General features: G+C 33.1%; 53 protein-coding genes and 2 pseudogenes (2 of these 55 cut by a window edge). 19 read left to right on the top strand and 36 right to left on the bottom strand.

What is annotated here, in order from left to right:
* The 23 genes and pseudogenes from queA to J2W48_RS08515 form a co-directional block, all read right to left on the bottom strand.
* A protein-coding gene (gene queA / locus J2W48_RS08620) for a tRNA preQ1(34) S-adenosylmethionine ribosyltransferase-isomerase QueA (protein WP_310280348.1) crosses the window boundary here: on the bottom strand, positions 1 to 588 show its 5' portion. 462 nt of this gene lie to the left of the window's left edge; only the first 588 of its 1,050 coding nucleotides appear in the window; it begins with the start codon at positions 586 to 588; its stop codon lies beyond the left edge, outside the window.
* Positions 589 to 912: 324 nt separating this feature from the next.
* Positions 913 to 2,136, bottom strand: coding sequence for a 3-phosphoshikimate 1-carboxyvinyltransferase (aroA, locus tag J2W48_RS08615; RefSeq protein ID WP_310280347.1), 1,224 nt, complete (start codon positions 2,134 to 2,136; stop codon positions 913 to 915).
* A gap of 80 nt (positions 2,137 to 2,216) precedes the next feature.
* Positions 2,217 to 2,543 carry a nucleotide pyrophosphohydrolase gene (locus J2W48_RS08610; protein WP_310280346.1) on the bottom strand — a complete coding sequence of 109 codons (327 nt, stop codon included), beginning with the start codon at positions 2,541 to 2,543 and terminating at the stop codon, positions 2,217 to 2,219.
* A 238-nt stretch (positions 2,544 to 2,781) separates the two neighbouring features.
* Positions 2,782 to 4,773 (bottom strand): DUF3857 domain-containing protein, encoded by a 1,992-nt coding sequence (locus J2W48_RS08605; protein ID WP_310280345.1) that lies wholly within the window; start codon positions 4,771 to 4,773, stop codon positions 2,782 to 2,784.
* 2 nt (positions 4,774 to 4,775) lie between these two features.
* Positions 4,776 to 6,692: a transglutaminase family protein gene (locus J2W48_RS08600; RefSeq protein ID WP_310280344.1), complete on the bottom strand. Its 1,917-nt coding sequence runs from the start codon at positions 6,690 to 6,692 to the stop codon at positions 4,776 to 4,778.
* 1 nt (position 6,693) lies between these two features.
* Complete coding sequence (locus J2W48_RS08595) at positions 6,694 to 8,706, bottom strand: DUF3857 domain-containing protein (protein WP_310280343.1); 2,013 nt, start codon at positions 8,704 to 8,706, stop codon at positions 6,694 to 6,696.
* A 19-nt stretch (positions 8,707 to 8,725) separates the two neighbouring features.
* Positions 8,726 to 10,633 (bottom strand): DUF3857 domain-containing protein, encoded by a 1,908-nt coding sequence (locus J2W48_RS08590; protein WP_310280342.1) that lies wholly within the window; start codon positions 10,631 to 10,633, stop codon positions 8,726 to 8,728.
* Positions 10,634 to 10,696: 63 nt separating this feature from the next.
* Complete coding sequence (dtd, locus tag J2W48_RS08585) at positions 10,697 to 11,149, bottom strand: D-aminoacyl-tRNA deacylase (RefSeq protein ID WP_310280341.1); 453 nt, start codon at positions 11,147 to 11,149, stop codon at positions 10,697 to 10,699.
* Positions 11,150 to 11,183: 34 nt separating this feature from the next.
* Positions 11,184 to 11,547: pseudogene (locus tag J2W48_RS08580) on the bottom strand (four helix bundle protein).
* 23 nt (positions 11,548 to 11,570) lie between these two features.
* Complete coding sequence (gene rsgA / locus J2W48_RS08575) at positions 11,571 to 12,554, bottom strand: ribosome small subunit-dependent GTPase A (RefSeq protein ID WP_310280340.1); 984 nt, start codon at positions 12,552 to 12,554, stop codon at positions 11,571 to 11,573.
* 136 nt (positions 12,555 to 12,690) lie between these two features.
* On the bottom strand, positions 12,691 to 16,083 hold the full coding sequence (locus J2W48_RS08570; RefSeq protein WP_310280339.1) for a VIT domain-containing protein: 3,393 nt from the start codon (positions 16,081 to 16,083) through the stop codon (positions 12,691 to 12,693).
* A gap of 220 nt (positions 16,084 to 16,303) precedes the next feature.
* Positions 16,304 to 17,386: a chorismate mutase gene (locus tag J2W48_RS08565; protein ID WP_310280338.1), complete on the bottom strand. Its 1,083-nt coding sequence runs from the start codon at positions 17,384 to 17,386 to the stop codon at positions 16,304 to 16,306.
* Positions 17,387 to 17,398: 12 nt separating this feature from the next.
* Positions 17,399 to 18,259: a prephenate dehydrogenase gene (locus J2W48_RS08560; RefSeq protein WP_310280337.1), complete on the bottom strand. Its 861-nt coding sequence runs from the start codon at positions 18,257 to 18,259 to the stop codon at positions 17,399 to 17,401.
* A 194-nt stretch (positions 18,260 to 18,453) separates the two neighbouring features.
* On the bottom strand, positions 18,454 to 19,599 hold the full coding sequence (locus J2W48_RS08555) for a pyridoxal phosphate-dependent aminotransferase (RefSeq protein WP_310280336.1): 1,146 nt from the start codon (positions 19,597 to 19,599) through the stop codon (positions 18,454 to 18,456).
* Between the two features lie 78 nt (positions 19,600 to 19,677).
* Positions 19,678 to 20,514, bottom strand: coding sequence for a prephenate dehydratase (locus J2W48_RS08550; RefSeq protein ID WP_310280335.1), 837 nt, complete (start codon positions 20,512 to 20,514; stop codon positions 19,678 to 19,680).
* 337 nt (positions 20,515 to 20,851) lie between these two features.
* Positions 20,852 to 21,124 (bottom strand): annotated as a pseudogene (locus tag J2W48_RS23080) (type II toxin-antitoxin system RelE/ParE family toxin); the annotation flags it as partial.
* Between the two features lie 25 nt (positions 21,125 to 21,149).
* Entirely contained in the window at positions 21,150 to 21,356 is a 207-nt protein-coding gene (locus tag J2W48_RS08545) for an addiction module protein (RefSeq protein ID WP_310280334.1), read from the bottom strand.
* A 152-nt stretch (positions 21,357 to 21,508) separates the two neighbouring features.
* A complete protein-coding gene (locus J2W48_RS08540) occupies positions 21,509 to 22,675 on the bottom strand; it encodes a DUF1501 domain-containing protein (RefSeq protein WP_310280333.1) in 1,167 nt (388 codons plus the stop codon).
* An 11-nt stretch (positions 22,676 to 22,686) separates the two neighbouring features.
* A complete protein-coding gene (locus tag J2W48_RS08535; protein WP_310280332.1) occupies positions 22,687 to 24,087 on the bottom strand; it encodes a DUF1800 domain-containing protein in 1,401 nt (466 codons plus the stop codon).
* A gap of 261 nt (positions 24,088 to 24,348) precedes the next feature.
* Positions 24,349 to 25,191 (bottom strand): DNA damage-inducible protein D, encoded by an 843-nt coding sequence (gene dinD / locus J2W48_RS08530; protein WP_310280331.1) that lies wholly within the window; start codon positions 25,189 to 25,191, stop codon positions 24,349 to 24,351.
* Between the two features lie 196 nt (positions 25,192 to 25,387).
* Positions 25,388 to 27,778: a ribonucleoside-diphosphate reductase subunit alpha gene (locus J2W48_RS08525; RefSeq protein WP_310280329.1), complete on the bottom strand. Its 2,391-nt coding sequence runs from the start codon at positions 27,776 to 27,778 to the stop codon at positions 25,388 to 25,390.
* A gap of 280 nt (positions 27,779 to 28,058) precedes the next feature.
* Positions 28,059 to 29,036 (bottom strand): ribonucleotide-diphosphate reductase subunit beta, encoded by a 978-nt coding sequence (locus J2W48_RS08520; RefSeq protein ID WP_310280328.1) that lies wholly within the window; start codon positions 29,034 to 29,036, stop codon positions 28,059 to 28,061.
* A 336-nt stretch (positions 29,037 to 29,372) separates the two neighbouring features.
* Positions 29,373 to 29,942 (bottom strand): DUF3109 family protein, encoded by a 570-nt coding sequence (locus J2W48_RS08515; RefSeq protein WP_310280327.1) that lies wholly within the window; start codon positions 29,940 to 29,942, stop codon positions 29,373 to 29,375.
* Between the two features lie 316 nt (positions 29,943 to 30,258).
* Here J2W48_RS08515 and J2W48_RS08510 point away from each other — a divergent pair, with 316 nt between their 5' ends.
* The 3 genes from J2W48_RS08510 to J2W48_RS08500 all read left to right on the top strand — a co-directional run bounded on the left by J2W48_RS08510 (position 30,259) and on the right by J2W48_RS08500 (position 31,747).
* Positions 30,259 to 30,837 carry a MarC family protein gene (locus J2W48_RS08510; protein ID WP_310280326.1) on the top strand — a complete coding sequence of 193 codons (579 nt, stop codon included), beginning with the start codon at positions 30,259 to 30,261 and terminating at the stop codon, positions 30,835 to 30,837.
* 102 nt (positions 30,838 to 30,939) lie between these two features.
* Positions 30,940 to 31,140 carry a hypothetical protein gene (locus J2W48_RS08505; protein ID WP_310280325.1) on the top strand — a complete coding sequence of 67 codons (201 nt, stop codon included), beginning with the start codon at positions 30,940 to 30,942 and terminating at the stop codon, positions 31,138 to 31,140.
* Positions 31,130 to 31,747, top strand: coding sequence for an FAD-dependent oxidoreductase (locus J2W48_RS08500; protein WP_310280324.1), 618 nt, complete (start codon positions 31,130 to 31,132; stop codon positions 31,745 to 31,747). The genes J2W48_RS08505 and J2W48_RS08500 overlap by 11 nt, the downstream gene beginning before the upstream one ends.
* An 87-nt stretch (positions 31,748 to 31,834) precedes the next feature.
* Here the strand turns inward: J2W48_RS08500 and J2W48_RS08495 are convergent, their stop codons facing one another.
* The 5 genes from J2W48_RS08495 to J2W48_RS08475 form a co-directional block, all read right to left on the bottom strand.
* Positions 31,835 to 32,146: a hypothetical protein gene (locus J2W48_RS08495; RefSeq protein WP_310280323.1), complete on the bottom strand. Its 312-nt coding sequence runs from the start codon at positions 32,144 to 32,146 to the stop codon at positions 31,835 to 31,837.
* A gap of 74 nt (positions 32,147 to 32,220) precedes the next feature.
* Complete coding sequence (locus J2W48_RS08490; protein ID WP_310280322.1) at positions 32,221 to 32,586, bottom strand: nuclear transport factor 2 family protein; 366 nt, start codon at positions 32,584 to 32,586, stop codon at positions 32,221 to 32,223.
* Between the two features lie 5 nt (positions 32,587 to 32,591).
* A complete protein-coding gene (locus tag J2W48_RS08485; RefSeq protein ID WP_310280321.1) occupies positions 32,592 to 34,169 on the bottom strand; it encodes a S41 family peptidase in 1,578 nt (525 codons plus the stop codon).
* Positions 34,170 to 34,601: a deoxycytidylate deaminase gene (locus J2W48_RS08480; RefSeq protein ID WP_310280320.1), complete on the bottom strand. Its 432-nt coding sequence runs from the start codon at positions 34,599 to 34,601 to the stop codon at positions 34,170 to 34,172.
* 6 nt (positions 34,602 to 34,607) lie between these two features.
* Positions 34,608 to 35,201, bottom strand: a complete 594-nt coding sequence (locus tag J2W48_RS08475; RefSeq protein WP_310280318.1) for a HupE/UreJ family protein — start codon at positions 35,199 to 35,201, stop codon at positions 34,608 to 34,610.
* A gap of 172 nt (positions 35,202 to 35,373) precedes the next feature.
* Here J2W48_RS08475 and J2W48_RS08470 point away from each other — a divergent pair, with 172 nt between their 5' ends.
* A complete protein-coding gene (locus tag J2W48_RS08470) occupies positions 35,374 to 35,805 on the top strand; it encodes a tellurite resistance TerB family protein (RefSeq protein WP_310280316.1) in 432 nt (143 codons plus the stop codon).
* Between the two features lie 130 nt (positions 35,806 to 35,935).
* Here the strand turns inward: J2W48_RS08470 and fbp are convergent, their stop codons facing one another.
* A complete protein-coding gene (gene fbp / locus J2W48_RS08465; RefSeq protein ID WP_310280315.1) occupies positions 35,936 to 36,943 on the bottom strand; it encodes a class 1 fructose-bisphosphatase in 1,008 nt (335 codons plus the stop codon).
* Positions 36,944 to 37,115: 172 nt separating this feature from the next.
* Here fbp and J2W48_RS08460 point away from each other — a divergent pair, with 172 nt between their 5' ends.
* The gene (locus tag J2W48_RS08460; RefSeq protein ID WP_310280314.1) at positions 37,116 to 37,589 is read left to right on the top strand and encodes a GNAT family N-acetyltransferase; all 474 of its coding nucleotides are present in this window, start codon (positions 37,116 to 37,118) and stop codon (positions 37,587 to 37,589) included.
* A 55-nt stretch (positions 37,590 to 37,644) separates the two neighbouring features.
* Positions 37,645 to 38,904 (top strand): aspartate kinase, encoded by a 1,260-nt coding sequence (locus J2W48_RS08455; protein WP_310280312.1) that lies wholly within the window; start codon positions 37,645 to 37,647, stop codon positions 38,902 to 38,904.
* 72 nt (positions 38,905 to 38,976) lie between these two features.
* On the opposite strand, the gene J2W48_RS08450 is transcribed toward J2W48_RS08455, so the two are convergent.
* Both J2W48_RS08450 and J2W48_RS08445 read right to left on the bottom strand, forming a co-directional pair.
* Positions 38,977 to 39,324 (bottom strand): helix-turn-helix domain-containing protein, encoded by a 348-nt coding sequence (locus J2W48_RS08450; RefSeq protein WP_310280311.1) that lies wholly within the window; start codon positions 39,322 to 39,324, stop codon positions 38,977 to 38,979.
* 146 nt (positions 39,325 to 39,470) lie between these two features.
* Positions 39,471 to 39,821: a helix-turn-helix domain-containing protein gene (locus J2W48_RS08445; RefSeq protein WP_310280310.1), complete on the bottom strand. Its 351-nt coding sequence runs from the start codon at positions 39,819 to 39,821 to the stop codon at positions 39,471 to 39,473.
* A 147-nt stretch (positions 39,822 to 39,968) separates the two neighbouring features.
* On the opposite strand from J2W48_RS08445, the gene J2W48_RS08440 reads away from it, so the two are divergent.
* The 4 genes from J2W48_RS08440 to J2W48_RS08425 are packed head-to-tail and all read left to right on the top strand — an operon-like array spanning position 39,969 to position 40,967.
* A complete protein-coding gene (locus tag J2W48_RS08440; RefSeq protein WP_310280308.1) occupies positions 39,969 to 40,121 on the top strand; it encodes a hypothetical protein in 153 nt (50 codons plus the stop codon).
* A 48-nt stretch (positions 40,122 to 40,169) separates the two neighbouring features.
* On the top strand, positions 40,170 to 40,358 hold the full coding sequence (locus J2W48_RS08435; RefSeq protein ID WP_310280306.1) for a hypothetical protein: 189 nt from the start codon (positions 40,170 to 40,172) through the stop codon (positions 40,356 to 40,358).
* A complete protein-coding gene (locus J2W48_RS08430; protein WP_310280304.1) occupies positions 40,342 to 40,515 on the top strand; it encodes a hypothetical protein in 174 nt (57 codons plus the stop codon). The genes J2W48_RS08435 and J2W48_RS08430 overlap by 17 nt, the downstream gene beginning before the upstream one ends.
* A gap of 32 nt (positions 40,516 to 40,547) precedes the next feature.
* A complete protein-coding gene (locus tag J2W48_RS08425; RefSeq protein ID WP_310280302.1) occupies positions 40,548 to 40,967 on the top strand; it encodes a hypothetical protein in 420 nt (139 codons plus the stop codon).
* A gap of 229 nt (positions 40,968 to 41,196) precedes the next feature.
* Here the strand turns inward: J2W48_RS08425 and J2W48_RS08420 are convergent, their stop codons facing one another.
* On the bottom strand, positions 41,197 to 41,346 hold the full coding sequence (locus tag J2W48_RS08420) for a helix-turn-helix domain-containing protein (RefSeq protein WP_310280300.1): 150 nt from the start codon (positions 41,344 to 41,346) through the stop codon (positions 41,197 to 41,199).
* A 148-nt stretch (positions 41,347 to 41,494) separates the two neighbouring features.
* Here J2W48_RS08420 and J2W48_RS08415 point away from each other — a divergent pair, with 148 nt between their 5' ends.
* From J2W48_RS08415 to J2W48_RS08390, 6 genes are all read left to right on the top strand, one after another.
* Positions 41,495 to 41,662, top strand: coding sequence for a hypothetical protein (locus J2W48_RS08415; protein ID WP_310280298.1), 168 nt, complete (start codon positions 41,495 to 41,497; stop codon positions 41,660 to 41,662).
* A 760-nt stretch (positions 41,663 to 42,422) separates the two neighbouring features.
* Positions 42,423 to 42,584 carry a hypothetical protein gene (locus J2W48_RS08410; protein WP_310280296.1) on the top strand — a complete coding sequence of 54 codons (162 nt, stop codon included), beginning with the start codon at positions 42,423 to 42,425 and terminating at the stop codon, positions 42,582 to 42,584.
* 361 nt (positions 42,585 to 42,945) lie between these two features.
* Entirely contained in the window at positions 42,946 to 43,119 is a 174-nt protein-coding gene (gene tatA, locus J2W48_RS08405) for a twin-arginine translocase TatA/TatE family subunit (RefSeq protein WP_310280294.1), read from the top strand.
* Positions 43,120 to 43,298: 179 nt separating this feature from the next.
* Complete coding sequence (locus J2W48_RS08400) at positions 43,299 to 43,928, top strand: hypothetical protein (protein WP_310280292.1); 630 nt, start codon at positions 43,299 to 43,301, stop codon at positions 43,926 to 43,928.
* A gap of 165 nt (positions 43,929 to 44,093) precedes the next feature.
* Entirely contained in the window at positions 44,094 to 44,615 is a 522-nt protein-coding gene (locus J2W48_RS08395; protein ID WP_310280290.1) for a TlpA family protein disulfide reductase, read from the top strand.
* Between the two features lie 6 nt (positions 44,616 to 44,621).
* Complete coding sequence (locus J2W48_RS08390; protein ID WP_310280288.1) at positions 44,622 to 46,775, top strand: peptidase domain-containing ABC transporter; 2,154 nt, start codon at positions 44,622 to 44,624, stop codon at positions 46,773 to 46,775.
* 65 nt (positions 46,776 to 46,840) lie between these two features.
* On the opposite strand, the gene J2W48_RS08385 is transcribed toward J2W48_RS08390, so the two are convergent.
* Positions 46,841 to 49,264: a T9SS type A sorting domain-containing protein gene (locus J2W48_RS08385; RefSeq protein WP_310280286.1), complete on the bottom strand. Its 2,424-nt coding sequence runs from the start codon at positions 49,262 to 49,264 to the stop codon at positions 46,841 to 46,843.
* Positions 49,265 to 49,537: 273 nt separating this feature from the next.
* Here J2W48_RS08385 and J2W48_RS08380 point away from each other — a divergent pair, with 273 nt between their 5' ends.
* The 3 genes from J2W48_RS08380 to J2W48_RS08370 all read left to right on the top strand — a co-directional run bounded on the left by J2W48_RS08380 (position 49,538) and on the right by J2W48_RS08370 (position 54,742).
* Positions 49,538 to 52,969 (top strand): hypothetical protein, encoded by a 3,432-nt coding sequence (locus J2W48_RS08380; protein WP_310280284.1) that lies wholly within the window; start codon positions 49,538 to 49,540, stop codon positions 52,967 to 52,969.
* 64 nt (positions 52,970 to 53,033) lie between these two features.
* Positions 53,034 to 53,522, top strand: coding sequence for a hypothetical protein (locus J2W48_RS08375; protein WP_310280282.1), 489 nt, complete (start codon positions 53,034 to 53,036; stop codon positions 53,520 to 53,522).
* A gap of 149 nt (positions 53,523 to 53,671) precedes the next feature.
* Complete coding sequence (locus J2W48_RS08370) at positions 53,672 to 54,742, top strand: glycosyltransferase (protein WP_310280280.1); 1,071 nt, start codon at positions 53,672 to 53,674, stop codon at positions 54,740 to 54,742.
* 2 nt (positions 54,743 to 54,744) lie between these two features.
* On the opposite strand, the gene J2W48_RS08365 is transcribed toward J2W48_RS08370, so the two are convergent.
* The 3 genes from J2W48_RS08365 to J2W48_RS08355 form a co-directional block, all read right to left on the bottom strand.
* On the bottom strand, positions 54,745 to 56,043 hold the full coding sequence (locus J2W48_RS08365) for a porin (protein WP_310280278.1): 1,299 nt from the start codon (positions 56,041 to 56,043) through the stop codon (positions 54,745 to 54,747).
* 161 nt (positions 56,044 to 56,204) lie between these two features.
* Complete coding sequence (locus tag J2W48_RS08360) at positions 56,205 to 57,290, bottom strand: sensor histidine kinase (RefSeq protein WP_310280277.1); 1,086 nt, start codon at positions 57,288 to 57,290, stop codon at positions 56,205 to 56,207.
* A 217-nt stretch (positions 57,291 to 57,507) separates the two neighbouring features.
* On the bottom strand, positions 57,508 to 57,671 hold the end of the coding sequence (locus J2W48_RS08355) for a response regulator transcription factor (protein ID WP_007811237.1). 520 nt of this gene lie beyond the right edge of the window; only the last 164 of its 684 coding nucleotides appear in the window; its start codon lies beyond the right edge, outside the window; the stop codon is at positions 57,508 to 57,510.

Below are 57,671 nucleotides of genomic sequence, written 5' to 3'. Positions count from 1 at the left end.
AAGATGTTTCGAAAAGTGCAACCCTGCTGTTGGTGCAGCAACAGCTCCTTCTTCTTTTGCATAAATAGTTTGGTATCTTTCCGCATCTTCTGCAGTTACCTCTCTGCTAATGTATTTAGGAATTGGAGTTTCTCCAAGTTCAGTCAATTTATTTCTGAATTCTTCGTAAGAACCGTCATATAAAAAACGTAAAGTTCTGCCACGAGAAGTTGTATTGTCTATTACCTCAGCAACTAACGAATCGTCATCGCCAAAATAAAGTTTGTTACCAATACGGATTTTACGAGCCGGATCGACCAAAACGTCCCAAAGGCGTTGCTCTGAATTTAATTCCCTTAATAAGAAAACTTCGATTCTTGCCCCCGTTTTTTCTTTGTTTCCGTACAAACGGGCAGGAAAAACTTTAGTATTATTCAGAATCAAAACGTCTCCGTCATCAAAATAATTGATAACATCTTTGAACATTTTGTGCTCTATGGTTTGTTTTTGACGATCGATTACCATTAAACGAGACTCATCTCTGTTTTCTGCTGGAAATTCGGCTAAAAGTTCTTTTGGTAAATTAAATTGAAAATGTGATAATTTCATATTTGAATTGTTGATTTTAAAGTGTAGATCTTAGATTTTTTTATCTAAAATTTTAAATCGTGTGCAAATATACGATTGTGAGATAGGCGTTGTCAAGTGTTTTGCTGTTTATTTTCAAAAGTCGTTGATTTAGTGGTGTTTCGACAACATTAAAAAACGGTTTTTCTACCTTAGGAGTGATATAAGTTCATTTAATTTGAATTCCTGAAAATTATTGAGTGTTATTGTTTGGCTAAAGCCGAAAAACTAATCATAAAAAAACCTCCAGTTCAAACTGGAGGCTATTCAATTATGCTCATTTTATTTAAATGAATGGTTTAAACTTTACAGTTCTGAGATTTCGAAATTTAATTCTTTTAAATCATTCCAGAAATCAGGATATGATTTTGAAACTACTTCGGCATTTTCTATAATAATTGGCACTTTCAACGCTAAAGGTGCAAATGCCATTGCCATACGGTGATCGTTGTACGTGGCAATTTTTATACTGTGATTAATCGTTGAAGAAGCTGTTAAAGTCAGACTATCATTGGTTACCGAAATGTTTGCGCCTAATTTTGTAAGTTCAATTCGAAGTGCTTCAAGTCTGTCTGTTTCTTTGATTTTTAAAGTATGAAGACCTGTTAAATGACAACCAATTCCTAAGCCTAAACAGGTAACAACAATCGTTTGGGCAATATCCGGTGTATTATTCAAATCGAAATTTACCTTTTCATATTTAAAATCCGGTTGTTTAACCAAAGTCATTATATTATTCTGAAAAGTAGTTTGAACACCAAGCTTTTCATACAGCGATACCAATTCAGAATCTCCCTGCAAGCTGTTTTCCTTATAACTGCTCAAAGTTATTGAAGCGGTATCTGCCAAAGCTGCCAAACTAAAAAAGTAAGATGCCGAACTCCAGTCAGATTCCACCACCATTTCTTTTGAAGCAACAGTGTCTTTTGGATATACTTTAATTACATTTCCTTCAAAACTGGTTTGAATATCCAAATCATTCAGCAAAGCTAGCGTCATTTTGATATACGGAATTGAAGTAATTTCACCTTCTAAAGTCAATTCTAAACCATTCTCTAATTTCGAAGCTACTAACAATAGTGCCGAAATATACTGACTGCTGACATTGGCTGCCAAAGTTACTTTTGAAGCGGTAACTTTTTTTCCTTTGATTCTTATTGGCGGATAACCTTCTTCCTTTTCATAGGAAATCCCGACTCCCAATTGCCCTAAAGCTTCCACTAAAATTTTTATCGGACGTTCCTGCATTCTGCTTGAACCTGTCATTACGACTTCACGACCTTCATTCACGGCAAAATATGCTGTTAAAAAACGCATTGCTGTTCCTGCATGATGAATATCTACAATTTCATCACTTCCAACCAGGGCTTTTTGCATTACCTCGCTATCATCAGAGTTAGAAGTATTTGCTAATGTAATATTAGGAAACAAAGCTTTTAACAGCAATAAACGATTAGTTTCGCTTTTTGATCCTGTAACTGCAATCTTTCCTTGTAAATTTTTATGATTGGTTTGAAGTAATAAATTCATTCTTGGCTTGTTATTTAGTGCATTTTGGCAAATTTATTTTAAAAAAAGGACACTCCAAAACTTTGCTGTGAGTTATCACATTATTTTAATTTATCGTTGTTTTTATGGCGGTCTTTATCCCTAACTGATTTCAGGTCCATTTTTTTATCAAAAGCGGCCTGCAAATCGATTCCGGTTTGGTTGGCCAGACACAAAACGACAAAAACAACATCAGCCAGTTCTTCGCCTAAATCTTTGTTTTTATCGCTTTCTTTTTCTGATTGTTCTCCATATCGACGGGCAATAATTCGGGCAACTTCACCAACTTCTTCCGTAAGCTGCGCCATATTGGTAAGTTCATTAAAGTAACGGACTCCATGTTTTTTTATCCAGGTATCTACTTCCAGTTGGGAGTTTTTTAAGTTCATTATTATAGTTTTTGTTTTTTATTTAACCCTTAAAGGCTAGCGATAGTAATTAAATTGCATCAATCTCTTTCATGATTCTATAGTTCTCGAAAATGTCACGAAATAATATTCTCAGGCGTTTACAATAATATACAGCTCATTTATTTTAACTCTGTGTGAATGCTTTTGAGACAAATACTATTTTATATGGCTTGCTAAAATAAAGTTTTATTTTTTTATAAAATAACCTGGCAGAATTTTATATTTTTTTTAGAACAATTTTTTCACTTTCAAGCGCAATTATTTTCTGAAAAAGCTCTTTTAACCCATTGTATTGCTGGGCAACAAAAATGCTATTGTTAATTTCCTTTATACAGCTTATTTGAATTTTGTTTTCTTGATTTACAATATTAAACTTATACGTAATATCCTTATTTTCAGCTAAAATATGGATCGACTTAGGCAGAACCTCTACTGCATATCCTTCTGGTATTTCAAGATTTATATTATATCTTTCTTGTGTTGGATACCCAAAATAAATTGGCATTTGCCTGTTTTCCTGAGTAAAAGGGTTTTTAGTACTTGTAAAAAATAATATCGGATTAATGTAAATTTTTTCACCAATAACATCTGATAGATTATCCGAAGCAAAATCAAAAGTCTCTAACAGGTATTTATCGTAATTGCTTTTTTTATTTTCAACTAAATAATTTGAGATTTTCAAATCGCCCAATTTGGCTTCCAGTTTTTCAAGATAATTCTCTTCATTTACATTGGCGTAATCTATCCTAAAACGATAAGCATCATAATCTGTTTTTTGAATTCTAACTTTTCCGTTTAATTTTCCTGAAGCATCTATTTTAGCAATCAAATTAATATTTTTCCTGGATAAATCTTTTGGAACCAAATTAATTTCTTCTGACGTTCCGTCTTTTCTAACTAATCTGCCTGTCCAGTTTAAAACATTTAACGGAAGGATCTTAGGTGTTGTAAATTTGTGCGTAGCATCTAGTAAAATTTGCTTTCCATCAATTTCTGCAGCTGCAATTACATAATTAAAACCTGTTCTGGTAGGATAAAATGGAACTCCGTTTTCTATTGTGCTTACTAAAACCGGATTAGCCTCGATTCCTGCTAATGTAAGCATGTTTATCAAAATAAAATTAATTTCAGCGGCATTTCCTGTTTGATCTTTATAGGCTTTAGCAACACCTTTATCAGTATAATAATCGTTTATTTCATTCCAGTTCATTTTGTTTTGAACGAACTTAAAAATGAGGTCTAATCTCTCACTTTTAGATTCGAGATTTCCTGCTAAATGTTTTACATCTTCAATCAAAAATGATTTTTCGTCAAGCTCTTTACCAAATTTTTCACTTTTAAAAATAGTATTCACCACTCCTTCCCAAGTCATTGCATAATCTTTTACAGGCATTTCCGGCATTCTGACTCTTTCGAGCTCGTGTTGTATAGTAGCTATATAATTACCTGGGTTATCCACATAAGGTTCCTCTAAAAGAGCAGGAATATCATTGCCTGAATAAAATGCATTTATTTGCTTAAAGGATAAGCGATTTGTTTGATTGTGTTTATCTACAAAATTTTGATAACCGCTTACAATTTTAGTATCGGTATTAATTTTTTGAGGGCCAATCAAAATAGGTTTATAGATATAAAACTCTGGTAATTCTGTTTTATATTCAAAATATTGTACCGGAATTTCATACTGTATTTTAAAATCAGGAAAATGAACAATATTTTCAGACTTTAAAACATATTTAAATTCTATTATTGAACCTACTTTTACGTTAGGCAGTGTTATGGTTTTTTCGCTCCAAAATTTATTTATATTATTTTTAAAACTACCCTGACCGTCTAATTTAGTCTTTATAACACTTCCATTTTCGAGATTATAGGTAATCGCATTCGAAAACTCTAAATGCTCTTTATTCATGCTTTCGTATCCAACATAAAACTTTACTTTTTGATTTGCCCAGCTAAGCCCTTCTTTTTTATAAATTTTAATTTTGAACTCATAAACATGATTTGCCGTAAAACCATTTGTTATATTATATGTAAAAAAAGTTCTGGCTTTTTTAAACAATATAGTTGCAGGAGCTGTGGTATCTTTTGTGCAAAATTTTTCCTCTAATTCTTCGATCGTTACCTTACCTAATTCATAACTTTGAGCATCAGCTTTAATAAAATTACAAATTAATGATAGAGCGATAATTATAGTACGTATTGTCATTTTTAGATTCTCTTTAAAACTATTTTCTCTGTTTCTTTTGCAATCATTGTTTTATAATATTCTTTCAGCATTTCGTATTTTTCCGGAGAAACGATGGCTTCATTAATTTGATGCTGTATCGAAAATTGGATTTGACCTTCAGAAACAGCCGACACAAATTTAAAAACCCCCAGATTATCTTCCATATTTAGCGCAGAAGTCGCAGGCAGTGTTTCTATTATAAATCCTTCAGGAACCTGAATATTAATAGTGTATCTTTCTGAAAATGGAAACCCAAAATCTACCGGATATTCTCTGTTTTCCTGCTCAAAAGGGTTTTTAAATTTGGCAAAAAACAGCATCGGACACAAATATATTTTGTCTTCTATTGTTTCTGCTAAATTTATTCCTGTAAAAGAAAATGATTCCAGCGTGGGCAATGAAAGTTCATTTTCATTTGTCCTTTTATATTCGCTAATTTCAATCTTATTATTTTCATTTTCTAATTTCTCCAAATAGACATCTTCTTTTACTTCATGCACGTCATTTCTAAATTTCATGGCAATATAATCAGAGGAATGCTTTCTGGTTTTTCCCGTTACTTTACCATCAGAATCAACAGTATAACTCATAGAAATTATTTCTTCCGAATTTTTTTTTGGTATTAAATCTACATCATCAGAGCTTCCGCTTTTTCGTATTATTCTTCCCTTCCAGTTTAAAGCTCTTAGAGGTAAAACATTTGGCATTGCATACTTATCAGTAGCATCTAATAACACATTACCATTAGACATTTCTACAGCAGCAATAACATAATTAAACCCATTGAGATTAGGAAATAGAGCTATTCCATTTTCTCGTGTACTTACCAAAACCGGATTTGCCTCTAGTCCCGCATAGCGAAGCATTGCAGTTAGCATTAAATTTATTTCAGCTGTATTTCCTGTTTTTTGCTGATAAGCTTTTCGAACACCAACGTTACAGGCATAAGAGTTGTAGCCATTCCATTTTACAGTTGTCTTTATATAATTCAAGATTGCGATTATTTTTTCATCGGGAGTTTTTTTACCTAATAATACTTGTTTCAAATCGTCTTCAAAATAGCCTGTCTTATTGAGTTCAGGTCCAAAATTCTGAAACTCATAAATTGTTTTTGCAACTGAATTCCAATCAGATGAAATTGATTTATTATATTGTCCCGGTATGTTTATAGCTTCTAGTTCAAATGAAATACTGGAGCGATAATTATCAATATTGTTTACAAAAACTTCCTGTTTCATAGCAGGCAGATTTTCTTCGACATAGGTAGTTTGCATTGCAGTAGTTCCGTATGTTTTAGCAAATTCCTGCCTTACTTTGGGAATAAAAAAACCTTTAAAACTTTTCTTAAAAATAAATCTGTCGGGAATAGTAGTCTTTAATTCTGAATAATTAACGGGGATACTGTTTTGAAAACTCCAATCATGTATATAAAGAGGTGCGCCATAAATTTTATAATGGTATTCTATAACACAACCTTCCCTAACCTCAGGCATTGTTATTTTTTTAACCCAATAAGATTCATTGGTTTTTTCAATAAATTCACCCTCAGGTTTTAAATTTGATTTTACAATTTTACCATCAACCAGATTATATGTATAAGCATCGGTTATTACTACATTACCTACTTTTCCCGGATTTACTCCAATTTGAAAATTAGACCATTTATAACCTTCTTTCTTATAAACTTTTATTCTCACTTGCGTGAAAGATTCACTGTAACCCTGATCGTAAACTACCACTTGTCCTTTATTAAAAAGAATTGCTGCAGCTGCTGATGAATCTTTGGGATGCACCTTTTCCTGTAACTCAGCTATAGTCACTTTTCCAAGCTCATATTTTTGTGCCATTCCATTTATAAAAAAGCTAAAAAAAGCAACTATAACAAAAGTAGATTTCATCTTATATTCTATTTAAAACTATTTTTTCGGTTTCTTTTGCCACCATCGCTTTATAATACTCTTTCAGCATTTCATATTTTTCTGTACTTACAATAGCATCGTTAATTTGATGCACAACAATTAATTGCAATGTATTTTCATTAACTGCAATATTAAATTTGAAGCTACCTAAATTATCCTGCATATTAATAATAGCGGGAGCTGGTAAAGTCTCTACAGCAAAACCCTCTGGAATTTGAATTGTAATATTATATTTATCTAAAAACGGGTAGCCAAAATCTACCGGATATTCTCTAACTTCCTGTTTAAACGGATTTTTTTCGTTTGTAAAAAACAACATTGGGTTAATGTAAATTTTGCCTCCAATTACTTCACACAAATCATTTCCTGCAAAAGAATAAGTTTCTATAATTGGCAGTAAAATATCTTTTTCATTTGTTTTTGAATAATCACTTATTTCTATTTTTCTATTTTGATTTTCCAATTTTTCTAAATACTCATCTTCTTTTAAACCATCAATATTTCTTCTTGTAATCATTGCGTTATAATCTGTACACTGCCTTCTGGTTTTTCCGGAAACTTTGCCTTCCGCATCAATACTATAGCTCATAAAAACAATATCATTTGATACCTTCTTAGGCATTAAATCAACTTCTTCAGAACTTCCATCTTTTCTAATCAGCCTTCCATACCAATTTAGTACTCTAAAAGGTAAAACATTTGGAACAGAAAATTTATCAGATGCATCTAACAAAACATTTCCATTTGGAGTTTCAACAGCGGCAATTACATAATTAAAAGCAGTTCTGTTAGGAAAGATTGCAATTCCGTTTGAGCGGGTACTTACTAAAACCGGGTTTGCGGTTAAACCTGCATGGCGAAGCATGGCAGTAAGCATTAAGTTAATATCGGCAATGTTTCCTGTTTGTTCTTTATAAGCTTTCTTTACACCACTATCACAGCTGTATCCATGATAATCATTCCATTTTACTCTTGACTTAACATGGTCTAAAATCGCCTGTATTTTCTCGTCGGCTGTATTTTTTCCTGCTAAAACTGTTTTCAAATCCTCTTCAAAATAACCTGTTTTGTTTAATTCAGGACCAAAATCTTGATATTCATAAATTGTTTTTACAACTGAATTCCAATCAGTAGAATAGGATTTTAATGGCGAATTCGGAAATTTCACCATCGATAATTCATGTTGAATACTGGACACATAATTATCAATATTATTTACATAAACTTCCTCTTTAATAGCAGGAAAATCCTGTGCTGTATAAGTAGTTTTGATTTCAATGTAATCAACTTTATCTGTAGAATATGAAGTTGTAATTACATGACCACTTGTTCTCTCTTTATTTGTAAATATTATGGATTTTGAATTCTTCTCTGTTTTCATTTTAGGAAAAATATATCCTTTTTGTCTTGGAGTGAACATATAATATTCAGGAATAGAGGTAATAAACTCCGAATAATTTACAGGAATTCCAGTTTGAAAATCCCATTCTCTGATTATATTCGGATTTGGTGTTCTAATCGTATATCTATATTCAATAACCGAACCTTCTTTAACATTCGGCATTGTAATCTTTTTTCGAGCCCTGTACTTATCTGCAACTTCATCAAAAACTCCTTCAGCTTTTAATTTTGTTTTTTCAATTTTACCCTCAACTAAATTATAAGTAAACACATCTGTAAAAGACACTTTCTCAGTAATATTACTGTTATTATAATACCAAACGCCTTGATTGGCCCAACTATAACCTTCTTTTTTATAGATTTTAATTCTTGCTTCAACTTCCGTTAAAGAAATAAATCCCTCATTAGCATCATACTCAATTCTCGCTTTTCCTTTTTTATACAATATTGCTGCTGAAGCCGAAGAATCTTTAGGATGCACTTTCTCTTCTAATTCTGCAATAGATACTTTACCTAATTTAAATTCCTGGGCTGTTATTTTAGGTACAAACAGCAAAATAATTACAAGACTTAAAAGTTTAATAATTTTCATTAACTTATGTTGATTTTGGTTAGTTCTTGGTTAATACAATTTTTGCATTATCATTTTTTGATACCTGTTCCATAAAAAGGCGGTATTCATCATATTCTTTATTTGAATACTTTCCCTTATTTACAAACATAGAGCGTTTGTAAGTAAGTTTATTATTGTCTTTTTTGATGATTTCGGTTTTATATTCCCCAAATTTTCCTTTCATCTCAAAATTTGAAGGCAAAAATTCAATTGTAAAACCTGTTGGTAAATTAATTTCAATTTCATCAGTATCTAAATATCCGCGTTGAATCTGAAAAGGATTTTTTCGATTTCTGATTCGCTTGATATTTCCATCATTTTTATTAAATGCATCAACAGCAAAAATCATCTTATTTGCAGAAATAGCTGCATAATTTAAGGCGCTCACCTGAATATCTTCTGTAAAACGAATATTCTCTTTGTCATTCGTAAAAGTTATTTTGGTCAGCTTAAGATTATTGATATTATCCCAGTATTCTTTATAATGCTTTTCTTTTTCAGTAGGCTGTAAAGTTTCTATTCTGGATTTTGAACTATATTGTGAGCCCTCTGAAATTATTGTAATTGAACCTGAAAAATTGCCCTTTTCATCAATACTATAAGTTCCTTTATCTGTTTGGATATTTCCTTCGTCCTCATATATTTTAGTTCTGACAATTACTCCTCCTTCAGGTTTAACCACTAAAACATCCCTATCGTCTGTAAAAGTACCCTGATAGCCAAAAGGATCATCCTGACTTGTACATTCCAGCCAGGTATAACTATCCCCGTTAGGAATCGCCAATATCATATGGTTTCCCTGCATAGAAACAAAATCAGATTGAATATCAGATTTATTGCGATCACCATATAAAATAGTATTGTATGAAGGAACATCAACTGCCTGTAAAAGTGCTTTAGTATAATTTGATAATGCTTTACAATCTCCATAACCTAAACGATCAACATCTGAAGCAAGCATGGGTTTCCATCCCCCAATACCAATAGCTATGTTTACGTATCTTGATTTTTTCTGTACATAATCATAAATGATTTTTGCTTTCTTTACCGGATCTTTTTCGTCTCCGACAAGTGCTTTCATTTTGGCTTTAGTTTCTTCTGGTAAAACAGTAGTTCCTGTTAGAATTTTATCACTGTACCATTTACCAAATGCTTCCCATGTTGTAGCCGTTCCGTCAACCCCTTCTAAATGAAAATTCTCTAAACCCATCATTACCCTGGGAAAAAGATTAACAGAAGACGGACTAAAATCTTCTGATTTCTGAGCTAAAATAGTAACTGCAACATAACTTAGTTTTGTATCGGTATCAACGGTCTTTTTTATATTATAATTGGAAAACTGAAACTCCTTCTTTTTAAATCCCAGGTTATTAGGAAAAGTAACATTCAAGACACATTTTTCGACACTTGTATAATTGCCTCCCAAAAAATACCATTGCGGTATAAAAGCCGTATTTGAAGTTTCAATTTCACTAGTATAAACAATCGTAAAAGGATATAAAATTGGGGTATATTCTAAATAAAGTATTCGATTATCTGAAAAAAGAGTACTGCCGCTTACAGCGCTCTGATCTTTAAAATCTTTTCGTTTGATTTTTTTGATTTCATTTCCAAACGCATCGTAAACAATTGCTTCAATATTTTTTACTGAAGTTGTTTTATCATAATGCTGATAAGCATCCGTTTGATTTAACCCTTTTTCGTTTAAAACCGTTACAACCCTCTGCGTTTTGATATTCATATTTCGCTGGGAAACAATTGCAATATCCATTTGGTCTAAACGCACAACAGCATTGGCATTTTCTTTAAGACTGTCTGCAATTGAGGCTATTGAATATTCGCTCTTTTGAGCTGAAGAAATAAAACAAAACAAGAAAAAAAACAACGAGCAAAAAGAGGTTTTCATTAGTAAGTAATTTCGTCAAATATATATCATTTTTAGAAATTCTTAACAGATCCTTAAGATTTTTTATTCTCTGTTTTTACTGTCTATTAAAATTGTAACCGGACCGTCATTTAACAAGCTGACTTTCATATCTGCACCAAAAATTCCGGTCTGTACTTTTTTACCAAAGTTCTTTTCTAAATGGTTTACGAAATTCTCATACATCGGAATTGCAAATTCCGGTTTTGAAGCTTTTATGTACGAAGGACGGTTTCCTTTTTTAGTAGAAGCATGAAGGGTAAACTGGCTTACTACTATAATATCACCATCAATATCCTGGACCGAGCAGTTCATGACATCATTTTCATCACCAAAAATTCTTATTTTAATGATTTTTCCAACCAGCCAGTCAATGTCTTCCTGAGCATCAGCATCTTCAATTCCGACTAAAACTAATAGTCCTTTCTGAATATCGGCTACAATTTTTGAATCAACCGTTACGGAAGCCTGCGAAACTCTTTGAAGAACAACTTTCAAAATAATGGTGAATTATGAATGGTTAATTGTGAATTCATTTTGCGGATAATTTTTGCTTTGTGGTAATTATAATAGAAGCCAAAATTTTATTTATCTCAATAATATCCGATTTTATAGATTGAAACTGAGTTTGATTCAAATAATCAGATTGAAACAACAATTCTAACCAATAGTCAGTTTCATTAGCTTCTTTTTGAGCAATTGCTAATTTTATGTATAAAGTCTTTTTTACTTTCTGCTTGTTCGGATTCTCTAACTAATGCCCCAATTGCTGTACCGCTTCTAAGTAATTGTTTACTAAGAATAAACTCTTTTTTTTCGCCATTTAAAAATTGAGATAACTTAATAATTCTCAATGCAAAACTAAACGATTTTACTTTTATTATATTCTCAGCCATAATTCACAATTAACCATTCACAATTACTTTTGGTTTCTCGTTTCATCACTAATTTTTCGATCTTCATCATAAGAATCGGTACGATAATTTTCCTCATCACCTTCCATAATTTTAAGATAGCTGTTATAGCGTGACCAGGCAATTTCATTTTTTTCCAAAGCTGCTTTTATGGCACAATGCGGTTCTTCCTTATGCAGGCAATTGTTAAACTTGCATTGATCTTTCAGTTTGAAGAATTCAGGAAAATAGCCGCTGATTTCTTCTTTTTCCATATCAACGATTCCAAATCCTTTTATTCCGGGAGTATCTATGATTTTTGCATTAAAAGATAAATCATACATTTCTGCAAAAGTAGTCGTGTGCTGTCCCTGTTTACTTGCCTCAGAAATGTTCTTGGTTTTAAGATGTAAAGAAGGTTCCATCGCATTTACCAAAGTAGATTTCCCAACTCCGGAATGTCCTGAAAACATACTTACTTTTCCAATCATCATTTCTTTTAATTCATCAATTCCTTTCATTTCTGTAGAGGAAACGCGAAGACATTTGTAGCCAATTTGCTGATACACATATTGCATGTATAATTGATCATCTGTTGTGACCTCATCAAAAGTATCAATTTTATTAAAAACCAGAATAGTTTCAATGTTGTAAGCCTCCGCAGTTACCAGAAAACGATCGATAAAATTAAAAGTAGTTGGAGGATTATTGATCGTTATCAGTAAAAAAACACGATCAATATTCGATGCAATAATATGCATCTGATGCGACAAATTAACCGATTTACGAACGATGTAATTCTTTCTTTCGTGAATATTAAAAATCGTTCCGGTTACGGCATCCGAAGTTTCTTCCAATTCATAATCGACAATATCACCTACAGCAATAGGATTGGTACTTTTAATACCTTTCATCCTAAACTTCCCTTTCATACGGCATTCTATAAAATCGCCTTGTTCTGATTTTACGGTGTACCAACTTCCTGTAGATTTATAAACGAGTCCTGTCATTCAAACTTAGATTTTAGATTTTAGATTTAGATTGCTCCGTAATCTAAAAAATATTAAAAGGCAAAATTACGTTTTTAGAATTGAACAACGCAACTTCGCCTTTTAAAATTGAATACATACTTTGAATTTGAATTGCCTACCAGACAATTTCGGCTAAAACATCATTTTCTTTGATTTTCCCTAACTGAATTGTTTTTAAAACTTTGGTCGTTTTTCCTGCTTTGATCGTATAAATTTCAACCATAACTGTCGCAGGACCATTTTCAGTCAGTTCGCTTTCTCCAAAATAATTGGTTTTTATCTGATATTTCCCTTTGACAGCATTTCGGATCAGGTATTGTTCCGGACCGTAACCCTGAGTAAAATCTTTTGAAAATCTTGCACCAGCCTCTGTTGTCGTATGGCTGTAATAACATTCCTCGCCTGTTGGTTCGATAATATGCAAATCTAAATCGACATCCATCAAATTCCAGTTCATGATAATCCGAATATCAACCGGCATTTTCTGAAGATATTTTTTGTCTAATTTGCCCGAATCCAAACCTGTATCCTCAGTCATTAGCCGATTAATATCCATCAGAATGATATCTTCAACACCTTCATATTGTCCGCTCATTTCTCCGTAATAATTTACTTCCAAAGCTTTAACTAATTGATCAAAAGCTTCCTGATATTTCCCTGCATCTTCCAGAGCCAAAGCATAATCTCTCAAACTTTGAGGTTCATGAGCTCTCCATTTTGCAATTTGTTTTGCAGTAAATAAGGCATCATCAAAATCCTTCCATTGACGCAATGTATAAGTCAGTGTTTTATAAAGCTGATGATTTTCTAAACCTAAATCAGCAATATTGCTAATCACTTGTAATGCTTTTTTAACATCTCCCTGATTGTAGAAAAAGTGTGCTACATCAAAATAAAAACTCGGGTTTCTTTCCTGATATTTTCTCAATTCGAAATACAAATCGTATTGTTTTTCTTTTGGAGCTGCTGCCAAAGCTTTTAAATACAATCTGTCTGGATTCCATGTTTTAGCTTCACTTTGAACTTCTTGGTTACTTACATACCCAGAAACAAAATTCAAAGTGTCTATTCCAGCCACTCTACCTGCTAATTCTTGTTCCAAGGTAATATCATCTCTTTTACGTTTACCATATCCAATTGCCACTACTTCTTGTAATTCATCCGATTTTTTATCACCATCCCTGTAAACCTCATTAGACTGCGCTACAGTAGGCGCAACAAATCGAACCTGATCAACTTTTGCAGTTGACGGAGAAGAGTCATTATATACATTATTATCTTCTTGTACTATTACCGTAACTGTTCCTGAACCAACAGGCTCATCAGCTGTCATAGTTGCGTTAGCATTTCCTTTAACTGTTCCGTAACCAATAGTAACAACTTCTTGTAGTGTATTAGAGTTTTCTCTCAAGTGTATCGTAACTATATTGTTTCTCCCTACATTTATTTGAGTAGATTCAAAACCAATATAACTAATATTAAGATTACTGTTTTCCGGCGCTTGTATCGTAAACTTACCATCAAAATCTGTACTCACTCCTGTGCTTTCTGCCATTACTGAAATATTTACTCCCGGTAATGGTGTACCTGTTTGATCTAAAACCACACCAGAAACAAATCCTGCTGCAACATTTGTACTTCTTCGTAAACTATTACCTACTTCTTCTGAATTTTTAACTTTCGTTTTTACCACTTTTTTAGGAGCCAAATACTTGATGTTTTGTTTCCACCAAATGTTTAATCCTGCAAAATAACTATCAATATTCTCCCAGTTATTCTTTTGTTTTGCCAGGTTGCTGTCATGTTCCTGTTTTTTGATTCTGTCAAATTCGACACGCAATTCGGCTGGCGGAATAATATCATACATAATATAATCCCGAATATCTTCTAAAACAATCAGCGAAGTATTTTTGGTTATGATTCCGTATTTTTTTCCTAAAAGTTCAATTTCTTCGGCATTTTTGGCATATTGCAAATCAAGGCTGGCAATTTTTTTCTGTGCCCAAAGTTTTTCAATATTAACATCATTAGTGCCTTGAGTTGAAGCATCCAAAATAATTTTTCGTTCTAAAACAGCTTCATTATTATAACCAAACAAAAGCGTAATTTCATTTTTTGGATTTAAAGAAATCCCGGAGAAACTAAAACTTCCAGAAACTGAAGTTCCTGGCATCGGAAACAAATCTGTCACGGTATAATTCTCTTTTATCCCTAAAAATTTCAAATTTGTATTCACCAATTTATCCAAAGCATTTTCTAAATTCAATTGATTTAAATTGATGAAATTTCCCCTTGTTTGCATAGCCGAATAATTCAGAAAAGCAAAATCTGCAGAAGCCGAAGAAGTAATCATGTAAACAGGCTTTTTAGTTTTTGGCAACATATTCTCACTCAAGGAAGATAATCCGTCCGAGAAAAACAAGTATTCATCATGACCGGTAAAATTGATTTGCGAGAAACGTGTTCCTCCATCGTACTTCGCATTTTGCAAAACCGCCTTTAATTCTGCCCAGTTTCCATTCGAAATCACATATTCTTTTTGTTTTTCAAAAGTGTAATTCAAAAAGTATAAAGTCACTTTCGTATTCTTGATTTTTTGAAAATAAGTATCCAGCAAGTCCAGTTCTTTCTTCAAATCCCTGGTTTGACAGCTTAGGGAATTATCCCAAATTAATCCAATTGAACCTGAGAGTTTTTTAGCTACTTTATTTCCTTCAATAAAAGTATTTCCATAAAAATAATGCTGACCTCCAACATTCTGCATCACGACACTTGGAATATTCTGCTGAATCGGAATCTTGAAAAGCAGTTTTTCAGAAGGTTGATAATTTTCCTTTTTCAAAGAAGTTTGAAATGATTGATTCCAGTTGGTGAAAGCAATTGCTTCTCCTGAATTTTCCACAACACTCGGCGATGCCGAAACTCCTAAAACCGAAACAGTAATCTCAAATTTATCCAGTTTTTTAGGATAACGGCTCACCAATTGATACGCCAGATTATTTTTATCAAAAGCAGAAAGCTCTTCTTCATAACCAATAATCACGATTCGTTCCCCGTTAGGCATTAATGGATAAATTCTTGTTCTGAAATTATTTCCATCCACCTTTTCCAACAATCCCGGATCAACACGACGATGTTCAATTGCCTCAAAAACCTGTTTTCCTTTATTTTTATTTACCGGAACTGCTTCCCGCATTTTACCATTAATATCAATGGCATACCTCGAAACCGAAACATTTTCCGGCAACGGAAAAATAAGTTCAGCTTCCATCTGACGAGTACCCGAATTAAAAAAATGCATTTCGGCAGTAGTGTAGGCACTATTCCCTACCACTTTTACATTCACAATCAGCTGATTCATTCTCACTTTTTCAGCTTCATCTCCTTTTACCGTCATCTCAGGACTTTGTGCAAAAGTTTTTACTCCCAAAAAAAGCAAAAAGTAAAATATCAATTTCAGGTTTCCCAGAAAAATTTCCGGCTTAAACGAATACATATTTGATTTCATGATACGAAAGTTAAGGTTGTATATTGATATAGAGAACCGAAATCATAAAAAGGTTGGGAACAACTTCGATTAATTTCATAAAAAAATCTCCAACCCTTATTTTCAAAGGGATGGAGATTCTATTTTAAATATTTAAATCACATCTATGATATAACAAACATAAATAACAAGTTAGCAAAAACTTAAATTAACTTATATCACTTATATGGTTTAAAACAATTTACGCATTCAAAACTTTTTCCTGGTGACCAATACTTTCCTGGTGAATTGCTTTGAACATTTTTAAAACAAACTCTTCAGTAAGGCCTTTTTTCTCGCCTTCCAAAATCATTTTCCCTAAAATTTCATTCCAACGATTGTTTTGAAGAATCGCAACATTCGCCTCTTTTTTTACCTGACCAATTTCGTCAGCCACTTTCATACGTTTTCCTAATAACTCTAACAAGTTAGCATCTAAAACGTCTATATTAGCTCTTAATTTTGACATTTTCTGACCGTATTCATCTGTAGTATTATCAATATTTCTTACTTTCAGGTCTTTGAAAATTTGTTTCAAAGCTTCTGGGGTTACTTGTTGAGCAGCATCTGACCAAGCGTTATCCGGATCAGTATGCGTTTCGATAATCATACCATCGTAATTCAAATCTAAAGCTTCCTGAGTCACTTCCAAAATCATTTTACGATCTCCTGTAATATGGGACGGATCAATAATTAATGGTAAATCAGGGAATTTATTTTGCAATTCGATAGCGATCTGCCATTCCGGAATGTTTCTGTATTTAGTTTTTTCGTAAGTCGAAAATCCTCTGTGAATAACTCCTAATTTTTCGATTCCAGCCATGTGCAAACGCTCAACGCCGCCTAACCATAAAGCTAAATCCGGATTGACCGGGTTTTTAACCAAAACAATTTTATCAGTTCCTTTCAAAGTATCAGCAATTTCCTGAACCGCAAAAGGGTTTGCAGTTGTACGCGCTCCAACCCATAAAACGTCAATATCATGTTCCAAAGCTAATTTACAGTGAGCTGCAGTAGCAACTTCAGTTCCCATCAATAAACCAGTTTCAGCTTTTGCTTTTTGTAACCATTTCAAACCAATTTCACCAACTCCTTCAAATCCTCCCGGACGAGTTCTTGGTTTCCAGATTCCAGCTCTGAATACGCTTACGTCAGAGTTTTTCAACTCATGAGCAATTTTCAATACTTGTTCTTCTGTTTCTGCACTACAAGGTCCAGCTATCACAAGTGGGTGATTCAAATTGAACTCTTCTAACCACTTTTTCATTTCTTTCTTATTTTCCATCTTTATTCTAATTTACTTTTTAGTTGTTGTTAATCCGTTTAGTATCTCTTTTATTTTATTTGTGCTTTCCATTTCTTCAAAAATGGCATTGTAATTTTCATCTTTTAACAAATCTCTAAACCTACTGAGATTCGAAATATATTCTTCCAAAGTTTCAATAACATGTTCTTTATTCTGCTTAAAAATCGGCGTCCACATTGCGGGAGAACTTTTTGCCAGACGAACCGTACTTTCAAATCCGCTTCCCGCCATATCAAAAATATCCTGTTCGTCTTTTTCTTTATTCATAACCGTTTTACCGAGCATAAACGAACTAATATGCGACAAATGCGACACGTAAGCAATGTGTTTGTCGTGCGAAGTCGGATCCATATATCGTATCCTCATTCCAATTTCGCTAAAAAGCTGCAATGCCTTTTCCTGCAATTTAAAAGTGGTTTTTTCCACCTCGCAAATGATGTTCGTTTTTCCCTGAAACAACCCTTTTATCGCCGCCGAAGGTCCTGAAAACTCCGTCCCTGCAATAGGATGCGTTGCTATAAAATTTCTCCTTTTCGGGTGACTTGCAACCGCATCACATATTGGCTTTTTAGTCGAACCTACTTCAAAAACAATGGTTTTATCACCAACTGCATCTAGCACTTTGGGCAAAACGATCAAGGCAACATCAACCGGAACCGAAACAATTACAAAATCGGCCTCAGCCAAATCTTCAAAGTTTCCTGCCTGATCGATAACACCCAAATCAATTGCTTCCTGCAAATGATTTTCGTTCTTATCGATTCCAAAAATAGTAGCATCCGGATGTTTCTCTTTGATGTCCAGCACCATCGAACCGCCAATCAGCCCTATTCCTATTACGTATACTTTCATATTTATTTTTATTAGAAGCTAATTCCTGCTATCCGTTTCAATCTTTTCTGCCGAACCCTGGCAAAAAAGGATCTCCACTTCTATCAGGGCTAGGCTTCTCGTTTTTTAACACCTCTGTCATTGCGAGGAACGAAGCAATCACACTAACAATTGACTCAGCAGTTGAGATGGCGCCCGTCCCTCGCAAAGACAATCTAAAACCGATCAATCGCCTCTTGTACTTTTTCTTCCTTCACACACAATGAGAACCTGATATATCCTTCACCATTACTTCCAAAAATAGTTCCCGGTGTGATGAAAATATGTTTCTCGTATAATATTTCGTCAATAAACTTCTCTGCTGATGCTATTCCTTCCGGCAATTTCGCCCAGACAAATAATCCTACTCCTTCTTTATAAACTTCGCAACCTAATTTTTTAGCTAATTTTTCTGTTAATTCTCTACGGCGTCTGTAAATTTTGTTTTGGTCTTCAAACCATGATTTATCGCAATTCAAAGCTGCAACTGCGCCTTTCTGAATTCCGTAAAACATGCCGCTGTCCATGTTGCTTTTTACTTTTAAGACTGCATCGATAATTTCAGGATTTCCCAAAACCATTCCCACTCTCCAGCCTGCCATGTTGAACGTTTTGCTCAAAGAATTTAATTCCAAAGCCACTTCTTTCGCGCCTTCAACCTGCAATAAACTCATCGGATTATCATTCAAAACAAAACTATACGGATTATCATTAACCAATAATATGTTATGTTTTTTAGCAAAAGCAACCAATTTTTCAAATAACGCCAAACTTCCTCTCGCTCCTGTTGGCATGTGTGGATAACCCAGCCACATAATTTTTACTTTTGATAAATCTAATTTCTCTAAAGCTTCAAAATCCGGTTCCCAGGCATTCGCTTCTTTCAAATCGTAATAAACCGGAACAGCTCCAACCAAATTCGTTACCGAAGTATACGTCGGATAACCCGGATTTGGAATCAAAACGTGATCGCCTTCATTTAAAAATGCAAGCGAAATATGCATAATTCCTTCTTTCGAACCCATCAAAGGCAAAATCTCACTATTCGGATTTAATTCAACACCAAACTGATCCTGATAAAAATCGGCCATTCCTTTTCTCAATTCAGGTAATCCCTGATAACTCTGATAACCGTGTCCGTTTTCGTCCTGAATAGCCAAAGTTACCGCTTCAATAACGGCTTTGGACGGACTCAAATCAGGGCTTCCAATTCCCATATTGATAATTGATTTTCCTTCAGACATTAGTTGACGAACTTCTCTCAATTTTGATGAGAAATAGTACTCTTCAACTGTATCTAATCTTTTTGCTGTTGTAATCATTTTTTCATTTTTTTGCCTTAGGCTTAAGACCCTAAGCTTTATGCTTTTTTTTAACTTCTAACTTTTAACAAATAACCTCTAACCTATAAAAGGCTTCGTGTTTTTATATTCTCCCAACACCTTAAAATATTCCGCCATAATATTCAATAACGATTTGGCTTTCGAATAATCCTCGTAATTTTCAAATGTCACATCTACGAAAAATGAATATTTCCAGGGTGTCTCAATTTTTGGAAGCGACTGGATTTTTGTCAAATTCAGTTTGCAGTCGCTCATTACATTCAAAACCGCTGCCAAGCTTCCTCTTTTGTGATCTAATTCAAATTTGATCGAAGCTCTGTTGATTTCGCTTTCCGGTAAAAATGAATTCTGTTTTTTAATAATCACAAAACGCGTCATATTATTTTTGATCGTTTGAATTTCCGGTGCCAGAATTTCCAAACTATACATTTCAGATGCCGTTCTGCTTCCAATTGCTGCAATCCCTGTTAATTGATTTTGCTCAATTCTTCTGGCTGTTTCAGCTGTATCTTTATCCTCTACCAATTTGATGTTTGGATATTGCTTTAAGAAATCCATACACTGCAACAATGCCATCGGGTGTGAATGAACTTCTTTAATATCTTCAATCTTCTGACCTTTTAAAGCCATTAAATTTTGATGAATGCTTAAATAATGCTCTCCTATTATGTGCAGATTATTTTTATCAATCAAAGCATAATTCGGAATAATTGGTCCCGCGATCGAATTTTCAATTGCCATTACCGCCTGATCCGTTTTTCCCGAAAGCAGACTGTCAATCAATTCATCAAAAGATAAACATTCGTCAATTTCAACATTTTCAGAGAAATACTCTTTCACTACCTGATGATGAAAAGATCCTTTGATACCTTGTATTGCAATTTTAGTTGTCATATAGTCAAAAAAAAATCCTGATTTTCATCAGGATTGTATATTAGTTTTATTTGTCTTTTAATTTTCTCAAATAACCATAGCACAATCCTAACTTCTACTAAAGAAGAAATAAAAGTTGTTGCTAAAATAAAAACGGTTAGTTGCCATTTTGTTTGTGTTATTTTTTAGATTCTGTGCGAATGTATAAATTATTTTAACTGCACCAAAAAAAATATTGCTTTTTCTGAAACAAAAAAGGATTTCTTAACAAATTAAACTGGTTTTGTATGATATTTTAATAAATCAGGTTTAAAATGAGATTTATACAATTGGTTTAAGGTAGGTTATAAGGTTTCATTTAAAATCCTAATCTTTTAGACCAATTTTTAGGAGAACGAGAAGTATGAAAAACACCAATTACAACAATTTCATTTTTTTCAAATCTGTAATGGATACCGTAAGGAAACCTTGAAATGAATCTAACTTTTATGTTTCTATATTTCTTCTGAAAAGCATCCGGATTTCTTAAAACAGCATCAGCTCCGGTTTCAAAACAAAGTTCAAAATCGTAAGAAAGCCCAATTCTCTGCTCTTCATACCAAAGAACTATATCTTCAATATCAAATAACGCTTCTTTACGAAATGAATTTTGTACACTATCTGATGTTTTTTAAATGGCTTTTAACTTCATCCCAAGTGTACAACTCTGTTTTTCCTTCTTCTAAGTTTTTGATTCGAATATCCAATTCATTTTTCACTGCATCGGAAATCTCCAAATCTTTTTTGGAAACACTATCCCACAGTTGTTCTGCCAGAACAATTTTCTCAGCGTCACTATATTTAGATAAATTTTTAATTTCCATATCTTTTTTATTTAATTGAATATTACAAATTTAGACAAATTTAATTTTGAAACGAGAATATTTTTTAGCCCCGATGGAAGTGGAAATCCTTTTTATTTTCCTTTAAAAATAAAAAGATTGCAACGTACAGCGGGAAACAGCTCCAGAAAAAACTAAAACAATCCTGAAACCGGATTATTCTTAATTCCGATTTTTGAATAATCAAAACCCATTTTTTGCTGTAACAACGAAGCATAAACAGACCTGAAATCAATTTGGTGTCTTAGATCACCATTATCTAAGTCAGCTAAATTGGGGTTATTGCCCAGAATTGTTCCCTTATTATTGCCTCCAATTACAAACATAGGCGCTGCAGTTCCGTGATCGGTTCCGCGTCCGTTGTCTTTGACACGTCTTCCAAATTCTGAAAACACAACAATTGTAACATTCTGAAGCAATTGTGCCTGTTTCAGATCATTATAAAAGCTAAATAATGCATCATTCAATTCTGTTAGTTTTCTTTCGTGGATGTAAAGCTGATTATCATGCGTATCAAAACCGCCAAGCGATGTGTAATAGACTTTCGAATTCAGGTTTCCTTTTACCAATCGTGCAATCCATTCCAGATTTTTGGACAATCCTGTTTTAGGATAACTGATTTCTGTTTTGGATTGTTTCAGGGCATTCTGAATATCACCTGATCCTTCTATGACCGAATTGGCAATTTTACGGACAAAATCCAATTGCGGATTATCGGACAACTTTGCGTTTTCATCCTTTTTTGGTTTTATCTTAAAACGATCCGGATCTTTTACCGTAATGGAATTGGGTTCCATTCCTTTTAATGCCAGATTGTCTATCGAATCCAGATTGATTCCGGCAGTCGGCTGATGATCGTGGCATTGTAAGTCTAAATAGCGCCCTAACCAACCTTCATTGATATATTTATCGGAATCTGCAGCCGTTTGCCAAATTTCCTGACTGCGGAAATGCGAACGAACAGGTTCCGGATAACCGACATTTTGAATTACGGTTAAATCTCCGTTTTGCTGCATCTCGGCAAAATCTTTTAGCGAAGGATGAAATGCCATTCCGCTATTTTTTCCCACTACAACATCTTTATTTAAGGCAATTTTGGTTCTTAAATCATAATACAACGGATTATCATATGGGATGTAAGTGTTCAGCCCATCATTTCCTCCGTTGAGCTGAATAAATACCAAACATTGTTCACCAATAACCAGATTATTCTGTGTACCAAAAGCGTGTAAAAAGCTTGGAAGCACCAGCATTCCTCCAGTAAAAGTTCCAGTTAACGTTAGAAAATTTCTTCTGTTCATAGCTTTACGTTTTAAATCAACTGATATTCCGGCAATTTTGTAATGTAATTGAACAACCGAATTACGGCAAAATTGGCATTGGGATTTTTAGGGTCAAAATCGTATTTAAGTAAATTCTCCATATCTTTTTGCATCGATTCATTTACATTAAATAACAACCTGTTGGATAATTCGGCAATGATGGTTTTATTATTTCCGTTAGAATCATATTCAATCCTGACCTCTCTTTTTTCCAATTCCTTTTTAGGCTTTGAATTTTCATCATCCATCATCATGTTGGGTACTTTTTTTGAAAGGCCTCGACTGCTGCAGAGTAAATCTGAAGTGTTATTCCGTTGCAGATATACTTGTGAAGTCAGCCATGAGTTGCCACCATCCCAGCCTTTCACATTAATCTGATTATACAAATCCATTCCTTGTCCCCTTAAAAAAGCAACAACCATGGTAGCATCATATTCGCCCAATTGCAATTCGTCAATAAGCTGTAAAATATAAACTAGCGGATCCTTGATTTTATTGCCCGAACGATCTTTGGAAAATTCTTCGGTAAAAATTTTGGTTAGTAATGGCTCGATTTCAAAATTTACTTTTCTGAAATAATCACCATAATATTTGACCAATTCCTCTGAGGGATTATCGTAGAGAAACCATTTCAGAATTTTTCGTGTAATTAAATAGGGAATGTTTTTTTGTTCAAAAATAATATCGACCAAATCATCGGCTTTCCAGTTTCCGGTTTTTCCAAAATAGGTTTTATCGCTGTTGTCTTCTGCTTTTATTTTATAAAGCGCGCCTTCATCACCCGTATTTAATCCTGCCAAAGCGCGTGCACCGTTTTTGATATCTTCTTCGGTATAATTCCCGATTCCGATAGTGAATAATTCCAATAATTCGCGACTTAGGTTTTCGTTGATTTTACCTTTTTTATTATCCACATTATCCAGATACTTAACTATTGCATTCGACTTTACAATCTTTTTGGTCAGTTCCTTGAAATTCCCAAAAGCATTTTCCCGCAAAATCATATTATGCTGATAAATCCAGTAATTGGTTGTGACTTTATTTGAACTTACCACAAAATGATTGTGCCAAAAACAAACCATTTTTTCACGTAGTGGAAATTCATTGGTCTGCATTTTTGCTATCCACCATTTTTTTAGTTCTGCTTTAGCGTTAGTTTCTTTCTTTTGAATTTTCTTTTTCTCCTCCTTATCCAAATTTTTAACGGATTCCCGGGATGCTTTTATTTCAGCAAGCGTTTTGGGATGATCATTTAAAAAAACTGGTACATTTTTATCGAACTTGGCATCATAAGATCGCTTCAGAAACTTTTCTAAACCAAGCTTTTCAATTTTAGCAGCTTCCTTTCCGGAAAAGCCTAATCGTAACGACCAAAGATTGCTTTTTTTCATAACACAGGAATTATTTAGAAATAAGACTTAGTTTTTATGGAAAGGTTTAAATAGGGTGTGCTTAGATTCTGAGCAGCTAAGCCCCTGAGGTTTTGGATAATACTAAAACGAGGAATTTATGTCGATATTATTAATTAAACAATTTAAACACGAACAAAAAAGCAGCTATCACTCAATAACTGCTTTTTTTATACGAATGAATGCAACGTATAAAATTATATTTTTTCAAAACTCTTTAAAAATTAACTCATTTAAGAGGATTTAAGTTAATTTGTCCGGATTCTTCTCAATATTTTTAGTTTCTGAATTAACTCTTCTTTCTAACTTTTTTATATCCTCTTCTGCAGGCAAATTTTCAGGAACAATTTTTCTGTCTAATAATAATTTCCGAACTCCCTTATTATTTTTAATATGTTCAGAAGAAATACTCAATTCATTTGACAAACCTTTATCTTTTGTATTAAATACTGTAATTTCCGTGGCAAAATCTTTAGCTTTTATTACAATTGTAGGCAAAAAATCTGCAAGTGGTCTACTTTCCGGAACACCTAGCTTCTTTTTCATCTCTAATGTGTTTTTACCTCCAAACAAAGCTTGATCACCTTTACTTCTAATTATTCCAAAATTTCTATCGTTACCTGTTTTTTCAAAAATGAGTTCAGATAATTCTTTTTCAGATAAAGTCAGTTTCTGCCTTGCGTTTAATCTTTCCCAATCATCTATTCTTTTAGCAATTACTTCAAACTTTCTTGTTTGTATAGCAAAATAATTTTGTGCAAATGCAATTTGTTCCTTTCTTGAATCCCCGTTTTGAGCAATGAGATAACAGGCATATCTCGTTAGCATAATATCATCAATTTCCCTTTCGGTTCCTGAACCAATAACTACCATTTTGTTGACGTCAACAAAATGGTCTAATACCAGGTGACCCGTGATTTCACAAGAAGTTTTAGCCTTTAAAATAACTTTATTAAAATTTCTCCATTCTGAATACCCTAATAGGTGTTGAATATCTCGTGCAAACCAAAATTCTATACCTGTTTCGGTTTTTTGAGAATGATCTTCAAAATCATTGGTTAGACTTTTTATTAACTCATTTTTCATCTAATTGCATCTTTTTTTAAAGAAAAAGGGAGCTAAATTACTTTAACTCCCAAATAAAAATTACATCTTTTTCTTTATGTAAATTATAACTATACGATAATTCCTGCTTATTGAAGATAGGTTCACTAATTACTGCATTTTTAATTTTATTATGTTCAAAACAAGATATATTAAATATCAGATTTTAAATATAAAATTAACTTCCACACATTTCACAATCCTCAGGACCTGCAGCTTGTGCTTTTAGCAACATTGCTTTGTATTCTTCAACATTGATTTCTTCGGTTTCTGCAACTAAACTTGGTGTTTCTTCTTTTTTATCGTTGTTTAGTGTGAATTTAATCGCATCAACTGCTGATTTTGTTCTTAGGTAATACATTCCTGTTTTTAAACCTGACTGCCAGGCGTAAAAGTGCATTGACGTTAGTTTAGAATAGTTAGCATCCTGCATGAACAAATTCAATGATTGTGATTGGTCAATGAAATAACCTCTTTGTCGTGACATATCAATAATATCTTTCATCGACATTTCCCAAACTGTTTTATATAGCTCTTTCAGGTCTTGCGGAATCACATCAATATTTTGAACTGATCCGTTATGACGCATAATTTCCTGTTTCAACGTTTCGTTCCACAAACCTCTTTCTACCAAGTCATGCAATAAATGTTTGTTTACCACGATAAATTCTCCAGACAATACACGACGTGTGTAAATGTTTGATGTATATGGTTCGAAAGCCTCGTTGTTCCCTAAAATCTGAGAAGTCGAAGCAGTTGGCATTGGAGCAACTAATAATGAGTTGCGAACTCCGTGTTCCATTACTTCTTTTCTTAATGAAGCCCAGTCCCAACGGCCTGATAATTCTTCATCTTTCATTCCCCACATATTGTATTGGAATTCTCCTTTAGACATTGGAGAACCTTCAAATGTAGAGTATGGTCCTTCTTCTTTTGCCATTTCCATAGAAGCGGTTACGGCTGCAAAGTATAGGGTTTCGAAAATTTCCTGGTTTAATACTTTTGCTTCATCGCTTGTAAACGGTAAACGCAACATGATAAAAGCATCAGCCAGACCTTGCACTCCCAATCCTACCGGACGGTGACGCATGTTAGAATTTTCAGCTTCTTTTACCGGATAGTAGTTTCTATCAATTACTTTGTTCAGGTTACGGGTTACACGTTTGGTAACGTTGTAAAGTGCTTCGTGATCAAATTTTCCATTTTCTATAAACATCGGCAACGAAATAGACGCTAAGTTACAAACCGCAATTTCATCTTTAGACGTGTACTCCATAATCTCAGTACACAAGTTAGACGAACGGATTGTTCCTAAATTTTTATGGTTTGATTTACGGTTGGCTGCATCTTTATACAACATATAAGGTGTTCCGGTTTCGATTTGTGATTCCAGGATTTTCTCCCATAATTCACGTGCACGAATAGTCTTTCTTCCTTTTCCTCTAAATTCATAATCCAGATACATCGCTTCGAATTCTTCCCCGTAAACATCGTATAATCCCGGGCATTCGTTAGGACACATTAATGTCCATGACGCATCTTCCTGAACACGTTTCATGAATAAATCTGAAGTCCACATCGCAAAGAATAAATCTCTCGCACGCATTTCTTCTTTACCTGTATTTTTCTTTAAATCCAAAAATTCAAAGATATCAGCATGCCAGGTTTCGATGTAAATCGCAAAACTTCCTTTACGTTTTCCACCACCCTGATCTACGTAACGAGCCGTATCGTTAAACACTCTCAACATCGGAACGATTCCGTTTGAAGTTCCGTTTGTACCACGAATATAAGATCCTGTCGCACGAACGTTATGAATAGAAAGACCAATTCCTCCCGCTGATTGCGAAATCTTAGCTGTTTGTTTTAAGGTGTCGTAAATACCATCAATACTATCATCCTGCATGGCCAAAAGGAAACAAGAAGACATTTGTGGTTTAGGGGTACCTGCATTAAACAACGTTGGCGTTGCGTGTGTGAAGTATTTTTTAGACATTAAATCGTACGTCTCGATTACCGATTTTAAATCGTCTAAATGAATACCAACCGAAACACGCATCAGCATATGCTGAGGTCTTTCAACAATTTTTCCGTTTATTTTTAGCAAATACGAACGCTCCAAGGTTTTGAAACCAAAGTAATCGTAATTGAAATCTCTTGTATAAATGATATGGGAATCTAAGAAAGCTGCATTTTCCTGAATTACTTTAAACACTTCGTCCGAAAGTAAGGGTGCATCCTGACCATTTCTTGGATTTACATAGTGATACATATCTTTCATCGTTTCTGAGAACGACTTTTTAGTATTAGAGTGTAGGTTTGAAATTGCCACACGAGCTGCCAATTGCGCATAATCAGGATGTGCAATAGTCATAGAAGCCGCTGTTTCTGCCGCAAGATTATCTAGTTCAGATGTAGAAACTCCGTCATACAATCCTTCGATAACACGCATGGCTACCTTAACAGGATCTACAAGCTCATTAAGCCCGTAACACAATTTTTTGATTCTTTCTGTAATCTTATCAAACATTACCGGCTCTTTGTGGCCATCTCTTTTTACTACATACATAAGCTTACTTTTTTATTGTTTTTAAAAAATGAAAGACTCCGGAAAACAAATTCCATTGCTTAACATCACGTGTTTTTTATTATTTTTTGAGAATTGCAGGATTCCCATAGCTATTCGGTTTTCAATCTGGAAAACAGATGAAAAAATTGTAAAAATGTTACCGGATCTACGATTTGGGAATGAGATCCAATCTTAAAATTGTCTTAGTATTAGAAACTTTCGTTTCTTAATTTTATTGTCTTTTAGTGTTCGTGGTTGCCACTAAAAATTATTACGTGATCTAAAAATCTGCATCAAATGAAATTTTCTGAGCATCGCTGTCTGTGTTCATCACACCTGATTTTTGATACTCGCCTACACGTTTTTCAAAGAAATTGGTTTTTCCCTGAAGAGAAATCATATCCATGAAATCAAACGGATTCGTTGATCCATAAACACGTTCACAACCTAACTCTACTAATAATCTGTCGGCAACAAATTCTAAATATTGCGTCATTAAAACAGCATTCATACCAATTAAACTTACCGGAAGCGATTCTGTAACAAACTCTCTCTCGATATCTAAAGCATCAACGATGATTTCCTTAATTCTTTCTTTTGACACTTTATTAATAAGGTGATGATTATGCAAGTGTACAGCAAAATCGCAATGTACACCTTCGTCACGCGAAATCAATTCGTTAGAAAAAGTTAATCCTGGCATTAAGCCGCGTTTCTTCAGCCAATAAATAGAACAAAAAGCACCAGAGAAGAAAATTCCTTCCACAGCAGCAAAAGCAATTAGTCTTTCAGCGAACGAATCAGATTCAATCCACTTTAAAGCCCAGTCTGCTTTTTTTCTGATTGCAGGAAAAACTTCCAAGGCATTAAACAATTCTGCTTTTTCTGCTTCATCTTTCACATAAGTATCAATTAACAAAGAATACGTTTCACTATGAATGTTTTCCATCATGATTTGAAAACCATAGAAAAATTTAGCCTCGGCATATTGAACTTCATTTACAAAGTTCTCCGCAAGGTTTTCGTTTACAATTCCGTCAGATGCTGCAAAAAATGCTAAAATGTGTTTGATAAAATACCTTTCCTCGTCACTTAGTTTATTGTTCCAATCTGTTAAATCCTGATGCAAATCGATTTCTTCGGCAGTCCAGAAACTAGCCTCCATTTTTTTATACCATTCCCAAATATCATGATGTTTGATTGGAAAAATAACGAAACGATTCTTGTTTTCTTGTAATATTGGTTCAACTTGTGACATTGCTGTTTTGTTTAATTTTTTTATTGAATTTCCGCTGATTCAGTAGACTACAAAGATTGTCATTTATAGCCAAAAATAAAAGGCAAACTTATTCACAATCGAGGGTAGTTTTTAACAAAGGCAAAAAATTGAAACTTTTTTCAGACAATAATTAAATTATTGTAAATGAGACACTTAAACAACATGATTATACCACAAAGCCCTGTAAAATATAGACTTTTTACAATAAAAAGCAAGGAATTTAAAATTGTTTTTAAAAGTTTTTTTAGCGCTAAAAATTTATTTTTTTGAGTTAAAAAAACTCAGTACAAAGCCATAACTAAGAGGTACAAATTTTTAAGAGTTTTTATGCTCTTCCGCTACTTTTTCGAGTTCTGAATACCAATCTTCCCCAAAACGGCGAATTAAGGCTTCTTTGACAAATTTGTAAACCGGAACTTCTAATTCCTTACCTAAAGAACAGGCATCATCACAAATCTCCCATTTATCATAATTAACAGCGGCAAACTCTGTAAAATCTTTTACACGAATTGGATATAAATGACAGGAAACCGGTTTTTTCCAATCTACGATTCCCTGATTGTAGGCTTGTTCGATTCCACAAAGGGCAGTTTTGCCGTCAAAAATAACGTAAGCACAATCTTTCTCATCGATTAGCGGTGTTTCAAGATCCCCATCAGTTCCTTTTACCCAGCTTCCCTGTGCTTCAATAGCTGCAATTCCTTCCTTACGTAAAAAAGGTTTTACTTTAGGATAAATTTCTTCCAGAATTTTAGTTTCCGCCTCACTTAAAGGTGCCCCGGCATCTCCGTCAACGCAGCATGCTCCTTTACAAGCCGACAAGTTGCACACAAATTCTTTTTCAAGAATATCTTCTGAAATAATGGTTTTCCCTAATTGAAACATGATAATAAAATGCTGAAATTTATAGAGTGCAAAGATAGACAAAGAAAGCAGATAAAAAATTTACCACAAAGATTCGCAGAGACTTTCGCAAGATCCACAAAGAATAATTTAGTTTTGGAACTTTTTTCAATTTAAACTTGTGAATCTTTGCTATAAAATTTTGCAAAACTCAGCGTAACAAATAACAATTGTTATAAATATTACGTTTTTAACAACTTAAACATGTTTTTACAACAAAAGAGTCTTCCTTTCAAAAAATACCTATCTTTATTATCTACCTTTGCAAAAAATTTTAAACACTTAAAATTAAAGTAATATGTTAGAAATCGACTTTAAGGAAATCATCACGGTTGGAATGGTGCTTTTTGCTGTAATTGATATTGTGGGTTCCATTCCGATAATTGTCAATTTAAGAGCAAAAGTAGGTCATATCGAATCAGAGAAAGCTTCTATTGTAGCCGGAACGATTATGATTGTTTTTCTGTTTATTGGAGAGGGTTTGCTTAGCCTTATTGGTATTGACGTACACTCGTTTGCCGTTGCTGGTTCTTTCGTGTTATTTTTTCTGGCTTTGGAAATGATTTTAGGAATCCGTATTTACCGTGACGAAGAACCCGGATCCGCTTCAATTGTTCCGTTGGCCTTTCCGCTAATTGCCGGTGCCGGAACCATGACAACTTTACTTTCGCTTCGATCTCAATTTCATACAATTAACATCATTATTGCAATTTTACTGAACATTATATTAGTTTATATTGTTTTGAAATCCTCTAAAAAAATTGAAGACTTATTAGGTGAAAACGGACTTGGTGTAGTTCGCAAGACATTTGGAGTGATACTTTTGGCAATTGCTGTTAAATTATTCGCTGCTAATGTTAAAGGTTTGTTTGTCTAACAGATATTTTTATAAATTTGCTTCATAAAATTTCTAAAATACAGCTCAAAGATCCCTTGTTCAAAAGCTCTACTTTATTATTTTAGACAAACAATCAGCCTTATGAAAATTTTCACTTCTATTTTAGTGCTTTTAGCACTAGCTTTAATTGTTTTTAATATTACATTGCTGGACTTCAAAAATCCTTTTCAGGGTGATAGTATAGTAGCTTTTATTGGAATCGCCGCTTCATTTTGTGCCGTTTTAATTCTTTTGATTTTTAAAATTTCCAAAAAAATTGAAGAAAAAACCAATGGCAGATAATCTATTTGATGTTTTAATTATAGGAGGAGGAGTTTCAGGTATGTCCTGCGCACTCGTTTTAGGTTCAGGCAGAAACAAGACCTTTGTAACCGATAAAAAAATCGGAATCTTTACCCATCAAAAAAATTCTTCTTTACAGGAAGCTATTTTCTACAATGCTTATGGCATAAAGCCAGGTAAATTAGGATATGAATTATTAGCAGAAAGCACCCAGGATTTATCCCAAACATATCCACACATTTCTCAGATTCCAAATGAGAAAGTAATTAAAGTAGAAGGAGATTTTCCTGAATTCACTGTAATTACAAACAAAAACTCCTATAAAACAAAAATCATCGTTGTTGGAATTGGTTCTGCCAATACTTTTGACATTGAAGGTTTGATGCAATATATTGAACCACACAAAAAAGCCTTACCGGAAAAACAACGTATTCAGCTTAAAAATGAGGATCATAAAGTGACTGAGGGTATTTATGTCATTGGAACTTTAGCAGGCTGGAGAAGTCAATTGGCTATTGCTGCCGGAAGTGGTGCTGCTGTTGCTACGGATATTTTGACTTTATGGAATAATGGTGTGCAAACTCATGCACACGATAGTATTCGATAAAACTCCAAAAAAATTAAACCATATAAAGTGATATAAGTCAATTAATCCTTTCACGTTAATTAAATGAACTTATAGGGTTTGTAAAATTTATTTTACCGAAATAATCTCCTTCACTTTTATATGTTTCCCGGTATCAGTTTTCCAGATTTCTCCTTTTAAAGTTACTTCTTCGCCTTCTTTCAATTGCTTGTAGTTTTGAGGTCCGCCAACATTTACAATACTGATGACAGCAAAATAAATCTCATCTTTATCAGTATTAATTTTTGCTGTATAGCCATCTTTTCCAAACTCAATCGACTGCACTTTTCCTGAAACCGTGTTTTTATCTTTTATACAAGCACATGAAATCACAAAAGTCATTATTAAAAACAGAAAGTATATTTTTTTTAGATTTTTCATTTTTATATTATTCATAAAGTTCGTTAAGATTGACGCAACTTTATTTACACAATATTTTAAAAAAGCAGTATTATTTATTGCAGGACAACACAACTTCCGGCTATTATTTTTAAATTTCCTTCATATTGTTTCCAGACTCTGATATAACGAAAAACCCCATCAATTACGGTATTGTCATAAGTTCCCTTTAATGAAACGGTAACAGCAACCACAGCGGTATTATCAATTATATTTATAATTTGATCTGAAGCTTCAACTGATTCTATTTTCATTTTACCTGAACGATAGGCGTCTAAATCAAATTCTTTGGTAATAGTTTGCCCAGTTGGCAAATTGAAAAGCAAATCCTCATGCAGAATTTTTTCTAAAATTAAAACATCTGAATTTTTAATTGCAGTTAATAATTCTATTTCTGATTGTATAATCGCATCTTTTTCCATTACAATTATTTCTTCTGGTTTAAAACAGTTTTGATCATTACGTCATCTTTCAAAATCACATCATAATAATACAATTCCCCATATAATTGTCGGGCAAATTCAGCTGTAATATGTCGATTTACCAAGGTTTTGGTTTTATCTAATTTTAATTCCAGGCCTGTTTGCAAAATGTAGTTTTTGAATTTCATGAAATAAGCATCAGAGTTTTTCATCTTATCCAAAAACTCATTAAAATGAAGCCCTGCAAAAGCATTCCGGTTTTTATCCAATTCTTCAAAAACAAAATGTCCTACAATACCTGTTTGCAGCAAATAGGCAACATTTTCGTTTCCGTGTTCTGCTTCCATCGGAACAAAAACATCAGGAACGATTCCGCCACCGCCATACACAATTTTACCCTTTGGTGTTTTAAATTTTAAAGAATCAGCAACTTTTATACTGTCTTTTGCATATAATTCACCTGATTTTATACGGGATTCCGATTCTTTATAATATTCTTCGTTTCCTTTGGTATATGGTTTTTGAATTGACCTTCCCGTTGGCGTGTAATACCTGGCAATTGTTAATCGTACCGCTGATCCGTCATTGAAATCCATTTCACGCTGCACCAATCCTTTACCGAAAGAACGACGCCCTACAATAGTTCCACGATCATTATCCTGAATAGCTCCAGCTAAGATTTCACTTGCAGAAGCACTGTTTTCATTAATTAAAATCGTTACTTTCCCCGTTTCAAAACTACCTTTTTCTGTAGCGTATGTTTTCTCGGTACTGCCATTTTTATTTTTTGTAAAAACAATGAGTTGTTTGTCTTTCAGGAATTCATCGGCAATAGCCACGGCTTCTTCCATGTAACCACCTCCATTATCCCGAAGGTCAATAACTAAGGATTGAATCCCTTTTTGCTGCAATCTGGTTAAACCTAATTTGAATTCCTTATAAGTAGTTTCGGCAAAGCGGTTTATTTTGATGTAACCAGTATTATTGGCGAGTAATAAAGAAGCGTCAACACTTTTTAGCGGAATAACATCTCTTTTGATTTTAAATTTAAGCTGTTTTTGTTCTGATTTTCTAAAGACAGTCAATTCTATTTCAGTGCCTTTTACTCCTTTCAGTTTTGAGAACAAACTATCAGAAGGCAGCTTTCTTCCATACAATTTTGTTTTTCCAGCAAATAAAATCCGGTCACCTGATTTTAATCCGGCTTTCGCCGAAGGGCCATTTTCAACAGGTTTTATAATCGCCACAGAATCTTTGTACATATAAAAATTGATTCCGATTCCAACAAAATCACCTCTCATGCTTTCAGCAACTTCAGCCTGTTCACTTGGCGGAATATAAACCGAATGCGGATCTAGTTTAGACAGGATATTATCAACGGTCAGATTCACAATCGAATCAGTATTCACACTATCAACATACTCATTATTGATAAAATCAATCAGTTTATTAAGTTTTGTCTTGGAATTATTTTTAGCCAAAAGACTATCCTCAACAGGAGCATTCATCATGCTTCCGAGAACGGTTCCAAGAGCAAAAACTGCTCCTATAATGATGGGTAAATATTTTGGGTTAATTTTCATTTATTCTTCTAAAACAGGTATGTGTTCTACTTCGACCCCTGCTTTTATTAAAAACTGGATTCCGGAATCGTCGCGGTATCCATTTTGATACACCACTCTTTTAATGCCTGACTGATGTATTAATTTGCTGCATTCCTTGCATGGGGAAAGCGTAATATATAAAGTTGCCCCTTCGCAGGATTGGGTTGACCTCGCCACTTTTAAAATCGCATTCGCCTCAGCATGCAAAACATCCCAGCGTGTTAATCCGTCTTCATCTTCGCAACAATTTTCAAATCCGGATGGCGTTCCGTTATATCCATCAGAAATAATCATTCTGTCTTTTACGATTATAGCGCCTACCTGCTTGCGTTTACAATACGACAGCAAACCCCATTCTTTAGCAATTCGTAAATACGCCTTATCGTATTTATTTAATTTTTTTATATCCATTTATTATTATCTGTTCCAAATTGGACTTTCAACAATCATCGGAATCACAACTCCGATTATGAAAGCCGACATCACTAATGCCCAATCGCGTTTTGAAAAACGAAATATGGTCTGTACTATATACGATATTATCAAAACCACAAAAACCACTATCAATTGTGCCACTTCAATTCCAAGGGCAAATTCCAGTAAAGGTACTAATTTTGAGGAAGGTGTTCCTCCTAAAATAGTCCTGAAATAATTTGAAAATCCAAGTCCGTGAATGATTCCAAAAAACAATGTTACAAAAAAGATCAGGTTAACACTTTCATTCTTTGATGCTTTTCCAGCAGTAAATAGATGAAAAAATGCCGTTACTAAAATCGTAATCGGAATCAGAAATTCTACTATATTGGCTTTTACGGCTATTATTCCAAAAACAGAAAGCAATAAAGCCAATGTGTGTCCAATTGTAAATACAGAAACCAATAATAAAATCCGTTTCCAGTCCTTAAATCCATACGGAATCGTTAAAGCTATTAAAAACAATACATGGTCATAAGCATGAATATCCAAAACATGTTTTAAACCTATCTGAAAATAAATCCAAAATTCTGACATGAGGTAACTGGTATTAATTGATTTAAGGGGTTGTAAACTTACGATTTATTTTGAAAATTAAAGAAAGCCCCATATTAAAACAACGGATAAAAATAAGTTAAATTTTATGAGAACTTTAAAATTTATAATTTAAAATAAAAATTATCTTTGTGGCATAAAAAACACCATAATTATGTCATTTTCAGATTTATTTGATAGCGAATTCAAGCAAAGAAATAAAGGTCACTTTTCAGCTATTGTTCGTGTAGCATTAGCAGACGGGGCTTTACATCCTGAAGAAAAAAATTTCCTGGATAAATTAGCTTCACGTTTAGAAATTTCAGAAACCGAATATGAAGAAATTCTTGAAGATCCGTTAAAATACCCAATCAATCCTCCTTATTTACATGTTCAGCGTTTAGAGCGTTTGTACGATTTAACCAGAATGGTACATATTGATCATCATTTAGAAGACAAACAGGAAGTAATGTTGAGAAAATTAGGTGTTGCTTTAGGATTTACTCCAGGCAACGTAAATTATATCATTGCAAAAGCATTGTCATTAGTAGATAAAAAAGTAGATGCTGACACTTTTGTCTATGAAATGCAACACATGCATAAATAGTAATCAGTTATCAGTCGCAGTTTAAAGTCGCAGTTTACAGTTTTACACTGAGACTAAAAACTGAGACTGAGACTGTAAACTGAGACTAAAAAAACAAAACCCGATAATTTTATTATCGGGTTTTGTTTTTTTAAAAGGCTTCTGCCATAAATTCTTCAGCTTTTTCGACCATATTGTAACTTCCGCAGAAAAACGGAACTCTTTGATGTAATTCAGTTGGCTGGATTTCCATAATTCTCCCAAAACCGTCAGTTGCTTTTCCGCCGGCCTGTTCTGCAATAAATGCCATTGGGTTACATTCATACAACAAACGTAATTTTCCTTTTGGCGCTTTCGAACTTGTCGGATATAAATAAATACCGCCTTTGATCATATTCCGATGAAAATCAGAAACCAGGCTTCCAATGTATCTTGATGTATAAGGTCTGTCTTCTTCTTCCCTTTGACAATATTTGATGTAATTTTTCACTCCTTGCGGAAAATGTACGTAATTCCCTTCGTTTACCGAATAAATATTTCCGTTTTCCGGAAATTTCATATTTGGGTGTGACAAATAAAATGTTCCAATTGCCGGATTCAGGGTAAAACCATTAACACCATGTCCGGTTGTGTAAACCAACATTGTTGAAGTACCGTAAATTACATAACCTGCAGCAACCTGATTAACTCCCGGCTGTAAAAAATCCTCGCTTGTTACCGGGGTTCCAATTGGTGTGATTCTTCTGAAAACAGAAAAGATAGTTCCCAGGGAAACATTCACATCAATATTTGAAGATCCGTCAAGCGGATCCATTAAGATCACGTACTTATTATTATTACTGTTGTCGCTCCCCTTGACAGTAATAAATTCGTCGTTTTCTTCAGAAGCTATTCCACAGACAATCTCACGGTTTATTAATGTCTGGATAAATACTTCGTTTGCATACACATCTAATTTCTGCTGATCTTCTCCCTGAATATTTTGTTCGCCTACGGCGCCAATTATATCCACTAATCCAGCTTTGTTTACCTTATAGTTGACGACTTTTGCCGCCAAACGTATAGAGTTGATAATTCGGGATAGTTCCCCTGATGAATACTGAAATGCTTTTTGGTTCTCAATAATAAACTCTCCCAGTGTTTTATTGCGTTCTTCCATTTGCTATATCGTTATAGTTTTTAGTTATAAGTCACAAATATCGCTTTTTTTGTGAGAATGATTCAAAAATTATTTCGTTAGTTTGCCAGTATTGTATATTTGCTAATTAAATGCGAAAAGTATCGGATAAAAAAATACTTATTTCGCTAATCACTGATTAAAAATAGGAATTATGAATATTAGAAAAGGAAATCCTGAAGACATGACATCAGTTTTAGAGCTGATTCAGGAACTTGCAATATTCGAAAAAGAACCTGATGCGGTCTTAATAACTGTTGACGATTTAATACGTGATGGTTTTGGTGAAAAACCGCTATTTCACGTATTTGTAGCAGAGGCCGACAAGGAAATTGTTGGAATTGCATTATATTATTACCGTTATTCTACCTGGAAGGGAAAAACGATTCATCTTGAAGATCTAATTGTGAAAGAAAAAATGCGCGGTACCGGTTTAGGATCTGCACTTTATTCTGAAATTATGAAGCAGGGAAAAAAAGACAACGTTAGAAGAATTGAATGGAATGTTTTGGACTGGAATGTACCAGCTGTAAAATTTTACGAGAATTCAGGCGCAAAAATTCTCGACGGATGGCAGGTTGTTCAAATGGATGAAGCGGGAATTAATTCGTTCTTAGAAAAATTATAAAGAATACCAGATTTCATTTAATCTGAAATCTAAAATTAAAAATCTAAAATTAAAGATGAGAGTATTTAAATTTGGTGGCGCATCAGTAAAGGATGCAGACGGAATAAAAAACGTATATGACGTTTTACAAAAAGTAGGGTATGAAGATGTAATTTTGGTGGTTTCAGCAATGGGAAAAACTACAAATGCCCTTGAAGTTGTTATCAAGAATTATTTTGATAAATCGGCAGAGCTGAATTCTTCTGTACAGGAAATAAAAAAATATCACAATCAAATATTACTTGATTTATTTGAAGATGAGAAACATGAAGTTTTTACTGCCGTAAAAGTTCAGTTTTCAGAATTAGAGTATTTTTTGGCACATAACAAATCGCCAAATTATAATTTTGTTTATGATCAGATTGTAAGTTTTGGAGAATTAATTTCTACTACGATTCTAAGCCATTTTATGAATTTTATGGGTATCCGGACACAGTGGCTTGATGTTCGTAATTTTATAAAAACAGATTCAAACTACAGGGATGCTGAAGTAGACTGGGAAACCACCCAGCAAAACATCAGCAAAAATGTAAAACGAAAAATATTAAACATCACACAAGGATTTTTAGGTGCTGACGAAAATAATTTCACTACTACTTTAGGTCGTGAAGGATCAGATTATACAGCAGGAATTTTTGCTTATTGTTTAAATGCAGAAAGTGTTACCATCTGGAAAGATGTTCCGGGAGTAATGAATGCCGATCCTCGTTATTTTGAAAATGCAAGTTTGTTAAACCAAATCTCCTATCGGGAAGCAATTGAACTGGCTTTTTACGGCGCAACGGTTATTCATCCGAAAACTTTGCAGCCGTTACAGAAAAAAGAAATTCCATTATACGTAAAATCTTTTATCAATCCATTGTTAAAAGGAACCTGCGTTTCAAAAGGAGTTGATTTAGAGCCGTACCTGCCTTGCTTTATCGTAAAAAGAAACCAGCTTTTAATTTCGCTTTCATCTATTGATTTTTCATTTATCATGGAAGAGAATATCAGCGAAATTTTCGGATTGTTTCATCAATTCAAGCTAAAAGTAAATTTAATTCAGAACTCAGCAATCAGTTTTTCGGTTTGTGTAGAGGATAAATTTGAGAATTTCAGCGAGCTGAATGCGATACTTTCTAAAAAATTCAAAGTAGATTATACCGATAATGTAACCTTGTATACGATCCGTCATTTTAATGAGCAAGCTGCACAAACTGTTGAAGACAACAAAGTAGTTTTGTTAAAACAAGTGAGTAGAGAAACTATGCAGATTGTTACTAAAGAGCTTAATTAATTTCAGAAGTGGTTATATTATTAAATTCAGCATGATAAAAAGGTCTCATCTAAAAAGTGAGACCTTTGTTTTTTATCCTTTTGTCTTTAAATCGGCAATAATATCTTTAAGCTCTTTGATTCTTTCTTCGTACTGTTCAATTAATTTTTCTGAAAGTTGATTAATAATAGTTGCGTTATTAAAGTTGCCACCTTGTTGATTATTATTTATTACAACACTTTCGCTTTTTACCAATTCTTCCGGTGAAATTTCAAAAACCCGACAAATATCATTGATATGGCTCGCCCAGGAATGGCTCTCGCCACTTTCCATTCGGGCATAAGCCGATTGCGACACATGCAGATAATCTGCAACCTGCTCTTGCGACATGCCTTTGCTTTTACGCAATTGCTTCAACTTATTCCCTATCACTGCATTCATATTTTTAGTTTTTAAGTAAACAAATATAATCAAGTAAATCTTATTTATGAAAATGTTACCAAAAAACTAAATTAATTTAGACGAGGTTTTATTATTAATTCAGCATAAAAAGGTTTGTTCTAAAAAGTGATGAAGCCCTCTCCTTTTTATCCTTTTTTATTTGTCCTCAAATCTTCAATAACTTCTTTAAGCTCTTTGATTCTTTCTTCATATTGATCAATGAGTTTTTCTGAAAGTTGGTTAACAATTTGAATATAACCTCCTCCGCCTTGTTGATTATTGTTAATGACAACACCCTCACTTTTCACCAATTCTTCCGGAGCAATCTCAAAAACCTGGCAAATATCATTGATATGGCTTGCCCAGGAATGGCTCTCACCACTTTCCATTCGGGCATAAGCCGACTGCGACACATGCAGATAATCTGCAACCTGCTCTTGCGACATGCCTTTATTTTTACGCAATTGCTTCAACTTATTTCCTATTACTGCATTCATCTTTTTAGTTTTTAAGTAAACAAATATAATCAAGTAAATCTTATTTATGCAAATTCAGGGTAATAATACCCACTTTTCCATTAGTATACATTCTTACAAAAACATACATTTGAATTTACAATTATTAACAATTTAATTATTACATTTATGAAAAAATCAGAATTAAATCAGATGGAGAATCTAGAGGGGGGCATTGATCAAAGAAATTGTGGCTTATTAGGCGCTGCTATTGTAGGAGGAGCAATTGCAGGTCTCTTTTCATTTGGGGGTGGATGGTTTTTGCTGGGGCAGCAGCTCTAACAGCAGCTAGTGGAGATTGTTTTTAATAGAAATTATCACTAAAATATTATGAAGAAAAATTCAAGTTTATTTACATTTATTCTTTCAGTATTTTGTTCAGCTTTTTTGTATTTCAATTTAAAGAAATTAATTGTTGATGAAATATGGAATGATTTTTCAGTATTATTAATATTTATATCAAATGGTTTTGAAATTATAAAAAAAATAAAAAATAAAAAAAATGAAGAAAATATCTAATTTAGAAATGGAGAATATAATGGCTGGGAGTTGTGATCCTACAATGCAGAGTGCTATGGCTGGTGCATTCGGTGGATTAGTTTTTGGACCTATAGGTGGATTTGCTTATTGGGCATTTGTTTATAGTGCACAAGGAAATGGTCAACATTGCATATAATGATTTTACGAAATTTAACCAAAAAAAATATTATGATAACTTTTGAAACGACATTAATTATTTTCTTTTCCATTATTGGTTTAATGCTTCTTTTCAGATATTTTAACAAAGGTAAATTATACTTTACAAGCCACTACAAGGTAGAAAAAGAATTTACCATAGATGAAATAACTTTAAAACAAAATATTTTGAGTGCATTACAAAAAGCGCACTTTAAGAAAATAAAAAATAATGACAATCAGATTTCTGCTATTACTGTTCCGACAATCTTTTCATTTTCTGAACTTATCAAAACGGAAATTGATAAGGTAAGCGAATCAAAATTTAATGTAACGTTTAGTTCTATATGTTTTTTACCCACTCAAATATTTGATTGGGGCAAGAACAAACGTAATTCTAATCTATTTTTTAAGAATTTAGAAATCTCTCTTTCTCAACTTAATAAAAAATAACTCAGATTAAAAAAGGTTGACTCAAAACTTTTGAGACAGCCTTTTTTTTAAGTCAAAAAACTTATACAATTAAATAAAAAGTACTTTCTTCAAGTATCTACTACTCCTCTCTTAATTATTTCAAAAATCACAAACAAAGAACTAAATTTAAAAGGACTAATTTATAACTCTCTATCAAACAGCTTACTCAAAAACAGATACAACGCTTTTTTGGATTTCAAAAAAAACATCAAATTTCATTGATGTGATTTGCCCAAGAATAACTTTCACCACTTTTCATTCTGGCATATGCAGATTGCGACATGTGTAAATCAGTCACTTGTTCCTGCGACATACCTTTGTTTTTACATAACTGCTTCAACTTATTATTTGCATTCATATTTTTTAGTTTTTAAGTAAATACCTATAATCCAGTAAATCTTATTTATGCAAATTCAGGGTAATAATACCCATTTTTCCATTAGTATACATTCTTACAAAAACATACATTTGAATTACAAATTATTAACAATTTAATTATTACATTTATGAAAAAATTAGAATTAAAACAGATGGAACTCTATAAAGGAGGGACTAGCGGACGAGGTTGTCTAATTGCTGGCGCATTTGGAGTTTTAGCTGTAGGTCTCACTGGAGGAGGTGTTATCGCTGGTCTAAGTATTTTTGCAGGAGCAGCACTATCAGATTGCTTTTAGCAGTTCGTGTTACATCAAAAATAATCAGTAAGTATTAGAATAATTTAAAACCAGTATAATTATGTATAAAAGTGTAAAAATCATGACGTGGGTCGTTGTAGCAATCATGATGCTTAATGCAAGTCAACATTTTCTTTCAGACAAAATGTTTGCAAATATGATGTTTCTATTATTGATCGCTTTAATCATAAATATAATAAGTTTAGCTTTTAAAAAAGATTATAAATAAAAACAAGTCAATTATTCTATTTAAACCATGAATAAAAAAAAACATATTATATTTTTAGTCATTAGCTCTTTTATTTTGATAGCTGATATTTATTTTAATATTTTTTCTAAAGATATTAAAAGATTAAACTTTTGGATATTTTTAATTATTGCCTTATGGTTTACATTAAAATTAAAGTCCAATAAAAAAGCATCTTAGGGCAATTTAATATTCTACTAAAAAAATTCCGTAATCTTCTTAGCTCTTATGAAAAGCACTTTTTTCAAGTACTTACTACTTTCTATTGCCTCAATTCTAATTGCAGAAATTTTCAAAAAAGCTATCCATTTTGATGACTTAGTTTACAATTCACTTTCAGAGCAACTTACTCTTGTGACATGCCTTCCTTTCATATTTTAAGTAAACAAATATAATCAAGTAAATCTTATTTATGCAAATTCAGGGTAATAATACCCGTTTTTACACTAATATAAATTCTTACAAAAACATACATTTGAATTACAAATTATTAACAATTTAATTATTACATTTATGAAAAAATTAGAATTAACTCAAATGGAGAATTTACAAGGTGGATTAACTAGTAGACATTGGGGATGTGGTTTAGCTGGTCTGGCCGCAGGAATTGTTGCAGGACCTCTGGGACCGATTGTTGGCGGTATGGTAACTGCTTCATGTTTTTTATTGAATTAAGAAGTACCTGTTGAACCTTTAGAGCCTCTAACAATAAATTAACTATTTATTGTTAGAGGTCTAAAAATATTTTTCTTTTAAATCATTAGACACTAATATATAATATTGTTTTAAATAATAATTAGGATTACATACATCAACAACCTTAATAAAGATCGGCACTATTATAATTAACCGAAAATTTAAAATTAAACTAAAAAAATATGAGCAGAGGATCAATAACAATAGTATTACTTATAATAATAATTGCCTTAGGCTATAAATATAAGACTTACAGAGATAAAAAATAATGTCTTTATTATTACTAATATTGATGATCTTAAACTTGAAGTTTAAGGTCGTCAATTAAAAAAAATTAAATATGGGAAGATTAGGAACAACTGAAATTCTTTTATTACTTTTTATTCTTTTATTGCTTTTCGGAGGAAAAAAAATTCCAGAGTTAATGAAAGGATTAGGTAATGGTTTAAAAGAATTTAAAAATGCAAAAGAAGATAATTCAGAAAAAATAGATAAAAAAAATGAAGGTAAATAATGCAAAAAATTCTGTGCAGAAATCAATACTTTTTTGATTTTCATAACCCAACTGTATTATCTCACAGTTAGGTATAAAAGTTATTTACTTGGAATTGATTTATTTTTAAATCGACTACTTCACAATTAAAAAACAGCAACTTTATTAGTTACTGCTTTTCAACTCTTCAATTTATGTTTATGAAATCTCCATTGGTAAAATGGTTAGTACTCTCTATTGTCTCAATTGTAATTACTGAAATTTTTAAAAAAGCAATACATTTTGACGATTTACTTTATAATTCGCTATCCGAACAACTTACCTCTCAACAAATAAAAATTTTTCTAGGCCTTCAAAAAAAATGGCAATGGGTTGGATATGTGTTCATTCCTATTTTTCTGTTAATCAAAACTACCATAATTGCTACTATACTCTATATTGGTTTGTTTTTCTTTAATAAGGATTTAAAGTTTAACAACCTTTGGAATATTGTCCTAAAAGCAGAATTTATCTTTTTACTCGTTCCTGTTTTTAAAATTATTTGGTTTTATTTTTTCCAACCCAATTATAATTTAGAAGATATTCAAAATTTCTATCCATTATCTGCATTAAATATAGTGGGTTATAAAGATTTGGAAACCTGGTTTATTTATCCTTTTCAAACTTTAAACTTATTTGAATTGGCTTACATTATTTATTTAGCATATCAAATTGGGAAACTAGCAAATACTAATACAGACAATGGTTTAAAAATTATTGCTTACAGTTATGTGCCTGCCTTATTACTTTGGGTAGTAACGATAATGTTTTTTATGCTTAATTATTCTTAAAATGATACAACTTAAAAAAATACTACTAATAGCTTACTTCATAGTGATTATTGCACACATCATTGGGTATGCTTTTTATAATGAAAGTCTATCTTCTTTAATCTTAGGAGTACTGCCAATAGGAGCGATGATCTTGGTTGTAATGCTATATAAAGAAGAAAAAAAATGAAGAGATTTTTAAAAATAGTTCTTCCGATCATATTTACATGTTTTATTTGTTTTTTGGGTTACCAGATAATTTCGAAAATAAATCATAAAAACAAGGTTGCCCAAAACATAAAAAGCATTCCAGAATTCTTCTATAAAGATATTAAAGGTGATTTATTTAGTAATCAAAATTTAAAAAAAGACACACCGACTCTTTTCATTTACTTTAACAGTGAATGTGAATATTGTAATGAAGAAGCTGAAATGATACAAGAAAATGCAGCAAAATTCCAAAACATTCAACTCATTTTTATTTCGTTTGAACAACCTGAACTTATCAAAAAATTCGCCATAAAACACCAACTTATTTCTTATGATAACATTCATTTTTTATATGATAACAAAGTTACTTTCTCTACTACATTTGATGTTAAATCTTTGCCTTGTTTAGTTTTATATGATAAAAATCAAAAACTAATAGAAAAAATAAAAGGACAAACCAAAACCGAAATTCTTCTAAAAAAATTGACTTCAGAATAAACCAAAATGAACTTAAAGCATATCGAAAAAACACATACGCTGCAACTAGACCAATCAGATTGTGGCGTTGCTTGTTTAATGAGCATCATAAAACTTTATCAAGGCAATAATACTATTGAAAAAATTCGTGAGCTAAGCGGCACAAACAAACAAGGCACTACTATGTTAGGTGTGTATCAGGCTGCAAACAAATCAGGGTTTACTGCTGAGGGTTGCGAAGCCGATATTCAAGCACTTATAGACCACAAACAACCCGTACTTTTACATGTTTTAATCGAAAATCAACTCAATCATTATATAGTTTGCTATGGGTATGACGAAATAAAAGGTTTCCTAATTGGCGATCCGGGAAAAGGTGTATTTTATTTATCCATAAGTGAATTAGAAAAAATTTGGGTTTCAAAAACCTGCCTTACTCTTGAACCAAATGAAACTTTTATTAAAGAAGAAACAGAGAAAAACGCCCAAAGAAAATGGTTTTTAGAAATCCTGAAAGAAGATTATAAACTTTTATGGATTAGCATTTTATTAGGTGTTTTTGTTGCTGGTTTAGGAATGGCAATGTCACTGTTCTCCCAAAAACTAATTGATGATATTTTACCATCCCACAATATCAAGAAATTAATTTCAGGTATTGGTTTGTTGACCATTTTATTATTAGCAAGAGTTGGATTAGCTATTTTAAGAGAATTCTTTTTATTACAGCAGTCTAAAGATTTTAACAACCGAATCAACAATCAGTTTTTCGGTTCTCTTTTGCATTTGCCAAAACCATTTTTTGATACCAGGAAAATTGGGGAATTAGTCGCCCGATTAAACGATACACAACGTGTGCAGAGCGTTATAAAAACATTAACGAGTTCTTTGGTAATAGACGTTTTGATTTCTATTATTTCGCTGGGATTTCTGTTTAGCTATTCCTGGAAGTTAGGATTAATTTCTTTGTTGAGTTTGCCTGTTTATTTTTACATCATCTACAGAAGCAATAAAAAAATAATCAATGCACAAAAAGAAGTGATGCAGAGTTATGCTTTTAACGAAAGTAATTACATCAATACCATTCAGGGGATTTCGACTATAAAAAACGATAACAAACAAGCAATTTTCGGCAAAACCAATAATCTGATTTTTGCTAATTTTCAGGAAAAAATATTCAATCTCGGAAAAATAAACATTACTCTTTCCTGGCAATCAGGTTTGGCAAGCGTTTTCTTTTTAGTAGGTATTTTGATTTATACTTCTATACAAGTATTTGATAAAGAAATAAAAACCGGGGAGTTGATCGCAATTTTAGGAATTGTCGGTTCACTTTTACCATCGATTGCAAATCTGGCATTGGTTGCCATTCCAATCAACGAAGCCAAAATTGCTTTTAATCGAATGTATGAATTCTCATCAATCGAAAAAGAGAAAAATGAAGGGTTCAAAATTTCAGGCATTGAACAAATATCTATTCAAAATCTTTCATTTCGTTTTGCAGGAAGAAGTGAATTGTTCCATAATGTTAATATAGAAATCACGAAGGGAAAATTTATTGCGATTGTTGGCGAAAGCGGTAGTGGTAAAAGTACATTAGGACAAATTTTACAGCGATTTTATAATTTTGAAAACGGAAATATCATTATAAACAACAAGCACCAACTTTCGGAAGTAGAACTGGAAAACTATAGAAATCTGATTGGTGTTATTCCGCAGGAAATAATCATTTTTAATGGTAATGTTGTCGACAACATTCTACTTGGAGCTACAGAAACACCCGAAAACTTAATAGAGTTTATTAAAAATTATGGTTTTGATGTTTACTTTAACCAATTCCCACAAGGACTAGCGACAATTTTAGGTGAAGAAGGAATTAATTTATCCGGCGGGCAAAAGCAGATTATTGCTTTAGCGAGAGTACTTTACAAAAAACCACAGTTCTTAATTCTTGACGAAGCTACTGCAGCAATGGACAGAAATACGGAAAACTTTACAATGGAGTTATTTCAGAAGATAAAAACAAATTGTGCTATATTTTTTATTTCACATCGCTTAAATATGCTTAAAAATGTTGCTGACACTATTTATGTTTTAGATAATAAAACCATAACGCATTCTGGGAGTCATCAAGATTTAATGAAAACATCCAATTTTTATAGTGATTATTGGAAGATTGGATAGTATAAAAAACAAAGGTCTCACCAAAAAGTGAAACCTTTATTTTTTTATAATTTAAAAAGGTAATTTTATTTTATAATTTTTACAAAACCTGATTTTCCATTACTGGTTGTCACTTTTACCAATAATACCCCTTGTTGATTTGATAAATCATCAGAGAATAATGTTACCGCATTATTTGAAACCGCATGCATATTTTGCTTTATCAGTTTCCCTAATAAATCATAAACCTGAATATTAACCAATGTTCCGTTTGTATCATCAGGCAATTCTAATACCACATAATCTTTCATTGGATTAGGAGAAGCTTTTACAGAGAATATCTGAGTATCATTTTTAAATTCATTATCAGAAATCCCAAGAGATGCATCGCTGTCAGTGTAAACAATTCCTCTTCCTACGGTACTCATATAAACCCTGCCAAAAGTATTCATATCACCAATTACAAAATTACCGTTTCCTGTCCCGCCGAACTCATACGCATCATCATTTACACGAAGCCATGTAACACCTTCATCAATAGAACGAAATGCACCGGTAACTCCGTTTACTGTTCCCCAAATATATATAGTAGGATACGTTTTTCCCGGAGCAGCCTTTCCTATACCTACAGATCCCGCAACTGTAACATTTGCTGAAGGAACACTAAAAGTCTGACCACCATCAATTGAACGTTTTAAACCGCCGTTATTCATCGCAATCCAGATATGACCAGCGTTACCGGGAACAGTTCTAATTAATTGTGAACCCCATGAACCGGGATTACCTGCAGAAACAAAATTAATACCTCCATCTGTACTAATCATCATCGATCCTGTTGGTTGATTATAAGCATAAAACTTATTATTCGTTACCTGATCAGAAACCGGAATTGCATTACTAACACTTATACCGTTGCTGGTTGTCCATGTAGTTCCGTTATCAACAGAACGATATATACTTGTTGAACCGGAAGGGCAATGCAAAATGGTATTGCCATCATAAGACAAGGCTGTTCTGCCTTTTTGTCCCATTAAGTCCGCTGTAGTTTTAGTCCATGTTGCACCTTGATTTTCAGAATAATACATAGAATTACCTAGCCTCACAATTTTGTTTGTGTTTCCAGAAGCATACGAAATAGAAGTCGAAGTACCCATAGTAGGAGCATGTTGCGGGGCAAAAACGGTTACATCTGTATGTTTAAATCCGTCAAAGTCACCAATTACACTCATTAACGGACCAGATGGAATACTTATTAAATCTAAAGGAACCGTTTCTTCAAGACCAATCGCATCAAATTTCCAGGTAGTTTTAGCTGCATTAATATCATCACAAGTAAAAATTCCATTACCTGAAATAACACTTGCCTGAGATGTGTTGGCAGGATTAAATTTAAAATCTCCTGCCCAGTGTATTGACTGACCAGAAATCCATGTACAGCCATTTGTATCTAAAGAAATTCCGGTATTGCCAACTAAATCCCTCCAATTAGCTCCTCCGTCTGTACTAACAAAAAAACGATCCCCATATGCAACTGCTCCTCCGGAAGTAGTATGTTGTGTCCAATACGTGTTCATCGTTGAGGCTATTAATCGTAGCGGATTTGTCGGATCTACATCAATACCGCCAAAAGGAGTTGTAAAACCAGCCGGCGTGATGTTTGTAAAAATTCCTGTACTGCTTAATTTTGATATTTGTCCTGCAGTTGGATTCCAGGGTCCTTCAAAATCAGCATAAGTAATCAATAAAGACCGATTTGAATCTAAAACAGCGCGCTGTGGCATATAAGATGTGGTAGCCCCTGAAACAGCAGTCCAGCTAATTCCGCCATCTACACTTTTGTATAAATTAGAGGCTCCTATGCGTGAAACTCCTGCATAAATAGTCTGTGTTTTACCTCCTGAAACCGAAGCCGGATCCAAAACAACAAAACATACCCCATTATCATTTGAAGTTGTCGTAACAGGAAAACCAGATAATTTACTCCATGTCAAACCGGCATCAATACTTTGAAAAATACCATTTCTTCTGGTTCCGCAATAAAGAATGTTCGAATTATTTGGATCAACAGCCAAACGTTCACCATTTGAACGCCCCATACCATTGCCGTGCGCTTTAAATTGCGAAGTCACTTCAACTTCAGTAAATGAATTCCCTTTATTCGTAGATTTTAAAATAGCAGTTTTCCCACTATTAAAATAATCCGTTCCAACTAATAAATAGACCACGTTATCATTTTGTGGATCTATCGCCAGCGATTCAACTCCAAAATAACTCACCTGATCTACACTTAGCCAATCCAGCAAAGAGATCCATTTTTTATTAACAGCATCCCATCTGAAAGCACCGCCAACATCGGTTCTTGCATATTTTAAATCTGCATCATTTTTACTGGTAATAATTCCAGTTACGAAACCTCCGCCTCCTATCTGAACATTCTTCCATACGTTTTGTGCTTTCCCTGACAAGGAAGCCAGAAGCAATAAAAAAAGTAAAAAATAGTTTTTCTTCATTTTAGTAATAGTTTAAATTATGGTTTAAGTAAATTTTAGATCAAAAAATATTCTCAATTGACTATCAAAAATATCTATCTTAACTTATGGTTAAATAGACTACAAGTATACGTTTTTATTTTTTAAATAAAAAAGAACATTTTTAAAATCGCAATCATTAAAACATAAAAACAATCCAGTTAGCCTGCCTGAAAAGAACTATCGCTAAAAAAATTATAGAAGCATATTTCAGATATTAAATACTACTTTTGACTTTTAAGAGTTAAAGTATTAATGTTGAAAAAATTACTATTTTTTATAGCTTTCATCGGTTGTTCCGGGCTTCTGGCCCAGGATACGGACTGGCCTTATAAAACAAAAAAAGTAATTGCAACAAAAGACACGATTCATCTGGAAAACTTCAGTATAAATTCCGGTTTTTTCGAATTAATAAATTCCAGAAACGAACCAATTGATTCAACCCATTATAAAATTAATTTTCAGAAAGGATATTTACTCCTAAATGAAAAATTCACTTCAAATTCAGATACCTTACTTGTAAATTATTTAAAATACCCGGATTTTCTAACCAAAGAATACAGCCTTTATAAATCGAGCCAGGTAGTAACCAACGATGTGGGTTCTGAGAAGTTATACAGAATAGAAAATACCAATATTAAAAAAGTGACTCCATTTGATGGACTGAACACATCAGGAAGTATTACACGTGGTGTTACGGTTGGAAACAACCAAAATACGGTGTTGAACTCCAATCTGGACCTTCAGATTACAGGAAAAATATCAGATAAAATTAGTCTTCGGGCATCCCTTCAGGACAGCAACATACCTTTACAGGATGGTGGCTATTCGCAAAAACTTGATCAGTTTGATAATATTTTTATGGAATTGTTCAGCGATGACTGGAATATTCGCGCAGGAGATGTTTTTTTGGAAAACCGTAAAACACAATTTTTAAATTTTAATAAGAAGGTTCAGGGACTTTCGGCCAGTTTTGATTTTGGAAAAGAAGATAATAAAACCAATGTATTTGCCTCTGTAGCTTTTGTAAAAGGGCAATACGCCAAAAGTTCGTTTATTGGGCAGGAAGGCAATCAGGGGCCTTATAAATTAAAAGGGCAAAATGGAGAATTGTATGTTTTGGTTATTTCCGGCTCTGAACGTGTTTATGTTAATGGAGTTTTGCTCAAAAGAGGCGAAAACAACGATTATGTTATTGATTATAATGCAGGAGAAATTATTTTTACATCGCTTTTTACCATTACTTCAGAAATGCGAATTAACATTGAATATCAATATTCGGACAGAAACTATAATCGATTAGTGACGTATGCAGGTGCAACTCATGAAAATAAAAACTGGAGTTTTGGCGGCTATTTATATTCTGAAAATGATATGAAAAACCAACCGCTCCAGCAGAATCTTTCTACAGAACAGGTTCAGGTTTTAAGCCAGGCCGGAGATGACACAGCTTTAATGACAGCTCCGTCAGCCTATGAAGACACGTATGCTGACAACAAAATCCTGTATAAAAAAACTATTGTAAATTCAATAGAAATTTATGAATATTCAAACAATACAACAGATGTTTTATACAACGTACGCTTTAGCCTTGTTGGAGCCAATTCAGGAAACTATATTATAAGAAATACCAATTCTGTTGAACGTATTTATGAATATGTTTCACCGGAAAACGGAATTACGCAAGGAAATTATGAACCTATTGTGCAATTGGTGGCGCCAATGAAAATTCAGGTGGCTACTTTTCTAGGTAAATACAATCCGGATGAAAAAACGCTGGTCGATTTTGAAATTGGGGTCAGCAATAATGATAAAAACTTATTTTCGGACATTGATGATTCCAACAATAATGGAATCGCATTGAAACTGAATACAAAAAAACGCCTTTTTACCAGAAACTGGACATTAGATGGTTATGCGAATTATCAATTCGTTCAGGAAAACTTCAAGTCTATTGAACGTTTGTACAATATCGAATTTAACCGGGACTGGAATCTGAACGAAATACTTTTAGGCAATCAGAGTATGTTGGTTACCGGTTTGAATTTCGATTTGTTTTCGGATAAAAAAACTTCCAATATTGGTTTGTTCACCTATCAGTTTGAAAAATTAGATTATACTGAAAACTATTCCGGAAATCGCCATACCTCTAACACTTTCCTTAAATTCAAAAATTGGACTATAGAAAACAAAGGCAGTTTTTTGAATAGCGATGCCACCATTTCGACCTCCAAATTCATCAGGAACTTCACTAAAACTAAATATCATTTTGGCAAAAACTGGGTTGGCGGTAATATTCAAATCGAGGATAATCAGGAAAAAGATAAAGCAACCAATCAGTTTTCGGCCCTGAGCCAAAGATTTTCAGAATATGGTGTTTTTATTGGCAGAGGTGACAGTACAAAAGTTTTTGTAGAATTAGGTTATTTGAGAAGAAAAAATGACAGTTTACAGAATGGCTTACTACAACATGTTAACAATTCACAGATGTACATCCTGAAATCAAAATTGATTCAGAATAAAAAAACAGATTTAGCCGTTTATGCGAGTTACCGGAATCTTGATTTTACCGACTCTGCTAAAAAAAGTGAACCTTCATTAAATTCGAGAATACTATACAATGACCGTTTTTTTAATCAATTTATCCAGACAGGTATTGCTTATGAAACCAGTTCAGGAACTATTGCCCAACAGGAATACACGTTTGTAGAAGTTCCTGCCGGTCAGGGAGTTTATGCCTGGAATGATTATAATGGCAATGGTATTCAGGAAATAGAAGAGTTTGAAATTGCTCCTTTTCCGGATCTCGCAAAATTTATCCGTATCTTTTTACCTAATCAGGTTTATATTAAAACCAATCAGAATAAATTTTCACAATCCGTTACCCTGAACCCGTTACAATGGCAAAATGAAAAAGGTTTCAAAAAGACAGCTTCCTATTTTTATAATCAGACATCCTTTATTATGGATCGGAAGGTAAGAAGTATGGGCGATAATTTCGAATTGAATCCGTTTCGTTCATCGGAGGAAAATACTTTGGGATTAAATTCCAGTTTCAGGAACAGTTTATTTTATAATCGGGGTAAACAGAAACATTCTGCAACCTATTCATATCTTAATAATAAAGGAAGAAACTTACTTTCAATTGGTTCACAAGAAGTAAAAAACAATTCACATCAATTACAATACACACATTTGTACCAAAAAAGCTGGTTGTTCAATTTTTTTACCAAAACTATCAAATCTACATTAGCTTCTGAGGATTTTACAGAAAAGAATTACAATCTTGAAGGCTATCAGATTGCACCCAAAATCAGTTATTTATTTTCAAAAAATACGAGTTTGGATTTCTTTTACGAATTGCAAAACAAAAAGAATCAGATCGGTAATTTCGAAACCCTGACCCAAAGCCGGCTAGGAACTTCATTTTCGTATGCCGGAGATAAAAAAGTGACGGTAAACGGAGAGTTTTCTTTTTATGAAAATGAATTTGAAGGAAATGAATTTTCATCAGTAGGATTCCAGATGTTGGAAGGGCTTCAGGCAGGACAAAATTTAGTCTGGAAACTATTATTGCAAAAAAACATAACCCAGTTTTTAGACATCAACCTGAATTATCAGGGACGAAAAAGTGAAACAGGCGTTACGATTCATACTGGGAACATTCAGCTTCGTGCTTATTTTTAGGCAATTACGAAAAACATTAGGATAATTTGTTTAATTTTAATTTAAACTTTTAATCCTTTAACCTATGAAAAAATTAGTATTACTTTGTTTGATGGTTGTTTTCTCCAATATTTTTTATGGTCAGGAAACTGCTAAAACTACCAAAGCCAAAACAGAGGCAGCAGCTAAAAAGAAAGCAACTGCTGATAAAGCTGCTGCAGATGCCAAAAATGAAGCTGCAAAATCTAAAAAAGCCGCAGAAAAAGCTAGAGCTGCGTCTGTAAAAGCAAAAAGTGAAGCAGAAAAATCCAAAAAAACAACTAAACCAGAAAGCGTAAAAGCTGACGTAAAAAAAACAGAAACTAAAACCGTGGCAAAATCCAATGCCGTAAAAAAAGATGCAACTGCTGCAAAAAAACCAACTCAAAAAAAACTAAAGGAAACCAATGAAAAAGCGCCAAAAGTAGCTGATAAAGTTACGGGAGAATACAATGGCAAAAAAGTATATACCGGACCAAGAGGTGGTAAATACTATATTAATGCAAACGGTAACAAAACATATATTCAGGATTAACGCTACAATATGTCATAAGAATTAAAAGGTCAGACTTCGGTTTGGCCTTTGGTTTTTACAGTAACCAAGTAATAACTTAATCATTTCGTAATATCTTTGAAATCGATTAAAAACCCTATTTAAGTATCTTCGTAAGAAAAGCACCACCTATGAGCATCGATTATTCTGCGAATAAAACTATTTTAATTACTCCTTTAAACTGGGGATTGGGGCATGCAACCAGATGTATTCCGATAATTAAAGCTTTACAGGAAAACAATTATATTCCAATCATTGCTTCTGATGGTATTGCTTTAGACTTATTGCGAAAAGAATTTCCGTACATACAAACACTGGAATTACCATCATATCATATTGAATACGCAAAAAATGCAAAAAATTTCAAATGGAAACTGATTAAAAACCTGCCTAAAATGATTGTTGCCATTTTAGATGAAAAAAAGCTGGTGAATTCCTGGATAAAAAAATATGATATAGATGGAATTATCTCAGATAACCGATTAGGTGTTTTTAGTAAAAAAGTGCCCTCTGTATTTATCACGCATCAGTTAAATGTGATGACAGGAAATACTACCAAATTTACCAGTAAATGCCATCAATATTTTATAAAAAAATACGCTGAATGCTGGGTTCCTGACACCAATGAAACAACTAACTTAACAGGAGAACTGGGGCATTTGAACAATTCTAAATTAAATCTAAAATATATTGGCCCTTTGAGCAGAATGCGCCAAAAAGAAACGCCAAAACAATATGATTTAATGATTATATTATCAGGCCCTGAACCTCAACGAACTTTATTGCAAGAAAAACTGCAACAAGAGATTGTTCATTATCAAGGTGCTGTCGTATTTATAAAAGGTTTAGTTGAAAAAGAGCAAAGCAAACAACAAATAAAAAATGTAACCTATTACAATTTCATGAATACGAAACAGCTGGAACAAACTTTTAACGAAAGTGATTTGGTTTTGTGCCGATCTGGTTATACAACTGTTATGGATTTGGCAAAATTGGGCAAAAAGGCTTTTTTTATTCCAACACCCGGACAATATGAGCAGGAATATCTGGCGATAAAACTACAGGAAGAAAATTTAGTACCGTATGCAACCCAAAACGACTTTACGATTGAAGATCTTTCAAAAGTAAAATCGTTTAAAGGTTTGTCTCAATTTAATAATAATATAGACTGGGATTCTTTATTTACTGTTTTTGAGAAATAGAATTAAAAGTTAAACTGTGCCTGTAATCGCAATAAATTTCCTTGTTGTCTATTAACAGGCAGTGCACTGTCTTCAAAAGTCCTATCGGCAATTACATATTCAGCAACTAATTCAAAAGCTTTTATTGGCTGCCATTCTATCCCAATTTCGTAATCCCTTACTACATAACTTCTGGCATCTTTTTCGAATTTTTTTCCTCCGTCATAATATTGAAATTTGGCAAAAGGATACAATAATTGTTTTTTTGGCAGATCCCATTTGTAATTTAAGGTTACATAACCTCCTTCAAGATCTGTAACTTCAATAGAATTTGTGACTTTGTCGTAACGAGGGCCTTTTCCAACATTATATTCAGCCTGAATACCAAAAGGTTTTGGATACAAAACAAATGTCGCCCCAACTCTTTGATCAGTAGTATTTTGCTTATTTTCGACTGTAACTCCCGATGAAATTTCATTAGTAAAAGCCCATTTTCCTGTAAAGGCCTGAATTCCGGGTTCAATAATTTGATTTCCTATTACAAACGGATAGGTTAATCTTGTTACTACATGTAAATTTCTGTTTCCCTCAGTTTTATTTGCTGTTTGCCCATTATAGGCTCCAAAAGCAAAGACACCATAATCACCGGAACCTTTATATCCGTCTCTTACCAACATGGCAAAACGCTCTCTAACGTCTTCAGGTGCCCAGTAAAAAAATACTCCTAAATCTCTTTCATTAGCAACTGCACTATTTAATCCATCGTTACGATCTAAAACTAAACGATTTTGACTTGATTGCAAATTTTCAAAACCATAAGGAACTTTACTTTGACCAATACGAATACGATATTCCTTCTTTTTATCAAAAGAAACATCAAAATAGGCATCCCTAATTTGTGCAAAATGCTGAAGTCCGGATACGGGGGAACTTGCAAAATCAGGTTGGAAATAAAAATATACACTGGGATGAACCTGACCCGAAAACACTAATCGGGCACGTCTGATAAAAAGACCATTATTCGCTTTTGCATCCGGTTCCGTAGAAGTCGTTCCCCAGGATTTATCGCACTGATCGCACGAAACTTTATCATTTGTAGATAGTAATCCATTATATCGGACCTGAACATATCCTCTTAAAGAAATTTTATCGTACCAATGTTCCGTATCAATAACTCCGGCATTAGTTTCAACAAGTTTCGCTTTATTTATGGAATCCAGAAGACGGATTACTTCGTTTTTTACATCTTCTTTTTTTAAATCTTGTGCATTTGCCGCACAGGTAATCAGCAATAAAATTGTAATTATTTTTCTTTTAATCATTGTTTCTTATGCACTAAATTTTAAGGTGCAAAGATGTATCACCAATGTTAAGAAATCATTAACAGGATGTTACTATAATAAAAATTTATTGTTATGGCTTATATTACAAAGTTGATTTATTGTTAAAACACCCTGTTTTAAGGCATTTCACTCAAATCAACTTACAATTTTTTAACTTCAGGCTTTTGTATTTTTTGCGCTTTCTCAAGTGTAAAAGAGAATTCAGAACCAATTCCGAACTCACTTTCAACATACACTTTCTCTTTGTGTGCTTCGATAATGTGTTTTACGATTGCCAATCCTAAACCGGAACCACCTTCAGATCGGGTTCCGCTTTTATCAACCCGGTAAAAACGTTCAAAAAGTCTCGGAATATTTTGTTTCTCAACACCTTCCCCATTATCACTAATCCTGATCAGGACTTTTTTCTTGGTCAGATTAACAACACCAACCTCTGTAGTACCACCGTCTTTTCCGTATTTAATAGAATTTACTATTAAATTTTCCAGAACCTGTTGTATTCTGTCCTGGTCCCCTTTTACGATTATAGATTGCATGTTTTTACTTTCAAAAGCCAATTTTATTTTCTTTTTGTCGGCTTTCATCTCCAACAAATCAAAAACATTCTGAATTAATTCGACAATACTGAATTCGGTAATATTCAAATCTAAATCACCTGATTCCAGTTTGGTAATCATATCTAAATCTTCAACTATATAAATCAATCGCTCTACACCTTTTTCTGCACGTTTTAAATATTTTTTACGGATTGTTTTATCATCCATTGCGCCATCAAGTAAAGTCGAAACATAACCCTGAACGGTAAATAATGGTGTTTTAAGTTCGTGAGAAACATTGCCTAAAAACTCCCTGCGGTATTGTTCCCTGATTTCAAGCATTTCAATTTCGAGTTTTTTATCCGTTGCAAACTTTTTCACTTCACGCGAAAGCGTTTCCATATCGGTTGTGATGGGCTGATTGATAAGTGTAGTCGATTCCAGTAACGAAACCTCATCGTAGATTTTTTTTACTCTTCTGTAAATAAATCGCTCCACACGATATTGCAGTACCAAAAAAGAGAAAATATAAATTGAAATAATAAAAACTATTCCAAACCCAATTTGATATTTTAATTGATTTTTATAAAATATATTCATCAGCAACAACACAAACCCTGTTGCAAACAGACTTATATAAAGCGCAGATTTTATAGCAAACTTATACGTTTTCTTGAAATTAATTTTCATTGAGATTTAAAAATAATAAACAATTAAGGAATTTTTTTTACTATATAAGTGATATAAGTTCATTTAAAAAAGTAAAGCTTATTTATATATTTGATGAGAATTTAAAAAAGTCAATCTTTCTCAAATTTTTAAACTTTGAAAAAGATTGACTCAGATAACAAAATAAAAATGCGATAATTTAAATGAACTTATATCACTATGGTTCATTTTTTAATGCTTAAACTTCGAATTTATAACCAACTCCTTTGATGGTTTTAAAAAGATCCTCGCCTATTTTTTCACGCAGTTTTCGGATATGCACATCAATAGTTCTTCCGCCCACTACTACTTCATTCCCCCAGACTTTATCAAGGATTTCATCTCTTTTAAATACTTTTCCGG

Source organism: Flavobacterium piscis, assembly GCF_031457575.1.
Taxonomy (GTDB): Bacteria; Bacteroidota; Bacteroidia; order Flavobacteriales; family Flavobacteriaceae; genus Flavobacterium; species Flavobacterium piscis_A.
Note: the sequence above shows the minus strand (reverse complement) of the source record. Positions and strands in the feature narration are given on the sequence as shown.

What these genes read in the sequence shown, in the direction of transcription:
- J2W48_RS08515 (WP_310280327.1), bottom strand. Translation starts at nt 29,942, where the DNA reads ATGTTTCAATTAGGGAAAACCATTATTTCAGAAGATATTCTTGAAAAA.
- J2W48_RS08440 (WP_310280308.1), top strand. Translation starts at nt 39,969, where the DNA reads ATGAAAAAATCAGAATTAAATCAGATGGAGAATCTAGAGGGGGGCATT.
- J2W48_RS08595 (WP_310280343.1), bottom strand. Translation starts at nt 8,706, where the DNA reads ATGAAAATTATTAAACTTTTAAGTCTTGTAATTATTTTGCTGTTTGTA.
- fbp (WP_310280315.1), bottom strand. Translation starts at nt 36,943, where the DNA reads ATGGAAGAACGCAATAAAACACTGGGAGAGTTTATTATTGAGAACCAA.
- J2W48_RS08485 (WP_310280321.1), bottom strand. Translation starts at nt 34,169, where the DNA reads ATGAAAATTAACCCAAAATATTTACCCATCATTATAGGAGCAGTTTTT.
- J2W48_RS08605 (WP_310280345.1), bottom strand. Translation starts at nt 4,773, where the DNA reads ATGACAATACGTACTATAATTATCGCTCTATCATTAATTTGTAATTTT.
- J2W48_RS08435 (WP_310280306.1), top strand. Translation starts at nt 40,170, where the DNA reads ATGAAGAAAAATTCAAGTTTATTTACATTTATTCTTTCAGTATTTTGT.
- J2W48_RS08390 (WP_310280288.1), top strand. Translation starts at nt 44,622, where the DNA reads ATGAACTTAAAGCATATCGAAAAAACACATACGCTGCAACTAGACCAA.
- J2W48_RS08375 (WP_310280282.1), top strand. Translation starts at nt 53,034, where the DNA reads ATGAAAAAATTAGTATTACTTTGTTTGATGGTTGTTTTCTCCAATATT.
- J2W48_RS08535 (WP_310280332.1), bottom strand. Translation starts at nt 24,087, where the DNA reads ATGAAAAAAAGCAATCTTTGGTCGTTACGATTAGGCTTTTCCGGAAAG.
- J2W48_RS08425 (WP_310280302.1), top strand. Translation starts at nt 40,548, where the DNA reads ATGATAACTTTTGAAACGACATTAATTATTTTCTTTTCCATTATTGGT.
- J2W48_RS08450 (WP_310280311.1), bottom strand. Translation starts at nt 39,324, where the DNA reads ATGAATGCAGTGATAGGGAATAAGTTGAAGCAATTGCGTAAAAGCAAA.
- J2W48_RS08460 (WP_310280314.1), top strand. Translation starts at nt 37,116, where the DNA reads ATGAATATTAGAAAAGGAAATCCTGAAGACATGACATCAGTTTTAGAG.
- J2W48_RS08550 (WP_310280335.1), bottom strand. Translation starts at nt 20,514, where the DNA reads ATGACAACTAAAATTGCAATACAAGGTATCAAAGGATCTTTTCATCAT.
- J2W48_RS08520 (WP_310280328.1), bottom strand. Translation starts at nt 29,036, where the DNA reads ATGTCACAAGTTGAACCAATATTACAAGAAAACAAGAATCGTTTCGTT.
- J2W48_RS08540 (WP_310280333.1), bottom strand. Translation starts at nt 22,675, where the DNA reads ATGAACAGAAGAAATTTTCTAACGTTAACTGGAACTTTTACTGGAGGA.
- J2W48_RS08360 (WP_310280277.1), bottom strand. Translation starts at nt 57,290, where the DNA reads ATGAAAATTAATTTCAAGAAAACGTATAAGTTTGCTATAAAATCTGCG.
- J2W48_RS08495 (WP_310280323.1), bottom strand. Translation starts at nt 32,146, where the DNA reads ATGAAAAATCTAAAAAAAATATACTTTCTGTTTTTAATAATGACTTTT.
- J2W48_RS08455 (WP_310280312.1), top strand. Translation starts at nt 37,645, where the DNA reads ATGAGAGTATTTAAATTTGGTGGCGCATCAGTAAAGGATGCAGACGGA.
- J2W48_RS08415 (WP_310280298.1), top strand. Translation starts at nt 41,495, where the DNA reads ATGAAAAAATTAGAATTAAAACAGATGGAACTCTATAAAGGAGGGACT.
- J2W48_RS08590 (WP_310280342.1), bottom strand. Translation starts at nt 10,633, where the DNA reads ATGAAAACCTCTTTTTGCTCGTTGTTTTTTTTCTTGTTTTGTTTTATT.
- J2W48_RS08445 (WP_310280310.1), bottom strand. Translation starts at nt 39,821, where the DNA reads ATGAATGCAGTAATAGGAAATAAGTTGAAGCAATTGCGTAAAAATAAA.
- J2W48_RS08510 (WP_310280326.1), top strand. Translation starts at nt 30,259, where the DNA reads ATGTTAGAAATCGACTTTAAGGAAATCATCACGGTTGGAATGGTGCTT.
- J2W48_RS08560 (WP_310280337.1), bottom strand. Translation starts at nt 18,259, where the DNA reads ATGAAAGTATACGTAATAGGAATAGGGCTGATTGGCGGTTCGATGGTG.
- J2W48_RS08470 (WP_310280316.1), top strand. Translation starts at nt 35,374, where the DNA reads ATGTCATTTTCAGATTTATTTGATAGCGAATTCAAGCAAAGAAATAAA.
- J2W48_RS08570 (WP_310280339.1), bottom strand. Translation starts at nt 16,083, where the DNA reads ATGAAATCAAATATGTATTCGTTTAAGCCGGAAATTTTTCTGGGAAAC.
- J2W48_RS08420 (WP_310280300.1), bottom strand. Translation starts at nt 41,346, where the DNA reads ATGAATGCAAATAATAAGTTGAAGCAGTTATGTAAAAACAAAGGTATG.
- J2W48_RS08610 (WP_310280346.1), bottom strand. Translation starts at nt 2,543, where the DNA reads ATGAACTTAAAAAACTCCCAACTGGAAGTAGATACCTGGATAAAAAAA.
- J2W48_RS08500 (WP_310280324.1), top strand. Translation starts at nt 31,130, where the DNA reads ATGGCAGATAATCTATTTGATGTTTTAATTATAGGAGGAGGAGTTTCA.
- J2W48_RS08365 (WP_310280278.1), bottom strand. Translation starts at nt 56,043, where the DNA reads ATGATTAAAAGAAAAATAATTACAATTTTATTGCTGATTACCTGTGCG.
- J2W48_RS08395 (WP_310280290.1), top strand. Translation starts at nt 44,094, where the DNA reads ATGAAGAGATTTTTAAAAATAGTTCTTCCGATCATATTTACATGTTTT.
- J2W48_RS08475 (WP_310280318.1), bottom strand. Translation starts at nt 35,201, where the DNA reads ATGTCAGAATTTTGGATTTATTTTCAGATAGGTTTAAAACATGTTTTG.
- J2W48_RS08565 (WP_310280338.1), bottom strand. Translation starts at nt 17,386, where the DNA reads ATGGAAAATAAGAAAGAAATGAAAAAGTGGTTAGAAGAGTTCAATTTG.
- J2W48_RS08370 (WP_310280280.1), top strand. Translation starts at nt 53,672, where the DNA reads ATGAGCATCGATTATTCTGCGAATAAAACTATTTTAATTACTCCTTTA.
- J2W48_RS08600 (WP_310280344.1), bottom strand. Translation starts at nt 6,692, where the DNA reads ATGAAATCTACTTTTGTTATAGTTGCTTTTTTTAGCTTTTTTATAAAT.
- J2W48_RS08480 (WP_310280320.1), bottom strand. Translation starts at nt 34,601, where the DNA reads ATGGATATAAAAAAATTAAATAAATACGATAAGGCGTATTTACGAATT.
- dinD (WP_310280331.1), bottom strand. Translation starts at nt 25,191, where the DNA reads ATGAAAAATGAGTTAATAAAAAGTCTAACCAATGATTTTGAAGATCAT.
- J2W48_RS08385 (WP_310280286.1), bottom strand. Translation starts at nt 49,264, where the DNA reads ATGAAGAAAAACTATTTTTTACTTTTTTTATTGCTTCTGGCTTCCTTG.
- J2W48_RS08380 (WP_310280284.1), top strand. Translation starts at nt 49,538, where the DNA reads ATGTTGAAAAAATTACTATTTTTTATAGCTTTCATCGGTTGTTCCGGG.
- J2W48_RS08430 (WP_310280304.1), top strand. Translation starts at nt 40,342, where the DNA reads ATGAAGAAAATATCTAATTTAGAAATGGAGAATATAATGGCTGGGAGT.
- J2W48_RS08490 (WP_310280322.1), bottom strand. Translation starts at nt 32,586, where the DNA reads ATGGAAAAAGATGCGATTATACAATCAGAAATAGAATTATTAACTGCA.
- J2W48_RS08525 (WP_310280329.1), bottom strand. Translation starts at nt 27,778, where the DNA reads ATGTATGTAGTAAAAAGAGATGGCCACAAAGAGCCGGTAATGTTTGAT.
- tatA (WP_310280294.1), top strand. Translation starts at nt 42,946, where the DNA reads ATGGGAAGATTAGGAACAACTGAAATTCTTTTATTACTTTTTATTCTT.
- J2W48_RS08545 (WP_310280334.1), bottom strand. Translation starts at nt 21,356, where the DNA reads ATGGAAATTAAAAATTTATCTAAATATAGTGACGCTGAGAAAATTGTT.
- J2W48_RS08555 (WP_310280336.1), bottom strand. Translation starts at nt 19,599, where the DNA reads ATGATTACAACAGCAAAAAGATTAGATACAGTTGAAGAGTACTATTTC.
- J2W48_RS08400 (WP_310280292.1), top strand. Translation starts at nt 43,299, where the DNA reads ATGAAATCTCCATTGGTAAAATGGTTAGTACTCTCTATTGTCTCAATT.
- J2W48_RS08410 (WP_310280296.1), top strand. Translation starts at nt 42,423, where the DNA reads ATGAAAAAATTAGAATTAACTCAAATGGAGAATTTACAAGGTGGATTA.
- rsgA (WP_310280340.1), bottom strand. Translation starts at nt 12,554, where the DNA reads ATGACAGGACTCGTTTATAAATCTACAGGAAGTTGGTACACCGTAAAA.
- J2W48_RS08505 (WP_310280325.1), top strand. Translation starts at nt 30,940, where the DNA reads ATGAAAATTTTCACTTCTATTTTAGTGCTTTTAGCACTAGCTTTAATT.
- aroA (WP_310280347.1), bottom strand. Translation starts at nt 2,136, where the DNA reads ATGAATTTATTACTTCAAACCAATCATAAAAATTTACAAGGAAAGATT.